Below are 40,766 nucleotides of genomic sequence, written 5' to 3'. Positions count from 1 at the left end.
GCCCGCTCGGCAGCCTCTACACAATATCTGTCGCGCTGAAGTACCTGTCTGTAATACGACCGCGCAAGTGAATAGGCTTCCGCCTCCCAGTGAATATCTGCAATCGACTTAAGCGCCAATAAGTTCCCCGGCTCGCATTTGAGCACGGAGTGAAATCCCATCAGCGCTTTCTCTATCTCTCCCCGGTCCTGATAGACCAGAGCCAGAACCATGTGGCCGGAGCCGTAATCCGGAAACCGTTTCAGCCCTTCCCGGCAGACTGTTTCGGCATCGTCAAATCGACCTTCAAGCCTATGAACGTCTGCGAGTTGGGCGAATGTATCCGGCAGCCCTTCGGTCAAAACCGTAGTAAGGTCTGTCTCGGCCGGTCTGGAAATCCTAATTCTGGGCATCCGTGCCTTCCACCTCAGCTTCACGATAACCCCACGCTATGCCCGTGTCAACAGTAAACTTCTTGGGGAAGAATTAGGGCGGAACATGTTCCACCGATTCGTACGGGCGGCCGACAATGGCTGATTGGCCCACCCTTTGCGTGGGTTTCTCAAAAGAGGACACATCCGAGGGACTTCGTCCTCAGAGGCGCGAATTCAATAACGGGGCAGGATTTGAACCTGCGACCTTCGGGTTATGAGCCTTATACTTTGTCCAATCAGTAGGAAACACCAGGCACTAACCTATAGTAATAGCAATTACTTATGGGGAACACAGTGTCAGGTGTTTTCCCTTATTTTCTGTTGTTTTTGCTCGTTTTGTTAGAAAGATGTTAGAAAGAGGCGTATGTCAACGTGGCTTAGTCAACTTACTGGTAGCGGTGGAATAGAGAGAACATGAATACCAAAAAAGCAATTGCCAGAGCAAGAACTGTTGCTTAACTCGCAGTTCACCATTTCCACTTTGTCTGAAGACGTACAGGACCCATCACACTTACGATGTCACACGTGATGTATTGCCGAGGGTACGTAATATCACATTCTAACGACGTACACTGCCGTAGCACACGTCACAGAGATGGAGGATTTCTCGATTGAGTGTCTTCAGTCTTGCCAGACAGCAATTCTGTTGCATGGTACGCCTCCGGCGCTGGTGAACCAGCCCCCTACTATGAGCCGCCCCTTGTACACTGTGAGGGCTGTAACGGAACCGGGCTGGACAAAATCAGGGTTACCACTATCCACGGTGAACATTGACGTGCAGTGCGATTTGTACTTTGCCCAGTATTTCCTTTCGTCAAGACCAGAATCCAATCGCGACCAGCGATTCCCGTCCCAGACAGAAATGTGGCACCCTATGTTTCCGTCGGTCGTGCAATACCCCCCCGCAAATAGGCGATCGTCGTGAACAGCCATGCAGTCCACCCTGCCTGAGAACTCAGAACCCAGCGACGACCACGTCTTCCCATCCCAAGCGGCGATGCCATTTGCAGCAACTCCTCCGGCTGTCGTGAAATAACCAGAAACTATAAGCTGATCATCAAAGACGACCATGCTTAAAACTCTACCATCCAGCTCCGAACCAATAGGTGAAAAATCCCTCCCGTCCCAAGCAGATAGATACGCCATATCCTTGTTCTGATGTTTGCTCAAGCCGCTCTCACGCGCAACAATCACCCGGTCTCCATAAACAGCGAGAGCATCAAAATCCCCGTCCACGCTAGAATAGCTCAGAGAATGTCCATCCCACATTACAAGCTTATCGCCCGAGACCCCCATGTTCTTGATCTCTGCGAACATGACTAGTCTATCCCCGCCTGCGGCAAGATAATTGACGTGGGCGAATTTCAGCCCCCGTGCACCAATGTCCATCGTGGTCCATTCATTCCCATCCCACGCTTGTAATTTGTAATGCGCTAGTTCACCCTCAGTATAGAAAACTCCAGGCACGATCAGCCGATCATCATACACAACCATGGCTGAAGGACGCGTAAACTCAGAACCCAGCGACGACCACGTCTTCCCATCCCACGCGGCAATACCATTTGCAGCAACTCCTCCGACAGTCTTGAAATTGCCACCTACTATAAGCTTATCTTTATAGACGGTCATTGCAAACACCTCACGATCCACTCCTGTGCCAAGAGGTGACCATGATCCACGCGCTGAGGATATTTGCCCCAACAGGCTTGAAGATGTCATCATCAGCCCAAGAACAACAATCAGAGAATATTTCTTCATCGCTTCATCCTGTAGATTAAAGGATCAGATTGATTTCTTCATCACCTCATTAGGTTCTTGAGAGATTTTGTTTGTTACAAATATGGCTGTTCTAGACTCTAGGCACAACATAAAAAGTTCTGTAGGTCAGGATCCCTGCGATCCTGACTATTCCCTTTGCGCGCCGTGGAAGTAGTCAGGATCGCTCCGTCACGCTCCGCGTGACTTCGGATCACTGACCTACGATTAAGAGTCAAAACCACAGGGGTTTTGACCTACCGGATCTACAGCAATTCGACGAGTTTGCTCGTCGAGCGGCCTGCCAGCAGACGCACTCGGACAACTTTGCCGCCTGCGTCGGTCACTTCTTTTGCGCCTACGATCTCTGATATCTTGTAATCAGCGCCTTTGACGAGGATGTCGGGAAGGAGTTTCTTGATTAGCTGAAGCGGTGTGTCCTGGCTGAATCCGACGACATAATCGACCGGGCGGATGCTCGCCAGCAGTCGTGCACGATCTTTGAATGGCACGAGCGGTCTCGAATTCCCCTTCAGGCGACGAGTCGATGCGTCAGAGTTCAGTCCAACGATTAGAATGTCGCCCAAATCTTTCGATTTTTCCAGCAGACTCAGGTGTCCGACATGCAGAATATCAAAAACACCATTCGTGAAGACGACTTTCTTGCCCTGTCTTCGCAGCTTTTTCCGGAGCGCGACCATCTCGGTCAGGCTGAGGACTCGCTTTGTCATTCCTGCCCCTCGATATGAGCCGCTATGGTCTCTTTGAGCTGTTCAGCCTCGACCTGCGCGGTGCCGATCTCGCCGACTACGATCCCCGCCGCCTGATTGGAGATATAGGCAGCTTCGAATGGCGTGGCGCCCCCGGATAACGCCGAGGAATATGTCGCTATGACCGTATCACCCGCGCCTGTAACATCGAATACCTTCTGCGCAACGGTCGGAAGGAGATATTTCGAACCATCGTTCAGGAACAGCGCCATGCCGTCAGCCCCCCGAGTAATCAGTATCGAATCCAATTCGAGCTGAATCAGGAGTCCCGCCCCCACTTCGTTAAGAGTAGCCTCATCGCGAATCTTCATGCCAAACGCGAATCCAGCCTCGTGATGGTTCGGAGTAATGACGGAGACTTTCCGGTATGACTTGAAATGAACATCTTTCGGGTCGACAGCTATGAAGACATCATTCTCGCGGCAGAGCGAAATCACCTGTTCGAGCAGCGCTTTCGTAATCATGCCTTTGCCATAGTCAGAGATTATCAGCCCCGATATCGAGGCAATCCGGTCTTTCAGCTTGCCGAGAAACCTCCGCTGGAGGTCATCATCGATTTCAGTCGCATCTTCCCGATCGGCACGTACAACCTGCTGATGGTTCGCGATTACACGTGTCTTTATCGTTGTGGGGCGATATTGATCGGTCTCGATACCGTTGCCATCGATCCCAGTTATGGATAGAATCTTCCTGAGTTCACTGCCGGCGGCATCGTCACCGATTACACCGATTACCAGCGGATTGCATCCGAGCTTCTTCAGATTGAGAGCGACATTGGCCGCCCCGCCGAGCAGATGCGATTCACGCTGAACGTTAACAACCGGCACCGGAGCTTCGGGAGAAATACGGTCGACCACGCCCCAAAGATAATGATCGAGCATAATGTCGCCCAACACGACAACTTGCTTCTCCTGCCAGCCGTCAATGATCTTTTCGATTCGCTCAAAGTTGGGCAGGTTGTGATTTCTCAAGGACTATCTCCCATTAAAAGCACCCATTGCGCCGCAATCGGCCTTTTCACTTGACATCGCGAGCCATTATATCCAAATTGGCCCGAAAGTACAAGGAGGAATTTTCGATGCAAAAGCAGCCGATGCAGAAAATACAGGTACAGCTTGGGGATTCTATCCCTGATGAAGTCTATTCAAATGTTCCGATCATAAACTTCACCCCGAATGAATTCATCATAGATTTCGCGCGATTCTCGCCCGGTATGACCAAGGCGAAGATTCATGCGCGAATTATAGTTAATCCGGCCACCGCTAAAGGATTACTCAAAACGCTCGAAATGGCAATGAAAGGCTTTGAGAGCAAGTTTGGGGCTGTCAGTATCAAGAGCCAAGATGATAAAGTGATCGGCTTCGGAGTCGGTCGCGAGGAAAACTCCGAGCAGGACTAAGTTTCACTCTAGATGATATTTCTTCTATAGAAAGGATTCGTGATGGCTGCTAAAGGAATTGGCGCATTCACATTCGTATTGCATTCGCATCTTCCCTACGTACTCTCTCACGGACGCTGGCCACACGGAACCGACTGGCTTGTGGAAGCTGCTTCGGAAACATATCTACCGATTCTGGATATGCTCAATGACCTGGTGAGTGAGGGCATCAGTCCGCACATAACCATCGGCATCTCCCCGGTACTCTGCGAGCAGCTCATGCATCAGGGATTCAAAGATGAGTTTGACGATTACCTCGAGACCAAGATTAAGGCAGCCGTTGTTGATAAAGAGACATTCTGGAAGCATGGCCGGAAGTCGATGGCGGAACTTGCGGAGCGCTGGCAGAAGTTTTTTACCGACACTAAGATACATTTCGAGGAGCGCTATAGTTTCGACATCATCAGCGAATTCAGACGTCTGCAGGATGCAGGGCATATCGAAATCATGACTTGTGCTGCGACGCATGGTTATTTACCGCTGCTCTCGCATGACACAACCGTTCAGGCACAGGTAAAGCAGGCTGTGCAATCATACAAGAATGCCTTTGGCCGACAGCCGCGCGGAATCTGGCTGCCGGAATGCGCCTACAGACCGCGCTACAAATGGTCGCCGCCAGTCGAATCTGATATCGGCCAAAAGGCATACGACAGAAAGGGCGTCGAGGAGTTCCTCTCCGAAAACGGAATTGACTACTTTATTATCGATAGTGCTCTCCTGAAGGGTGGCAAGGCGATCGGCGTCTACATAGACCGATTCGAAGCGCTCCAGAAATTGTGGGGGCAGTTCGAGAAATCGTATGAGCCACGTGGAGAAGTTACGAACCGCTATCCTCAGGAGTTGTATCTGGTATCTTCCGCTATCGAAAACAAGAAACCGGTGACAATCTTCACTCGCGACCCCGAAACGGGACTACAGGTGTGGTCGGGCGAACATGGCTATCCGGGAGACGGTAATTACTTAGACTTCCATAAGAAGCATTTTCCCGGTGGTCACAGATACTGGAAAGTGACCTCCCCGAAGAGTGATCTCGCCGATAAACTCGAATATGATTCTGATGCAGCCCTGGCAAGGATCCCCGAAAATGCAGCCCATTTCGCGGGCATGATCGGCGACGTACTGCGAGAGCATCACAAGAAGACCGGCAGCAGGGGTATTCTGTGTGCTCCTTTTGACGCAGAGCTGTTCGGTCACTGGTGGTCTGAAGGAGTAGTCTTCTTGAAAGAGGTAATGCGAAACATAACCAAGTCTGCGGATATTGAACTTACTACCTGCTCAGCCTATCTGGATCAGAATACACCGAAGGATGTTATCTCGATTCCTGAAGGTTCATGGGGTGAAGGTGGCTATCATTATATCTGGCTGAATGAATGGACCGCCTGGACGTGGAAGCATATTTATGAAGATGAAGCCAGGATGTCGGAGCTTGCCCGCATGTATGCTGACTCACCGGATGACAGGCTGCTGGACATCCTGAAGCAGACCGCGAGAGAACTCATGCTTGAAGCTGCTTCCGATTGGCAGTTTCTCATTTCGACATGGGCCGCACGCGACTACGCAGAGATGCGCCTCGCGGAACATCACGACGCTTTTGTGAAGCTGGCGGATATGGCTGACAGATATGGATCAGGCGAGGCACTTGACGAATCTGACTGGACATACCTTGGAGACATCAAGGAGCAAGACAGCCTCTTCCCCGATATACGCTTGGAATGGTTCGCCAGGGTGGAATATCCAGCCTGACCGATTCGGCTGTCACCGCAGGCTCGTTAGCCGCATTAAATCGACAACTAAGGAGTAGATTGTGAAAAGTCTGTATCTGATCATGCTATCTGCATTGGCAGCGTTGCTGATTGTCTCATGCAGCACATCTGACAATGACGACAAAATCACCGCAAGTCTGTTCGTGGAGAACAAGCTGATAGCAGAGTGCGACAGCGCAGTAAACGCATACATGGCCGAACATGGTGAGGATTACGACTTCGCGCAGGTTGCGGCTATAATAGATTCGTACGCAGCGAAAGACCCCAATTCAACAAGCCTGATGCGTTACATACAAGATAACTACTTCGGGTTCGACAAGTCTGACGAATTGACTAAATTATACAAGTCCAGATACGAGGCAGACTCGAATTCGGCTATGCTCTCGTACCTTTACGGGCGAATCATCTCTGGCAGAGAAGAGCAATTGAGACTTTTCCGCAGAGCCACCGATCTGGACTCAAACTACTACTGGGGTTGGTATGCTCTCGGTGTGACTGTCATAGACGAGCCTTTCAGCGATACCACCGAATCAATTGAATCGTTACGAAAAGCCATCGCAATCGACAACTCTCAGCCTGCACCATTCAGACAGATCGGGAGCATCGTCGAAGCGCGAGGGCAGTACGACAAGGCGCTGACGTTCTATAATCTGCTTACCCAGACAGAACCAGATAATATGCGATCCCTATCTCCCAAAATATCGCTTCTGAAGAAGATGGGCAGATTCGAGGATGCCGAGAGTTGCTTGATTGCGTTTGCCGAGAAATATCCGGACGATTACAGCCTCGAAAATGAGTACGCGGAACTTTATCTGGATCAGGACAGATTCCAGGATGCCATTCCACATCTGACACGGATGACTGACCTGGCCAGTAACCCCAACACTGCTTTCCATAAACTGATGGTCACTTTCTGCAAAATGAAGCAGCCCGATCTGGCTTACTCAGTTCTTCAGGAAGCCATGAGCAAGGGCTTCGACGATTACCGGCTCGTCCTTCATGATCCTCAACTTGATCAGCTGCGCGCGTTCGACGGTTTTGCCGAAATGAGAACTTCAATTGAGGCAACTCAGGACAGCATCAGAAACGCAACTGAAGCGGAGCGTAAGAAAGATCGTGAAGAGCGCCGGAAGACGCTGGCAGAAGAGATGATCAATCGACCGGCGCCCGATTTCACTCTTACAGACCTGCACGGAAACTCGGTGAATTTGTCAGAGCTCAGGGGAAATGTCGTAGTACTCGATTTCTGGGCGACCTGGTGTGGACCATGCAGACTGACGATGCCGCTGCTGCAAACTTTTCACGATGCTCGTCACAACGACATGAAATACTACGCGGTCAATGTATGGCAAGCAGATACTTCGCTGGTGCGACCATTTCTCTCAAAATACGGATACAGTTTCAATAATCTCTTCGGATCTGCGGAAACTGCATCCGATTTCGGCGTGAAGGGCATACCGACACTGTTCGCAGTCGGCAGGGATGGCAACATCAGATATGAGCACAGCGGATATCGTCCTGATATGGACGAGATATTATCGTGGCTACTGAATGATCTAACAAAGTAGCATCGATTCTGGCAGAATTTGCTATTTGTACAGAAAAATAAGAGGCGGACAGTTAACCTGTCCGCTTTAGGCGTTCAATTGACAAGCCCTCAGGGACATACTGCTCTCAGTCTAATTGACTATCGTAATCGTCACACCCCAGTGCGTTTGATCGTCAGGCTTTGACGAATTCCAGTCTCCAAATGCATGCGAATCATCGGTTATGTAATAGACCTCATAGGCACCCTTATCGAGTTCGATAACATCGTTGACCATGCGATTCTTGTTCGCACCGCCTGCGTGCTCCGTCCTGCGATAGGTCATCTCCCACACGATTCTTCCAGTCTCGGAGTCCTCTATCCAGGCGTAATCATACATTTCGTTCTTCACACCTTCGCCGATAGCGTAAATCCGGACTTTGGTCCTTCGATCAAGTGTGAATGACTGGCTCTCCTCCTCATCGCTGCCGACCGCAGTTATACTGGCCAGCGCGTTGCCATCCTTCGCTGGACGGTCGGTGACTTCAACTATCGACTTATCAAAGCCAGAGCCTACGCCATATATCGTGATGCCGTAGTTACGCTGATCTGCCGGAGGCGATGAGTTCCAGTCTCTGTAAGCGTGGGAGTCATCAGTGACATAATAGACTACATAGTCTCCTGGAGCGAATTTCACATTCCCGACAAATTTCCGGTTCTTGGATGCTCCTCCGGCGTGCTCGGTGTTGCGGTCACCCATCTCCCAGACTCTTTCGAAACTCTTGCGGTTCTCGATCCACGCATAATCCGCAAAATCATCACCGTAGTTGTCATATTCACCTATTGCGTAGATATGCAGTTCGGCAGGCTTCTTGAGTGTGAAGTACCGAGCTTCATATTCGCTGTTGCCCACGCGCGTGATTGAGAGGATCTCCCTTGATGACTGCTCGTCAGAGTATGGTTTCACCGAGCTGGCGTCATTGGGATCTTCTACAAAAATAGTGACCCCCCAGCCATACGGATCATACGGAGGCGCCATATTCCATTCAGCCGGAGAGTGAGAATCGTCAGTCGAGCAATAGACGATATAATCGCCTGCGGGCAAAGTTACGACTTCGTCAGACATTCTGTTCTTTCTGGCACCACCTGCGAGCTCTGTATTCCACCGCTCCATCATCCACACTTTCTCTCGACTGTCAGCATCCACTATCCAGGCATAGTCGACCATGGTCTTATCACCCCGCGAGTACTCCCCAACGGCATAGATCCTGAGAGGAACTTGCTTCGTAAGGGTCATGCCTTCGCTCTCGTAGTAATCATCATCAGTGGCCAGCAACTGGAGCACCATCCTGTCGTCGGACGGCGACGGCCTTCCGATTACCGAGAATGCTTGACTATCAGTCGTGATCTCGATCTTGAATTCGTCAGTGACTTCATCATGATCTGACAAAGCGTCGCCAATTATCGTGAAGACGTCACCAAAGTCTTCGAGGCTGATGTTCACCCCGGCACTGAAGGGGTTTCCGGGATAGAAGAAAGCGGTGAAGGAGCCACGATCCAGTCGGACGTCTCCGTCAAACTCTCTGATGTTGCTCTTCCTCTGAACACCGGTCGTATTGTCGTAATCCATAATCCATTCCGGCTCGCGAGTGTTGTTATTCAGAATCCACCCGTAAGCGTACAGATCATCAGATTCTCGCCGTCCTGCCCCGATAGCGTTGATGTGAATTGTGATTGGTTCAGAGGTTTCGAAAGACTTCTGCTCCAACTCCCCTATCGTCATGCGATCAAATAGGACAGCCGTATATTCCTCTGCCCGTAATTGGGAGGCCAAGATAAGAAGTGTAAACCCGATGACGAAGAGCGCTAGAGCCGCTACTATCAAACTCTTGAGACTACTCATATTCCATCCCTCCCACAAAGCTGCGGAGTGTCGTCGATCCATCACTACGGTTTACATTACGAAATCAGCCGATGGAAGTTTCATCGATTGAGTCGCTTAGATACGATGCAGAAGTTATGGACACACCTCAAAAATCGGTTTTCCCTGTGAACTTGAATTTCCCTATCCTCATGGTTGGCATATACATAGACGCTACCGACCCCCACCATGAACCCACAGCTTTTCGCTCCGAACTTGCGCCTAATACATTGGAAAAAACATCCATCATGCTGTCTGTGAATCGCAGGTTCTTCACACCGCCGCGAAGTTTGCCTTTCTTGATCCGGAATAGGCCATCCCGCGTCATTCCGGTCATCAGCGCAACGCGTGGATCGAGAAAGCCGTTTATGTAGTGAAATCTCGTCACAAGAAGGCCATCTTCCACCTGGCTGATCATTTCGTCAAGCGTTGAATCTCCCGCAGATAGACGAATATTCGATGGCATAGAACCTTCGGAAGCATACTCCGCAGGCAGCCCATGACCGGTGGATTGTATGCCCGCGCGGCTTGCAGAAATCAGATTGTACACGACTCCCTTGGCTACGCCTTTCAGAACTAAGTCTACCTTCTTTTTCGGCACACCCTCAAAATCGAAGGCGATTCCCGGATTTCCCGGATCGAATGCGTCATCCGTGATCGAGACATTCTCTCCCATCACTTTTTCGCCGATGCGGCCAGCAAGGAACGAAGTATTCTCCTCGAAAGCCTTAGACCCAAATGCGACAAAGTTGAGCCACTCAAACAGCTCACCGAGCGCTGCCGGCTCGAGGATTACCTCATACTCGCCCGGCTTGATGTCCTTCGGGTGCTTTGACTTCCGACACTTAGTCACGGCCGTTGTTGCCAACGCTGGAATATCAAGGTCCTCGATTTTCGACGATAGCCCCGACGCATATCCGGATGAATCCTCACCGGTAGCTATGATATTGATCGAGGCAGTCGTGTGCGGCTGGTAACAACGAACGCCATGTGAATTCAGAACTGCGATCTCGCCATCCTCGGTCGACAGCGCACCCGCCATGTCATAATTGTACCTGGCGCCCTTCGCAAAAACTCTCTTCAGCTTGGTTGCACGCTGCTTCGGAGTGAACTTAGAGGTCTTTTGATCGAATGTCTCAAGTTCGGCATAACTCGCCGGCCTGGCGAAGCCCTTGAAATCGTTGTTAGGCTTCTGCTGCTTGGCGATCTCATAGGCAGAGCGAAGCGCCTTCTTTAAATCGGTCAGCACGAATGAATTGCATGCTGCCGTACCGATCTTGTTGCCAATCGCGACCCTGAATGTCACTTTGGTATTTTCCACTGCGACGTTCTGATGGATGAATGAATTTGCGTATCGCGTTAAACCCGATGTACCACCGACGAAGACAGCCTCAGTCTCGTCGGCCTTAGTAGAAACCATCACCTTCTCTAACGTCGTGAATATCTTGTCCTGTCCTATCATTTGCTCACCCCCACTTCAATATTTCTGAATCTTGCAGGTGAAGCACCGTGCGCTACATGAGCTGTCTGCATCGGCTCACCTTTTCCGCAATTCGGGATACCCCAGACGTGCCAATGATCCCTGTTGCAAATAGCATCGCATGAATTCCAGAATTTCGGAGTCATGCCGGTATAGAGCGGGTTCTTGTACAACTGCCCCTTCTTGCCGTTCTCGATTTTCCAGGCAGCTTCAAGCCCGAATTGGAAATTGAGACGTTTGTCATCAATGGACCAGCTCTTATTCGTCTCGAGCATGTATCCCCCCTCGGTGTCCGCAATCAGATCATCGAGATCCACTTTCCCGGGATCGAGGTTGATATTGGTCATCCGGATCAATGGAATCGCGCTCCAACCATCTGCTCTCATAGTACCGTTAGAGCGCTGATTAACGACCGGAGCGGTCTCGCGAGAAGTAAGGTAGCCGACGAAAAGGCCATCTTTCACGATCGGAGCATGTTGAGCCTTCACGCCTTCATCATCATAGCCAAACGTCCCGAGTGCTCCCGAGATGGTGGCATCGGCGTTGATGTTCACGATATCCGAACCATATTTCAGCTTGTTAAGCTGATCGATGGTCATGAACGACCCACCGGCAAGGGATATCTCCGTACCGAGCACTCTGTCAAGTTCGGTCGGATGACCGCAGGACTCGTGAATCTGTAGCGCCATCTGGGAACTTCCGATGATGATGTCCGCCTCACCTTTCGGCATCGGAGGCGCGGTCAGTAATGCGATAGCCTCTTCGCGGACTCTCTCTGCGTTTTCGACGAGTTGCATATTCTCGACGAGTTCGTATCCTGCCGTTCCGAAATCCCCGCCAAATGAAGTGGGAAAGGATCGCTTTTGAGTCTCGCTCCCCTCGACAGCCATCGCGACATATCCAGCACCGGTCTCAAGGAGATCCTGCTCGATATACGATCCCTCGGTCGATGCGAAAATCTTGTTCGTCTTATAGAAAGCCATCGAACTCTCGGCAGTGTGAATCTTGGCGTCCTTCTTCAGGATTTCGTTGATCGCCAGCAATAGCTTCAGCTTCTTGTCAAGTTTAACCTTGAATGGATCGATCTCAAATGGCGTCTCGAAGTGATCGGTGTAGATTTCTCCACCAGCCAACCTGACATCCAGCTTTTTGGTCATGGCAGAGGCCTTGGCAACCTGCAACGCACGGTTAGCGACTTTGCGAAAATTCGCGGCTTTGAGAGTCGAACTCGCTGCGAATCCCCAGGCACCATCGGCAATCACCCGGATTCCAAAACCCTGATTGATATTGCGCGTGATTGAGTCTACGGTGAAATTCTTAACCTGGATATTCTCGGTTTCGACTCTGACAAATCGAATATCGGCATAGTCCGCACCCATCGACTTGAGATATTCAATCGTTTCGAGAAGTCTATCTTTCAAACTGAACCTCCCTCCGTGGAAAGACTGTGATGATCGCCCAATCTAAGTTCTCCCAGCCGACAAGTCAACAGAAACGTAGCCTTCATGTAGCCTTCATGTGGCCTTCATGAGACAATGACATCGCGAAGGGACCCATCAGCTATTCTCGAGAGATTCAAGAAATCGCCGTTCGAGCAGATCGCTGCGGCGGACTATGCGTTTCATCCAGCGGTACTTCAAGTCCAGGATTTCGCCCTCAGACAAATGCCAATCTATCTCAGAATCGTGTAGTCTCGGTACTATGCTGTGCAGCGTCAACGCCGCGCTCACGGATAGATTGAAACTCTGCGTGAATCCGAACATTGGGATGATCATGCGCATATCCGCTTGCTTCATGGCATAGTCGGTCAGTCCATTCTCCTCGTTGCCAAACATAATCGCAAGCGGTCTGTCGATGGGCAGATCATCGAGAACGCAGTCATGTTCATCGAGAGTAGTCGCCACCAGCCTGTAGCCGGAAGTTTTCAATCTCTTTAAACAAGTTTCGCTGTTGATTGCGCCCGGCTTGTGATAGCGGATGATATCGATCCACTCCGCCGATCCCTGGGTGACACACGGATTGACAGAATACTCGTTCTCATTATCAATTATATGAACATCCTGTGCTCCGAAACACTCACAACTGCGAATCACGGCGCTCGCATTGTGAGCATTGCAGATATCTTCGAGCACAACCGTTACATATCGAGTGCGGTCCGCGAGCACAGAGTCTATTCGAGCCATCCGACTCTCTGTTACAAACTCGGTTAGGTGCTCTATAATCGTTTTCTTCATCTCTTCATTCATAGACATATAAGATACGCTGTAATCGACCGGAAATCAATCGCTTGCTTAGCGTGGAGTCTTAATAGCATCACTGAAACAAACGTAGATATGATGGTGTACAACCATCAAGAATCGAGTAACTTTAGTAACAAACTTACGTAGTTGCTTACGTAAGTTGTTGTGGACTTCAAATGCAGGAGCCAGTCAATGGATGTTCTTGGGCAACTCGGACCACTCGGCTTCGCCAGCCGCCTGCGGCGACTCGGAGAGCGGCTTCAGAGAGATGCCTCGCTCATTTATAAGGCGCAATCGATTGACTTTGAGGGCAGGTGGTTCCCCGTGCTATATGTCCTGAAAGACAGATCATATTTATCAGTGACAGCTATCGCGGCGGCAATCGGCCTCACCCATCCGGCAGTGAATCAGATCGCAGAGAAAATGGCATCACACGGCCTGATATCATCGTTAAAGGACTCCGATGACGAGCGGCGACGACTGATTGTACTCACGGATAAAGGGGTTGCGCTGGCGGGCACTCTGCAGCCAATCTGGCGTGATATAGAGGAGGCTACCCGGGAAGTTGTCAGCATCAGAAGCGGTGATGCTATCGAGGCGTTGAACAAGATTGAACGCTCGCTCGACGAGAAAAGCATGTTGGATCGCGTGATGAGCAGAACCAGAAAACGGCAGTTCGATTCGGTTACTATTGTGGATTATAGACCGAATTACAAGCGGTATTTCAAGTCGCTGAACTATGAGTGGTTGAAAGAGCATTTCGAAATCGAACAGCAGGATGAGAAGATTCTCTCTGATCCCAATGGAGAGATCATCAAGAATGGCGGGGCAGTGATTTTTGCTCTTCTCGACGGCGAGGTTGTCGGTACTGCTGCTCTGATAAAACGCAGCAAAACGATTTTTGAGCTGTCGAAAATGGCAGTCGTCGAAGTGGCTCGCCGAAAGCAGGTGGGCAGGAAGTTGGTTCTCGATATCATCTCACGAGCGAAGAATGCAGGCGCAAAGTCGCTGATACTCTTCACAAGTCCGAAGCTGCTGGCTGCGATTGCACTGTATAGATCAGTCGGATTCGGGCTGACAGAGGATCCAGGTGTGCCGCTGCCAAAATACAAACGCAAGACTATTGCTATGCGACTCACAATCACGAAGAAGACGTAGCAGAAGAACACCTGAGTCATTTCGCAACTATCGAGTGGAATGTTGGAATCGATCCGAGTGAGTCGCACTGTAACCTTTTTATGCACGTTTCCAGAGAAAATCCGGAGGGTGGCGGTTATTCATCTGGCATGTGCGCGAATCTCGGCTTCACTATGGCAGTGATGTCCAACTATGACATGGCAGCCGAGACGATTTCGCACAAAGTCAGGGAGCTTGTGCTCCGATAGCCATCCCACGAACCCATGAGAGTAGCAACGGCCGGATTCCCTGAATCCGGCTGCCACATTCGTGATACAGGACAAAAGCCGCACTGCTTTGCACCAAGATCGCCCCATATCAAGACTTACCCTATCTGATTTGTGAACATTTTCTCAAGATATCTGTTGACAGATCAAGCTCTCCATGCTAGATTCCGATAAAAGTCATAAAAGTCATAAAACGCAGAGTTCGAATGGCAGAAGACTATTATACAACGACCGAAGCATCGAAACTCCTCTCGGTTTCTCCCGACACCGTATTGAAATGGGTACGTGCCGGCAAAATCGATTCCTATCGAACTCCCGGGGGACATGCGCGAATTCCAAAAGCTGCGGTGGTATCGCTCCTTCCGGAACGAGTTCCCGCTGAGCACGCAGTTGTCGTCCCGGATGCAGATGCAGCATTCAAGTACTGCTGGGATTTTTATGCCTGCGATGGTGAGATCGAAGATCAGTGTCACAAATGTGTCGCCTACCGTAGCCGTGCGCGCCGCTGCTACGAGATGAGGGATATTCCTGAACAGTTTGGTCACCTCAAGCTGCACTGCGAGACGGACTGCAAGGAGTGCGAGTATTACAGGACAATGGCGCACCACGGCACAAGCGCGATGATCGTGAGCCGCAACAAGAATCTGGCGAGACTATTGTCAGGAGCCAGTGATGAAGAGCTGACGATCAAGTTCGCATCCAGTGAGTACGAATGCGCGGCGCTGATCGAACAATTCAGACCTGACTATGCTATAATAGACTGCTCATTTGGTGCGGCCCGCACAAGAGACATCTGTCATCATCTGACCGATGATGAGCGAATCCCGTTGATGCGAATTATCCTAACCTCCAGGAACGCAAAGATGAAAGACTATTGTGACAGTGAAGTATTTGGATGGATAATCAAGCCTTTCACGCTCAGACAATTGAAGGACTTGATAGAAGGACCAGCTAAACTACCGAACGGAGACGCCTGATGACGAATCGAACAAGCGTTGATCAGCGGACAGACTTGAGAGGAGATTCAGATATGTCGGACACGCTTCAAGTGAAGAACAGCACCTTGCGTCTGATGAAGGCCGATATAACCGACATCGAGATTGAGTCATTTGTGTACTACGCCCAGCATGATTTGGCTCTCGGATCGGGTTTCGGCACTGCAATAAGCATGAGAGGCGGACCGACAGTCCAGCAGGAGCTGAAAGCACTTGGTACGCTAGAAACCACTGAGGCTGTCGTTACTGCCGCAGGTGATATGAAAGCCACGTACATCATTCACGCGGTCGGTCCGAGATTCCAGGAAGAGGATCTGGAGGAGAAACTCAGGAAGACAATAAAAAACGCACTCCAGAAGGCAGAGGATAGGAAAATCAAGGCTATCGCATTCCCTGCTATGGGTGCAGGCTTCTACGGAGTTCCGCTTGATGTCAGCGCCAGAATCACTATCAAGACAATCGCATCCTATCTGAATGGCGAGACAGGAATTCGTGACGTTGTGATATGCCTTAATGATATGAGGGAGTACAGACCATTTCAGTCAGAACTCGCATCGTCAGGCAACGCATAAAGGAGAAACAATGGTTGAGACCTTACATTTCGCAGAACATACGCTGCAGGAAGTCGCGCTTGTCATCATGGCGCTGGTTTATACGGCTCGCCTCACATGGCTGCTGCGGTTCAAAGCCGGAAAGGAGCGTCAGGCTCCGACCGGTCGAGGCGACACGAATTCGCGGAAGGGGTTCATTTACTCATGGGCGAACGTCGCAATGCCCTGGGCAATGGAAAGCACTCGCACGAAGTCCTTTCTATACATCCAGTTCGTGATTTTTCATCTGGGAGTCACGGCTGCAATTGGACTTTCGTTTGTAATTCCCTATGCGCCCAGACTTTTGGAATCGTCCGGCCTGGTCATGATTCTTCAGGTTGTGATAGGAGCAGCCTGTCTGGTCGGCGTACTTCGCATCTATAGAAGAATATCTGACAAGTACATGCGGGCAATCAGTTCACCTGACGATTACTTTTCGCTTCTGCTGCTGACTGGATGGTTCGCGTTTGCTTTCCTGTCCGTTCCTAACAAAACAGGCGGTGGTGAAGGAATTCTGCTGACATATTTCGTTCTGACTGCGTTTTTCCTGATTTACGTGCCGTTCAGCAAGATCTCGCACTATCTGTACTATCCGTTCACTCGGTATTATTTCGGCAAGACAATGGGACGACGGGGTGTGTACCCGATCGAGAGGATCAGTCAATAGAACGGACTTGATGACAGCGACCTCAGACTCTGAATGGAGATAGATATGGCAAATACAACAAGATCACATAAAGCTCAGATGGTGATTGACAGGTTAGGCAAAAAACTGAATCGTCAGATAGTCGGGTCACTTGTCGCGTGCGTTCATTGCGGCATGTGCACCGATGCATGCCACTACGTGCTTGCAAATCCGGGGGATCCGACTTATGCTCCAGCATACAAGGCCGACCAGATAAGGAAGTTTTTCAAGAGGCACTACGACTGGACCGGACGGGTGCTGCCCTGGTGGGTGAAAGCCAAGAGCCTCTACACTGACGAGCAACTTGAGGAACTCAAGGACACTGTCTTCGGCAAGTGCACGAACTGCAGACGTTGCTCGATCAATTGCCCGATGGGAGTCGACTACGCTACTTTCAACCGCATGGCGCGTGGCTTGCTGGTCTCTGTCGGTGTGATGCCGGAGGGCGTAGCAGTTGTCAGCAAAGACCAATGGGAGATCGGCAATCAGATGGGTGTTCTCAAGGAAGACTACCTCGACACACTCGAATGGCTCTCAGATGAGATGAAAGAAGAGTACGGCGATCCGAACGCGATCATCCCTATCGACAGAGAAGACGTGGATGTTGTCTACTCAATCAACCCGCGTGAAGCAAAATACGATCCGCGCACGATCTCCGATGCCGCTCTGATTTTCTATCAGGCTGGCGAGAACTGGACAATGCCCAGCGAAGGCTGGGACATGACTAACTTCGGCCTGTTTTCGGGAGATGATGACCTCGGTGGCGCTGTTGCACGACGGCTTTATGAGAAGGTCGAGGAGCTTCGAGGCAAGAAGCTCGTAATTTCAGAATGCGGTCATGGTTACAGATCAACTCGCTGCGAGGGGCAGAACTGGGGCGGTGTCGACATCAACTTTGAAATGGAGAGTTCAGTCATCACAATGCTCCGCTATATCAGAGACGGCAGGATCAAAGTAGATAAAAGCAAGAACAAGACACCGGTGACCTTCCACGACTCCTGCAACAATGCGCGAAGCTGCGGCCTGTATGAGGAACCCAGAGAACTTCTTCAGCTCGTCTGCGAAGACTTCAGGGAGATGTACCCCAACCGTTCGGAAAACTACTGCTGTACGGGCGGCGGTGGTGCAATGTCGATGTCGGAATATACTCCGCGCAGGTTGAAGTCCGCGAAGATTAAGGCTGATCAGCTCACGGCAACTGGAGCCGAGATCGTTGTCACATCGTGTCACAATTGCGTCGACGGCCTGAACGACCTGATCAAGCACTACAAGCTTGGGATGCCGGTCACACAGCTCGTCAATCTGGTAGCCAATGCACTCGTGATCGAGAAGAAGGTCGTGGAAGTTGTGCCGGAGATTCCCGAAGTTGCCGAGGTTGGTGACCTCGCCGGATACAAGATTCTCGTCACCGACGATGAGCCCGATTTTGTCATTTTCGCATCAGCAATATTAGAAGATAATGGCGCCACGGTGCTGCAGGCTCACAGCGGAGATGAAGCAGTCGAGATCGCTCGTAGAGAAATGCCGGACCTAATGACGCTCGACCTCTCGATGCCGGGCATGTCGGGGTCGGATGTATTTGAGGTAATGCGCAATGACCCAGAGCTGAAATCGATACCTGTCTGCATAATCACCGGACAGCCGGAACTCCGTAAGCTTATCTATGACCGCCATGTTCAGCCACCGGATGGTTATGTAGATAAGCCGATAAATGAAGAACATCTGCTTTTGAGCGTGAGGAGAATACTGGAGCTTGCTCACGAGAAGAAGGTCTCCGGCAAGAAGAAGTGAAACCACAGGGATATTCCGATGGAGAACGACTACAGAAGCTACTTCGATTCAATGCCGTGCTATCTCACGGTCCAGAACCGGGAACTTAACATCATCGATGCAAATGAACGGTTCGTGACTGATTTTGGAGCATTCGAAGGGCGGTTCTGCTATCAAATCTACAAGCAGCGTCCGGAGAAGTGTGAAATCTGCCCGGTGGAGCGGACTTTCCACGACGGTCAGCGGCATCGAAGCGAGGAACGCGTCTACACACTTGACGGCAGAGAAGTCTGGGTTGTAGTCTACACCACTCCGATTCGAAATGAGGCTGGAGAAATCACAGCAGTCATGGAAATGTCAACGGATGTCACAGAGATCAAGCTTCTGCAGAAACAACACAAAGAGAGTCAGGAGAAATACCGACTGCTATTCGAGGAAGTCCCCTGTTTCATATCCATGCAGGATCGTGACCTTCGCATCGTGGAGGCTAATCGATTCCATAGAGAAGCCTTCGGCACTTCTTACGGCGGGAAGTGCTATGAGGTGTACAAGAGGCGCGCGACAGAATGTCAGCCCTGCATTGTAAGACACACATTCGAAGATGGACAGACTCGCACCCACGAGGAAGTTGTGACATCTCGCGACGGCGAGCGCATGAATGTGATTGTAACGACGGCGCCTGTGCACAATGCTGACGGAGACATCGAGACCGTAATCGAAATGAGCACAGATATAACGGCGATCCGACAGCTCCAATCGAAACTCTCGGATGTCGGAATGATAATCAGTACAATCTCGCATGATCTCAAGGGGCTTCTCAACGGCATGGACGGCGGCATCTACCTGGTAGATACCGGCCTCAAGAAAGAAGACCAGAAGCGGGTTTCGACCGGCTGGGAAATGGTGCTTCGCAACGTCGATAGGATTCGGAGCACAGTGCTCGATATTCTGTACTATGCCAAGGACAGGGAGCCGATCTTAGAAGAAATCGTTGCTGAATCTGTCGTTCAGGAAGTCTTCAATGTAATGAAAGCGAAGGCCAAAGATCACAACATCAGTTTCGATACGCAGGTTGATCCATCGGCAGCTGTATTTCAAGCGGACGCCAAGGCTCTTCGATCTATGCTGGTTAATCTGATCGATAATTCCATCGATGCATGCAGGGTCGACAAGAAGAAGGACACACACACAATCACATTTAAAGCGAGTGGACTTGATGACGAAGTTGTGTTCGAAGTAACAGACAATGGCATCGGCATGGACGAAGAGACCAGACAGAAGGCGTTCACATTGTTCTTTTCATCAAAAGGATCCGGAGGGACAGGACTCGGGCTATTCATTGCGAACAAGATTGTCCAATCACACTCCGGCAAAATAAGGCTGGAATCTGAACCTGACCAAGGGACTCGCTTTGTTGTGACTCTTCCACGCGAACAACCCAAAACTCCAGTCACGCCGGAAAAGTAGTTGCATTGATATGAATTGTAGCATTACCTTGACGAAGTAAGGCAGCATGAGGAAAATGTGCGCGAAAGGATATGATCGATGGCAAAGAAAATTCTGATAGTCGAAGATGAACAAGACCAGCGCACCTGGCTGGAGACCTTCTTTGCAGATAATGACTATGAGACGATTTCTGCAGAGGATGGACAAATCGGATTCGAAAAAGCCAAATCCGAAAAACCGGATCTCATCACGCTCGATATCAGCATGGACAATGAATCCGGCATCAAGATGTTTCGAAATGTCCAGGATACACCGGAAACCAGTGCAATTCCAGTCATCATGATCACCGGTGTGTCGCCCGAGTTCAAGAAATTTATCGAGAAGAGAAAGCAGGTTCATCCACCGGCCGGTTATTTTGAGAAACCAGTCGATCGTGATGCTCTTCTCAAGAAGGTCAAAGAACTGATTGGGTGATCCTGTCGTGAGACGACCGCAAATCAGACCGGGAGCCAATCAACTGGCTCCCGGTTCTATTGATATCATGATATTCCGCAGAATCTAACAGTCTGGATCGCCATTCCCATCAGTGTCGCAGGGCGCAGAACCGCCGGAGAATATGTATCCTATGATATATACCGCATCATCGATATCGACACCGCCGCTGCAATCGGCGTCAGCCGATTCGAGAGGATCAGGCGCCGGCCCTGATGCGAATATATATGCTATCAGATAGACAACGTCATCGATGTCGACAATACCACTGGCATCGGCGTCACCGCAGACAAACTCACAGGCATCGCCGATATCATCACCGTCCGTATCAGTCTGGTCAGGATTTGCGACATAAATGCAGTTGTCGCAGCTATCGCCAACGGTGTCGCTGTCAGAATCCTCCTGATCGGGGTTCGCTGCGCTCATACAGTTATCGCAGGCATCACCAATTGTATCTGAATCGTTGTCTTCTTGAGTCGGATTGGAGACTGTAACGCAATTGTCGCAAACATCGCCTATTGCATCACCGTCAGCATCCTCCTGCCCGGGATTGTACGCCGAAGGACAATTGTCCAGATCGCAAGTGTTTGCTGGATATCCGGGGTCGCCGTAACCATCGCCGTCCGTGTCGGTGCAATCGTCGCAAACATCCCCGCTACCATCTTCGTCGGCGTCATTCTGATCAGGATTGTACGTCGTCGGACAGTTATCAACCAAATCTGCTATGCCATCGCCATCCGCATCCGGCTGATCATCGCAGACAAAAGCAGAGACCTCAAGATCATCGATATTCCATCCGCAGTATTGCCAGGAGCCGTCTGTTGTGCCCATTGTGAATCTGATGTAAACAGTAGCCTGGCCGTCGGCGATGCTCGCTATGTCAAATGACATCTCAGTCCAGTTGGCATCTGTGACTTCTTCTGTATTCTGCCAGAGAGTAGTCCATGTCGTGCCGTTGGTGCTGATGCGCACATACGCGTGGTCATACGAGGGCTGCTCGACACCAAGCCATCGCCAAAAACTGAGGCTCACCCCTCCCATCCCGCTGCAGTCGATCGCAGGACTAGTGAGGTGCCTTTCAGGCAGGTCGTTTTCGTAATCACCGCTAAGATTGTAACCGAAAACATTGAATGAATTATGTCCGCCGGATGGATCAGGATTGCCGTACTGCCCTCCTCCTCCTGTCGGTGTGCCACGAGACCACAGCCCACCAGAGACAGTCCAGCCTCTATTCAGCTCGAAGTCATCCCAGAATGCCACTTGAACATCTGTGGCTACTACAGCCATGTTTGGATTCGATGGCGAAGGATCATAGATCCGCCCGGTTGTCTGCTCTTGAGCGCTGACATAGAATTCGATCTTGTTATCAACGCACTGAAGCGGCGGAAGCGTAGCCTCATAACTGCCGCCGCCGAGATCGGTCATGGGCGTGGTCATAAGCAGCCCGCCATTTATCTTGTAATGCAACTCACCGCTCCCCGGAACCGGCACTCCGCCCGAAGAGCCTGTAACTACGACGTCGAATGCAGTGCTCGCACCCGGAGGTACTGTCTCCGGGATTCCACCCGGATATGTGAAGCTCAGGCCCGGCACGGGTATATATGAGCCATCAACCTGATATGCTGTGGCCAGGCAGCCCTTCACTATTCGAGCCATATACGTGTAATCCAGGTAGCTCGAGTTGTCATTGGGAGTGTGATATACAGGCGAAAAATTGTACTCGATGGTGAACACCACATCATAGCCATTCTGCTGGAATGGATAATGATCCGAGTACGCTGAAGTGCCGCTAAGATGTCCGATCAGACTCACGCCTGACAGTGAATCGGCGAGGTCCTTGTACAACTGAGCATAGGTAGCATCCGAGCTGTGGTATAGAGTCACATCGTTGGTATTGCCCTCGTATCCGATCATATCCATATTCACCATCAGGACAATACTGTCGCCATTAGCCGCAGCCTCGTTCGCATAATGCCACGATCCATGCAGCCCCTGTTCTTCTCCAGTGAAGAGTATGAATACGAATGACATTTCGGTCTCGATATCCTTGAGGACGCGGGCGATTTCGAGAACACCTGCGGTACCGGAGCCGTTGTCATCAGCTCCGGGAGAGCCTGAGACGGCATCTCGATGTGCACCCACTACTATTTGATGTTCGAGAAGGCCCGTTCCGTACTTGTAGGCCACCACGTTCTGCACGGCGTTGGAGCTATACGTGAAGCTGTCCAACTCTACATTCGTGTACCCGAATTCCTGCAATTTGCCGACACACCAGTCTCGTGCCGCATAGTCCGATGCGCTCCCCGTCACTCGCGGAGGAAACGACTCGAGGACTTCGACATATGACTGAAGTGAATCCTGGCTGATTAGACTAATCAGAGAATCGAGATCCGGCCTGGCGAGAGTTCGCTGCAGACTGAGCTTAACCGGTTCATCGTAGGTAATCCTGAGGTTTTCTGTCAGTATTGGAGCAAGCCCCATAGCTTCAGTCGCTTCCGCCTGCAAATCTGCGGGGTCCACTCTCAAAAGACGAACTCCGCCTTCTTCATAGAGGACCGGGAACTTCCCGATGTTTGATCCATCAAGTCTAATGTCAAGTGCGATGCGGTTGCGCGTGATGCCCTCAGCAACGCGCTCATAATCGAGCCCTGAACTTGATATGATAGCTTCAGAACCGGATTTTATGAGGACCAAAAACCCGCCGTCAACTCTTAACAGAGGATCGACGCCAGCAGCTTCCAATCTCAAAGCATCTGCATGGCTGTTAACGGCGACTTTATAGAGATCATCTGCGGATGCCGTCGCAGATGTCAAGACGAGAAGTAATGCGATTAACAATGTTTTTCTTGTCACAGTGCTTTCCTCCGTTCGACCATTTCATGGAATTTGCGCCCCGGCATATCCGACTCCTGCTGAGGTTGTGCGATTGGAGTTGCCTTCACACGAGACACCGGCAGTAGTGTCGACACGACTCTGAAAGTTCCAATTCTCACGGCAGGAAACGGCTCTGTCAGGCACATTATCTTCCCAAATACCTAACAGAGGTAATATACTCTTTTATTTCAATCCGTCAACAATCGAAAGCCATGCAATCTCATCTGGGTCGTCTGCTGTTTGGGTGCGGTTCTTGGAGAAGAAAGACTGGATGCAGAAGAGAGAACTAATGAAGCTATGTTATTGATGCATGCTGAAACGAGCCTCGGTGCGGCGCTTGAAGGCAGAGATGTGCGAATTCTGCTAATCATTTCACTATGGGTATTTTGGTAGCTCCAACTTCCTCCCTGATAGCGAGCCCCAGGGTTTGGCGATTGTAGGGCTTCCTGATATACTGGCCTGCACCGAGTGCCTGCATCCGGCTGACGCGCTCAGTTGCAGAAAAGCCGCTGACAATAATAGCTTTTTGCTCGGGGTGTAGTTTCAGAATTTCGACATAAGTATCCAGCCCATCGAATCCGTCCTCCATGATCATATCAAGCACTACAATGTCTACAGTATGCTTAGTTAGATACTTCACAGCCTCATGCCCGTTTCTGGCCGTTGCAACTCTATAACCAAGGCTAAGCAAGAGATCTGAAGCGACCTCTCTCTGTCCCTCATCATCATCTACGATCAGCACCGATTCTTTCCCGGTCAGGATGACACTTGCGCTATCTTCTTGCTTGACTTCCTCCGTTGAGACCGGGAAGTTCAAAATGAACTCCGTGCCTTCACCGACTGTAGATTCTATATTGTACCACCCTTGATGGTCTTTCACGATTCCATAGACAACGGCTAAGCCCAGTCCGCTGCCGCTGCTCCCCATTTTCTTTTTTGAATAATAGGGTTCGAAAATCTTATCAAGATCCTTCTCATCAATTCCCATCCCAGTGTCTCTAACGCGCAAGAGAACGTAGTCACCCGGTACGACATCAACGTGCCTGGCGTCGAATTCTTTGATGCACATCTGATGCGTCTTGACCGTCAGTTCACCACCTCCAGGCATAGCGTCGAAGGCGTTAGTAATTAAGTTCATCACTACTTTTGACAAATGAGGTCCGGAACCATACAGATTGGCAATCGTCTTGTCCAGCTCCAGTGTGACTAAGATTTCCGGGTGCTCTCTTGTGAGCCTCAAGAAGCTCGGAGATTCAAGATACTCGTCGACCACTTCATTGAGATTCGTAGGGCACATCTCGTACCTTCCGCGACGCGCAAGAGTCAGAAGATCCTGGATTACACTGGCTGCAGCCCTCGCAGCTGTGCCGATTGTCCTGACATGTTTTCGAAGCCCGCTCTGCTCCTCGAGCTGCTCGAGTATCAGATCGGGATAAGCGACCATAGGGCCGAGCATGTTGTTAAGATCGTGAGCCACCCCGCCTGCCAGCAGCCCCAAAGATTCCATTTTCTCAGCTTTGTTGAGATGTTCTTGCAGTTCTTTCTGCCTCTCGTCCGACCGTTTCCGTTCAGTAATATCCCTGAGACACCATATACGACCCCATGCCCTGCCACCATGGATCAACGGGCTTGTGTACAGTTCGAAAGCTCTTCCATCCTTGAATTCGATAGTGTCGAAACTGTTCTCGGATGTATTGGGTAGCTCCTCGATCCTTCTCATGAAACCCTCAGAATCTGAGAGCAGGCCCAGCATCGACTGACATAACTTCAAGCAATCGTAGTTCTCAAACTCATCTGAAACAAAACCCCACATTTGGGCAAAACGAGTGTTTGTCAGAGTGATCGTTCTGCCTTCCCCTTCCACGAGGATGCCATCTGCTGTAGATTCGATAGTCTCTCTCAGCAGAGCCTGATTCTCGACCAGTGCCTTCTCGGCTCTTCTTCGCTCGGCAAGCTGGTCCCGCAACTCGCCGGTTCGCTCCTGCACCTCTTCCTCAAGGTGCTCCCTGGAAGCATTCAGATCTTCGAACGCAGAGGCGAGTGCAGCCCGCATCTCGTTGAAGGATTGCCCGAGGCTTACAAAGTCCCTATTCACTGTGCTGATATCGATGGCAGAGGCAGTATCACCGTCTCTAATACGAGTTGCTGCGCTTTCGAATAATCTGATAGGCTGGACTATCTTCCTGGATATGAGAACTCCGAGAGTGAGAACCAGTGCCAGAAGCAGACCGGAGAAGTACAATATGCTGGTCACAATGGCACTGATCCGCTCTGTCATCGAAGCTTCGGTGACAACCAGCCAGATGTTGCCGACCCTCCTGCCCATCGACAGGACAGGCATTGATGCAATGCAGTGTTCATCTTCGTGATAGACAGCCAATGTGTCGGACTCAAAATTGCTATTCAGGACGGACCACGGGAGATTCAAATTGGTATAGCGATAGACATTTGCCTCATTCTCGTCACAGATGCAGATCCCTACAATCTCATCATCAACCAAGACGCCAGCCACATAGTCGCTGATGTAACTACTGTCCTGAAACTCCAGACCCGGACCTATAGTACTTGCCACCATCTCACACATGCCAACAGCCTTCCGCTCGATGTCACGATACATCGCGTTTCTGATATGGCTGACGGTGTGCAGAAGCAGCGGCACAAGGGTGCATAGTACGAGCAATACAGTCAAAATCAGAATCTGGGTCCTGAATGACAATGATCTCAAAATCACATTCAATTCTTAATCACCTCGCACATCTTCAGAAGATGAGCGCTGAAATTACTTCCCTCACGTCGAGAAGACTCCAGATTCACGATTATTGAATTGCGCTTCTTACCGACTCTGACACCGACTGCCAATCCCAGATTCACGTATTCCGGCAAGATAGAGAATGATCGCATTCCGGCTGCCTGCGCTTCGAGTGCGAGCGATTCAATTTCTCGTCGATCGACAGCAGTTACCAGAAGAATATTATACTCCCTACTCGACATCCTTGACACAGCAAAATTGAACTGTTTAATCGGCAATGACTCATGCTTGACTGCAACTCCGCTTACAGACATTCCAGGACTCTCCCGCAGGAAATTGTCAACTCTCAATAACTGCTCATAAGATTCCGGAACACTTCTATCATAGACTATATACAGACGGACTGCGCCGAGGCTCTCCGGCAGAAAATTCTGATCATAGGTGATGACTTTTAAGAACAGTTGAATTTCAAGTCCGGGATCAACTGTCCCGTTGTCACCGAAAGCGGGAGCCGCCCCTGTTATCAATAGAATCCCAAGAAAACACGCAATCTTTGTCTGCATCTCGTCCCACGTTGTTTAACTCGTTTTAGGGCCTGTTACGCCAGGCTTGCCTATCAATTGAAATTGGACTTCAGGTTGACATACAGTGATCTTCGCGGACGCTGAATGCTCGTTGATGGCGCATAATCGAAATTGAGAGGAACTCGATAATCGCTGTCGAAAACGTTCATGATTCCGACAGTTACGTCGACCACGCTGAGAACCCTCCTGAAATTGGCGATCACATCCATAGTCATCTGTCCGTCCACAAAGCTGTGATCCCAAAGTCGTCGAGATGATATGTAGTTTGCTTTGGTCGACAATGACATGCGGTTCCGGCTAATCTGATATGTTAGTCCGATGTTACCAAGCCATCGCGGGGAGTTGAACGGCTGGTCGGTTTGAGCATCACCAGAAATTTCCAGTTTCTGGTACGTCACATTGGCAAATCCGCTGAGACTATAGATGGGATTCCGCTGAAGTGACAACTCAAGGCTGGAGGATTGTATTTCTCCGGTATTTCTGAATTGTGATACCTCCTCCACGTAATCACCGCCTGGGTGAGCTGGATCGGATTCATCGATAACGGTTTGAACGATCAGATCACTCGCACGGCTGAGATTTCCGGCCACTTCGACAACGAATCCGTATGGGAATTCGTGTGTCGATATGGCCTCATAGCTGGTGATCAATTCGGACGTCAATTCCGGATTTCCTATGAAGTAGGTCGCGTCGTCAAATGAGACCTCATAGAATGTCGGCGAACGAAAACCCTGGCTTGCAATGAGTTTGTACGTGCCATGGCGGTACGGACTCAGAATGAGCGCACCTTTGGGCGTGACCCTGCCTGTAGTGTATGTGAAGTGATTGAAGTGAAGCCCGCCCACAAACTTGATCTTCTCGGAAAACCGATGCTCGTCCTGTACGTAGACATTGTATATCTGACCCGAATAATTCACAGAGCCGGGAGGAATGACGTTTTCCTGTATTTCTTCTCCAGCCTGATCGGTTTCGCCTGACTCGTGCATGATTTCATGTAATTGGACTTCTACTCCAAACACTGCCCTGTTTCTGTCGCCGAAATCGACTTGGAGTCTGGCTTCGGACGAGTACCATTGGTCGTATTCAGCATCAATCCATGTCGGCCCCGGGAGGTACAGTGGCTCGTCCTCATCAGAGTAATAATTGTATAGGATGTGATCGCTCCAGAAAAAGTGATCGTACGACAGTCGCAGTGAAAGCTCCGAATTTTCGCTCAGTGAGTTCTGATATCCCAGATCCACAAAATACCGGCGTTCGTTGTATTCATTCTCCGATCTGTTGAACAATGCTCCATAGAATCCGTGGGATATGCCGGAACGCTGTTGCCCGAAATGTGCTGTCAGATAGAAATGTCCTAAGCCAAGGCGACTGCGAAATGCATAGTTTTCGCCACTGTTCTTGTTGTGAGAATAACCTCCCGTGAAATCAGCTGAATCGAGATAAAACTGATTATAGCCGTCCTCGTCGAGCCTCAGGATCGCTCCATCGCCCAAATCGCTGAACTCTTTGAAGAAAAGATCACTTCCATTTCTGTCCAGATAGCTCCCCGTAATGAGCGCAGTCAATCCATTGTCAAACTTCTGATATAGACGGATGCTGCTGCCTTTTTGGTCTGTGTTCCGGAAGTACTTGCTGCTCACGAACAGCTCATTCTCGGTGGGCTGCTCCGTAATCAAATTCACAATACCGAAGAATGCATTGCTTCCGTATAATGAGGAAGCGGGTCCCTTGATGACCTCGATCCGATCGATATTGTCCAGATCCAGCCCAACGACATCGATGCTGTTCGATCCACCATACTGCTCCGTAATCGACCGACCGTCAACGAGTACCATCATGCGACTGTTCCAGTCACCAAAATTGGCAATGCCTCTTACGCCGATTTGCGACAGAGAATAATCGTCGGTGATGTAGATACCGGGAACTAACGATAACGCATCGCCAATTGTTCTGCACCCATAGCTCTCAATCATCGCCCGTGAAACGATGAAGACATTCGCGGGTGATTCCTCCAGAGTTTCCTCATATTTGGAGGCGGAAGACACAACATCATCCAGCAGACTCTGAAGGTCAAGATCTGCGATGTCCTGAGTTGTTTCGGCGCACGCCATCATCGGAGCCATCACCAGTGACAGCAGCAGCGCCACAGTCATTGGAGCCCAATTCAGGACAGACGCACTGAGATGTGATTTCATAACTACCTCACAGCATTGGATTGAATTCTAAGTTACTGCTACATCGTTACTCTTTTGAGAGTAATCGGCAATCTCTGCGTGTTCCTTTACGGGGGGTGAGTTTCCGAATGGAACGAAGATGTCCGCTTTATCAATCCAGTAAGACTTGACTCTCCTGGTGCCGTCAGACTTCAGTGAGCACCAGGATAGAAAAGAAGAAAGAATACTCGCGTTCTTTGGCGGAAGATCGTATCATTTCTGAGAGTTCCGGAAAACGACATACATTATCGACTAGCATGCCGTGCTGTTGGGGCCAACAGCAGGACGAGACGGTCTTGTGTTTTACGCGGTAGCCGACCTCGCCTCTCTGATGAATCTCTCCTTGAAGGAATCATTGCAGTAGAGATGTTGCGGGAGGAATTTGAGTGCGACTTTCCGGCCCAATTTGGTGTCCTCGGCAAGGAATACCTCACCCATTCCACCTGCGCCGATCGGCTTCTGAATCCGGTAGTGGTTTACAAGCAAGCCACCACCGAGCGCAGAGAATGACTGAGTATTGTCGTTATCAGGCTGATGATCTGCCATTTGGTCCATCCCACACACAGCTGCGGTTCTCATCCGGTTACATAGTCATAACCTGCAACTCACAAAGTCCACTTTAGGCTGACAGAAACAGTCAGCCAAACGGAGCAAGGGCTTGCTGAGATCGACGAAAAGTTAAAAGGGCTCGAATCTGAGACTGTCGATAGAGAGCACTTACTCGAAGCTCTGAAGCGATTTGGTTCGCTATGGGAGGTGCTGGCGTAGCGCGAGAGAGTCAGGCTCATGCGCCAGATTGTTGAGTCGGTCGTGTACGACCAGGCAACCGGGAATGTGTCGCTCGCGTGCAAGCCACAGCTATAATTAGGTCGGGGGACAGGGATTCGATTGGCCACGTTCTTGCAACACATTGTGGCCTATTGCATTAACACGTACGCCTCTGCGGCACCGCGGCTGACGTTGTCCATTTGTTTCGATCTGTTTTGACGAAGTTTGATTTGTTTTGGTGAGGAGTTGGCACATACATGCCACACGAAATCCCATCATCTTGAGCGCTTTCGCTCGGGGGCATCAGCCAGGACAGCCATTAGCACCGTTGTGCTTTGACATCTTGAGCGGTTTATTTTGAAACTGATGAGGCAATCCTGTGACCTTCGATGCCAAAAATTCATAGTTCCAAACCGTTCCGAGTGGCTGACTTCTTAGAGATGCTCAGAACGGATTTGTAGAACACGCCCATAAGCGCCATGTTCCATGACGAATGAGACAGTTTGTCGTGTCCTTACTTTCAACATACAATGTCCAATATGTCTGAAGTTGTACGCTTAATTGGGGAAGGCAACTGCAATATAGTAGCAACTCGTGCGATCCTTCTTGTGACGCTCTCCATTATCGTACCTATTGGTAAAGCCATTTGGTCTCTTACGTCGCGAAGCCCATCCACGCTTTTCCGTACTGAATGTGAAGGACCCTTTTCCGAAATCACGACATTGCTGATTTCGTTTGCGACCGAGATGATTCTTAGCATAGCTCTGACTCTCGTTCCTTCAAAAGCCTCCTCTTGATTATGATGCAGACAGGCTTTCTGAACTGCCTCTGGCAACCGCCATGTTTTGAGGATAAGATTGCCTACTTCGCGGTGGTCAATGCCAAAGACATCTCTCTCTCGCTCAGTGATATCCATATGCTGTGGAGATTCAGTGTTGGCCACGTGAACATATATCTCGGGATAATATGTAGCGAAGAACAGCTTTCCAACATCATGAAAGAGCCCTGCGGTGAACAATTCCTCAGAGTTGCTGTAATTCGTGTAACGGCCAAGAGTTTCAGCAATGCAGGCAGTGCTAAGTGAATGTCCCCAGAAGTAATTGAGGATATACCCCTGTGTAATCTCTCTCACCTTTAACTGCTGCCCCGCAAGACGGGATATTTTCTCTCCAACGCTGTCTGTCCCCAACCTGTTTATGGCTTCCGAGAATCCAGAGACCTCCGAGCGAGCGCCGATAAAAGCCGAATTGGCCAGCATGAAAAGCTCAGCTGCTGTCATGATGTCGCAAGCCAGGAGATCAATGTCCAGCGGCTGGTCTGCGCCGACGTTCACCACCTCGCCGAGACGTCTCGTGATAAGCTCCGCCCTGCCAAGAAAAAGCCGCCGGGTCAACCTCTCGCGTATTTTCGCACGACTATTGTTTCCCAGCCTGGGTAAATTCATTTCGCTACCAGCTCTCGGAGGCAGCAAGTCAGCATCGGAAGACCCCATAGCCTTTCTTCTCGCGCTGTACCCGGACCACTTTCTTGCCTTGTCAACAAGCACATTCAAAAGGAATGGCTTTCGCAGATAATCTGACGCTCCGACCTTTATAGCCTCGGTCACTGTCTCTTCGTCGCAGGCAGCACTCATGATGACTATCGGAACGGCAGCCGTATGAGGATGACTCTTCAGCTTCCTGCACACTTCAAGTCCGTTGAAGCCGGGCATCATTATGTCGATGAACAGACAGTCATAGTCATCCTCCATAGTCATAAACGCAGCATCATAACCATCGGTCGCGCGGCCTACTATGAACTCGTTTGTTGCCTCAAGACGACAGGCGATTGCTTTCAAGATATCAGGCTCATCGTCAATCACGAGTATTTTGCGCTTGTTCATGCTCAATCCCCCATTTACAGAAGTTCGGAGCCGTCTGAGCGGGGATAGAAATGCGAGTTGTGTCTGATGCTCGTTTCACAATTCTCACTCAGTTGATTTGCATGCTCGCATACCATGACCGGATCTTGATCTGTTTCGCTTGAAACCGAGCGCATCCAGGACAGCCTCGGCGTCGGAAAGGTCTCCGACCACGCGTCGCTCTGGCGGTGGCAGATACCTGATCAGAGTCGGCGTCGCCACTACCTTCTCAGTCTCAGCCAATAGGGGCTGTTCATGTGCATCTATAACAGCCATTTCATATCTCCCACCGAGGTGATTCTCGCACAAGTTTCGAATACTCTTAATCGCCTCCAGCGACCCCGGCGTTCTCCCCGTGACATAGAGCCTGAGCAAATACTTGTTCATGTTTTCTCCTAATTCGAATTCGGAGCGACAAATGCCAGCCCCGTTGCCCGGTCACGCCGGATTCACAGTCTGTCTGTGCAGGCTGGCAGGCATTTCGATCTTGTCAACAGCATTTGGGTGACCGATCGGCACCGTGACGCCGATTCCATCCTGGAGGTCCCTCCGCTCGACATAGTTCCTCAGCAGTGTGCGCATGGAGGAATTCACGTGCTGGCCTTTTGCTGCGACCAAGAGTCCGTTTCGTGCGCGGATGTTTTCAGCAAGGATCATTGTGTCATTCAGATCCCTAACGCTGACAGTCCTTGTGGCAATCTCCACGTCCACCACTCTTATGTGCATGAGAGTATTAAGGATGAAAGGGTGGTGTGGCTTTGCAGCGCTCTTCAATCGTCCCATAGCTTGCGAGACTGTGTTTCCGCGAGACATTTGAGTGTCGAACTCTATCGCAGTCCTCAGAATTTGTCCTCCCAAGGTTCCCGGATCTGTCGGCAGACAATCTTCGGCCAGTCCCAATTCCTGGAGCCCCATTTGTTGGTCAGCAATCATCTCCGCCACAACTCGTAAGCGTGGTATTCGTCCGAGCAATCGTGCAGCAACATGTGGGTGAGCGGCGAACATCTCACGCTCTTCAGCGGTTGCATTCGCGCCGGTATAGAACTTGGCAAGAGTATCCGGCGGAATGGTCACACAACCTATCTGAGATAGCAGCGCTGCAAGCTCGTATTGCCAGAGCTGTTTTACTTCAAGGCGCTCGGCAATCTCAGACACATAGCTCTGAAGCCGAGATATGCGGCTAAATGCGACCGGATTAACAAGTGCCAGTATGTCAGTCAAGACCTGGACGCTTCCCTTCAAAGTCTTCTCCACCAGTTCTCGTTCAGCAAAAAGAAGCCGATGCTGTTCCACCGCAGCCTCGAGTGCCCATTCAAGAGTGCTCTTGTGACATGGCTTCAGAAGAAATCGGAAGATATTCCCTTCGTTTACCGCATGCATGGCAGTTTCGAGATCGGCATTGCCTGTAAGCATGATCCGTACTGTATTGGGATACATGCCCTGCGCCTGGGCAAGAAACTGTATGCCGTTCATATCCGGCATCCTCATATCTGAGATAACGACTGCAAACGGACCTTCTTCCTTGAGCTTTCGAATACCTTCCTTACCTCCCTCTGCTATCACCATCGTGTATTTCCGACGGAATTGACGCTCCACAGCAGATAGCAAATTGGAATCATCGTCGACCACTAGTATCTTTTCTGCAATTTGATCGCTCATATCCTGCTCCTTTTCAGCTAGTCGCCGTTCCAACGGCGTCGCAAAGTTCCGGCAACTCTTTGGTCAATCCGAGCCTGTCGAGATACACAGTATCCAGCTTTGACAGAGAGTGCCCGAAGTCATCGAAATGACTCTCATACTCCAGTCCATTGGCTATGTGAACCACCGTCAGTAGGTTTCGATTCAAACCGATGACTTCGGATGGTCTGTGATGATGCGCGACAGCTTCCAGGATTGAATCCGGTAATCCCCAGAGCGACAGAAGGTGCGCCCCGATCTCAGCATGACTCACACCCAGCACCTCTGCTTCTGCAAGATGCTGAGACATGCCCCGCTCCCTGGTTATCTTGATAGCCTCACTCATCTCATCACGAAAATGCGCAAGCAGGACGAGCTTTCCGATGTCGTGAAGCATACCGGCCACCATGGCATCATCGCTGATAGGCTTTGGAAGCGTCAGTTCCCTGGCGAGTTTCTTGGCTGCCATCCCAACTGCGAGGCTATGAGCATAGATCGATTCAACGGATATGCCGGAGAGACTCGCGCTTGTCAGCTTACTGAAAGCTCCAGTTATCATCGCAAGATCCCGCACTGTGTCCAATCCCAGCAGGTTGACGGCCTGCAGGGGACTCTCGATACGAGTAGGCAGGCCGAAGAAAGCCGAATTTATCAATTGGAGCATTTTCGCTGTAAGGCTTACGTCCTTGCTGATTATTTCAGCGATGTGCTTGACTGATGATTTGTCCGACTGCAATTCCCTAACCAACTGAAAGTAGATATTGGGGGGACTGGGCAAAGATCTGATTGTGGCTATTCTGCTGTGAAGAGTCTCACTTGCAAGCAATTCCCGCAAGCCGAGAGAGCTGGCCAGCATGGCTTTGAGATCCTCAGGGTCACATGGCTTGGCTATGTATCTGTGCGCAACTCCTACCGATTGCATCACCAGTTCTCGATCCGAACAGCCTGAGAGGATATATCTCACTGTTCCCGGACAGAGTTCTCTCGCCTTTTCGAGAAGTTCCGCACCATTCATGCCCGGCATCATCATGTCGGTTACAATGACATCGAAGTGCTTCTCCCCAAGAGCGGTGAGTGCTTCGGCCGCGCTCTCGACAAATTCCATCTCCCATTCGGTTCGGAGTCCGTGGAGCATTCGCCTGAGACCGTCAAGAACATCCTTCTGATCATCAACAAACAGTATGCGTATCTTTGCCTGCATAATCGTCCCCTCTTTCCAACTCTCAATCACTCTGATCGCCGCGCTGGTCACACGGGAAATAGGCTGTGAAAACAGATCCCTCTCCCAGAGCGCTTCGCACACGCACACAGCCGCCAATACTGTTCAGCACCTGGCGTACAACAAGCAATCCCAAACCGCTCCCTTTCCCTTCCGCGCTGGTTGTGAGCAATGGATCGAATATCGTCTCCAATAGTGACGGATCAATACCTACACCGGTATCCGACACCTCCAGAACCACATAATCACCGCAATGCAAATCGCCGCCTCGATCAGCTTCCTCTTCCGTTATCTTTTGCTGCGTCAGCCTGATCGTAAGCTCACCGGAGCCGTTCATGGCCTTTACCGCATTACTACACAGATTCACCAACACCTGGAATACCTGAGTGCGATCCATACGAACAGTCGCACTGATCGAAGGCTTGCTCCATTTGATTCTTATTCCAGGAGGAATGCTCATTGCCGAAAGGCGTAGGCTATCATCTACGATAAGAGCAAGATCCTCGCTGTCAGCCTCAGATCTCCGTATTCCGCCCAGGTGAAGTATTTGCTGAACCAGTCTGGAAGCCTTTTCCGCAGATTGCAGCGCCATGTTCAGGTTCTCTTCCATCTCAGAATCGCCCATTGCGCGGTAGGAAGCGAGCTCGGTGTGGCCGACTATGCTCATCAGCATGTTATTCAAATCGTGAAACATACCCCCTGCAAGGAGACCGACTATCTCCATTCTCAATTGTCGCTTCAGAATCTCATTTTGCTGACGTAGCTTATCCTCGCTTATTTTCAAGCGAAGAGCGCTCCGCACACGCGCGACCAACTCGACCGGATCCGTAGGTTTATTCACAAAGTCATAAGCTCCAAGCTGTAACGCGGTCCGCTTCTCCATGGGCTCCACGTGACTCGTTAGCATGATGACTGGTACGTCACTCGTCGCCGGGTTATTCTTCAGACGTTCGAGCAGATCGACTCCCGTCATGTTCGGCATCAGTACATCCGAGACGACAACATCAATATCTCCGGCAGCAACACGCTCCAGGGCAGCTTCTGCAGAAGTCACTGCTTCGTGCTCGCAATCCAAATTCTGAGAGCACACAAATCGTTGCAGACCCTGAAGCACATGCGGCTCGTCATCAACGAATAATATCTTCATCATTCGCCCCCCATCAGTCCCAGTGCACTGGCCGGAAGCCTTATGCAAAAAGTGGTACCTGCACCTACTTCAGTCTCAAACGTCAGTTGCCCCTTGTGCTTGCCGACAACGACAGAGTGCGCCATCGACAACCCCTGGCCTGTGCCCTTGCCAACATCTTTCGTGGTAAAAAACGGATCGAAGATATGATCGCGGATCGATTCTTCGATTCCAGTACCCGTATCCGTAATAGAGATTACAACGTCTTCCCCCTCGTGCCTGGTTCTGATCGTGATAGTTCCTCTACCTTGAGAGCCATCACCAACAACGTCTTCTATGGCATGCGCCGCATTTATCAGCAAGTTCAGGAACACCTGATTCAAACTGTCTCGATAGCACTCTATCGGTGGCAGGTCTTCCTCCAAATTCGTGACAACATCCGACACGTACTTCAACTCATTCTGAGCTACAATCAGAGTGCTGCTGAGCATCTCATTGACGTCAGCCATCGCCATCTCGCCCGAATCCTTATGAGCGAAGCTTTTCATTGCTCTTACGATTTTGGCAACTCGACTGACACCATCCATCGTCTGCTCTATGGCTTTGGGCACTTCCTCCCTCAGGTAGTCGATATCTGCCTCCTGTTCGGCAGTCTTTTTCTGCGAAATCAGATCTGTGATAGCTGCGCGTGTTTCAGCTGCCTCAAATATCAGGCTGTAGCTGTCCACAAGTGCAATTAGCGATTTGAATGAATCCGACAGAAATAGAGTATTGTCTCCGACAAATTGAATTGGAGTGTTAATCTCGTGCGCTATTCCCGCAGCCAGCGACCCCACCGCCGTGAGTTTGCCAGCCTGCTGAATCTGTCTTTCGAGGGTGATTCTCTGCTCTTCAGAATGCCTCCACTCGGTGATATCAATCAGGGCCACGATAGAACCCGTGCGAACTGCATTTCCATCCAATTGGGGAGATGATGAGACGACAATCGACTTATGATTGTTCCTGGCCGTTGTAATTTGTAGCTCATATCGTGATCGCTCAAGATTGTTCCTGCGTTCGTGTTCCGAGTTCACAATCACTCTCTGATCAGGCGTTAGATAGTCCAGAATATTCTTTCCGATCATGTCTGATGCGGAACTCTCTTCAAATATCTCCGCCAGGGCAGGATTACAGAAGATTATGTTATCCTCTACATCTACGATCCCAATTCCTTCCACTACTGACGAGAACAACTGCTGCAGACGACGCTCCGATTCGACTAACGCCTCATGAACCTGCTTGCGTTCAGTTATGTCATCGAGCATTTCGATTGCGGCCACGACGTTCCCTGCATCATCAGTAATCGGCGTAGCCAATACCCTGAATGTCCTGATTTCAGCGCCAATCTTAGCCGTTATGTCCGCTTCGTGAATCAATCCGTCTTTCAATGTCTTCAATGGGGGACAGTTATCGCATGGTCGCATGTCGCCGGACAGATTGAGGGCAAGGCAGCACATCGGGTTATTTGATATGTCCAGATCCGGAAACCAGGATCGCATCCGTTTATTGATCGAGATGATCTCCGTCTGTTGGTTCAGCACTTTAATGCCGATGCCGACATTGTTGACCACACTTCTGTACTTCTGCTCCGATGAGCGCAGTTGTTCGGCAGAACGCTCCGCCTCCTTCTTCTCCCAATCATCTTGAACTCTTACATGAATAGCTGGTGCGATTGACGCGGCGATAGATTCAGCCAGAGTGACATCATTCTTTTGGAAATCCTCTTGGCGATTGCCAAGCAGGAATACACCGACAGGCGATCCCTGGAACATTAGCGGGACAGCAATTGCCTTTCCGGAGCACTCTATACCATCGGGCATTACGCATTGACTATTCGAATAGAAAGTTTTCTTCTCAGCCAGCGCTCGTCCCAGGATGCTTGCACTAAGCGACTCGGGCGAACACCTCGCATAACTGCCCTCTGAATCATCTACCGAGGAACTCGATTGCACTGACGTCGGACACACCAGTGTGCCGTCTCGTTCGAGATACCCGAGGATGCCATCGTTACAGCTAAACTCAGCGCGAATGATCTTGAGCACTTCCTGCAAAGCGCCCTGGAAGGATGACATCAGAAACGCCTCAGCCACCTTGTTCTTTGTAGCCTTTTCGCGCTCTGATGCCCTTAATTCCTCCTCGCGCCTCTTGCGGTCAGTTATGTCATCAACCACACAAATAATCCCGGAATCCTCTACCGTCTCGCCATCCAGCACTGAGGCGTTGATCGAAACATCAGCAACTCTGCCATCTTTCCGTAACATTGTGAACTCAACATTGTAGAAACGCTCTTTATTGAGAAGCGATTGGAAGGCCGCCTCCGCCTTGTCAAGTGATGTGGGGCAGAAGAGATTCGACATGTGCTTACCGAGCAGTTCGTGAACATCGTATCCAAGAACTGTTTTTGCATGCCTATTGCAGTCGACAATTCTGCCCTGAAGGTCAAATGTTGCAATGAGGTGGGCAGCTGTTTCAAAGATCGAGCGGTAGCTGTTCTCCTGGACCTTCAATGCTTGTTCAGCATGCTTGCGCTCTGTGATGTCTTCGAATATCGCCGCGAAGAAGCCTTTTCGAGGACAGTACATTGACACGGAGAGCCACTTATTCAGAGGGGTGAAGAAGAGATCGTACTTGACATCAGTACCTTCCAGGGCGCATCGCCCTCCGACCTCAATCGGAAGAGGATCGAACTGGCCATCGCGCTCGAATATCTCAGTGTACTTCTTTCCAATGATTTGCTCACGAGACACGCCATGCAACCTTGCGAAGGCATCGTTTACATCTACGTGAACAAAGTCAACAGGCGTTCCGCTGTCGTCGAGAATAACATCGCAGTAGATGGCCCCATCCGTCATGTGACTGAACAACGCATGGTAAAGTGCACTGTCATCCACCAGTCCAGATTTAGCCGTTGCAACAATGGGCTGGGTGTCTTCTGTTGCTGACACTGTATCTTCCATCATGAATGCCGCACCTTAATACAACTTCATGGAAAGGCACAAGCTGCCTTGCCTTGCGCCTTTCCAGAAGATTCCCTTCTCACAGTATGACTGCGAAGACTTCATGACTCTGTGAGCATCACTGCTCGCGCGGCCGCAATCTTCTCAGCTTGGACGCTCGAACTGGAAAGGGCTTGAGATCTGTATAGAAGCCCAAAGCTAACTTTGCTTGAGCCGAAAACTGTCTGATTGTCTGTCGTAACTGCAGCAAAACTGCCCGATCGGACCGCCCGAATGGCGGTCCGGATCGGACGGCCTGCCTGACTCAAGGAGAAGCACGCAGCATCTTCATCACTTATGGGGCAGGAAGAATTTGAGGAAGACAAAACATCCGAGCCTGACGCAGTCAGATTCCAGAAGGCTCTGGTCTCCGCGTCAACACCGACAGTCAAGATATGTGAAGATGCGCTACTATCGACCACCGTTGCACCGGTCGTTGAGAACGATACGGCAATGGCCAATGTTACTGCAATTCCTTGAGCAATATGGGAAGCGATTTTATTCATCCGAAAGTTCCATCATGTCGTTCTTTCGTTATCTGCCTATCGGTGACAGTTCCAAGTTGTAACCTCTTATCTTTTTCGGATTGAATGCGATATGGAGGAGGAGGTAAGAAGGGTCAGTCATTGGTGAGCACTGCTCACCCCTACATTCACGATAGCATTTGATAGCACTGAATGAGAAACGGCGGTTATTCAACTAAAGACGGATTGTTCAGCGGCCAATGCCCTCTAAATCGTCTGCAGGAATGTTATGAGGTTCACGCTTTCGTTCTGAATCCCGAGTTTCTTGCGAATGTTCTTCCTGTGGCTGCGGATGGTCTCCGCTGAAGTATCAAACGTCTCGGCGATTTCACCGGTAGTCTTTCCCGCCCTGATCAGGTTGACTATTTCCAACTCGCGCGGGGTGAGACTCTTGAATCTTGCCTCAACCTTGTTGATGAAGGGCGCCGCTATCTCCTGAAGGCTTGATCGAAGTAGCAACACATATTCTTTCTCGTTCTTTCCGATCTTCTTCTCAAGCTTATCGAGCAGAGGCATCAAGACCCGATCGACGTTGGACTGCACTCGTTCCCCTGTCTCGGCTTTCTCCTGCTGTATATGATCAAGAACACCGCTTAGCACAATGTGCTTCTTCTCAAGTGCTTTGTTCTTGAGCTTCAGCGTTCGATGAGCCTCCTTCAGTTCGTCGACCGCCCGTTTTCGATCAGTAATGTCGCGCCCTACTGCCTGAGCTCCGGTAACCCTGCCGAACTTATATACAGGACTCGCATTCAACTCCACAATCGACAAAGCGCCACTGCTTCCAATAAGCTTGAGTTCAAGCCCCTCAACACACTTTTCATGTGCGATGTCGTTTAATGCCTCGATAACTGTCTGGACGTCCGACTCCCTCGTGATCTCTGTCAGATTGGCTCCCACGAGCTCATCGGGCTTGTAGCCGAGGTCTCTCTCGATCGATGGAGATACGTAAGTGAGCTTCCCGCTAAGATCCGAGATCAGGATGATGTCGAAGCATCGCTCAGCGATCATTCTGAATTTGTCTTCACTCTCGCGCAGTGCGTCTTCAGCCCTCATCTTTTCCTCTCTCATGTGCTTGCGTTCAAGAGCGCTTTTCACAGCCGGCGCCATTCTGATAAGATGAGCCTTGATGACATAATCAACTGCTCCCGCTTTCATGCACTCGACTGCCGTCTCTTCATTGATCGAACCGGTCACGATTATCAGCGGTGTCAGAGGGTATCGCTTCTTGACTACGGCCAGTGCCTCCATCCCATCGAACTGAGGCATCTTGTAGTCAGACAAAACCAAATCGGGCGAGAAATTCTCAAGTTCTTTGAGAAAGGTCGGCTTGTCGTGCGCGAATCGCGCAGTGAACTTCAATCCTGACGCCCGCAGCTCACGTTCGATCAACTCGGCGTCAGTCGGGACATCT

The 40,766-nt window shown here is 50.4% G+C and carries 32 protein-coding genes and 1 tRNA gene; 12 read left to right on the top strand and 21 right to left on the bottom strand.

The annotated features are described in order from the left end of the window. The 5 genes from KKH67_01605 to rfaE1 form a co-directional block, all read right to left on the bottom strand. A partial coding sequence (locus tag KKH67_01605; protein ID MBU1317868.1) for a tetratricopeptide repeat protein occupies nt 1-392 on the bottom strand: 392 nt, incomplete at its 3' end. A gap of 205 nt (nt 393-597) precedes the next feature. Then, nucleotides 598-655, bottom strand: a tRNA-Met gene (locus KKH67_01600). A gap of 379 nt (nt 656-1,034) precedes the next feature. Further along, complete coding sequence (locus KKH67_01595; protein ID MBU1317867.1) at nt 1,035-2,171, bottom strand: hypothetical protein; 1,137 nt, start codon at nt 2,169-2,171, stop codon at nt 1,035-1,037. 263 nt (nt 2,172-2,434) lie between these two features. Next, nucleotides 2,435-2,899 (bottom strand): D-glycero-beta-D-manno-heptose 1-phosphate adenylyltransferase, encoded by a 465-nt coding sequence (gene rfaE2 / locus KKH67_01590; protein ID MBU1317866.1) that lies wholly within the window; start codon nt 2,897-2,899, stop codon nt 2,435-2,437. Further along, nucleotides 2,896-3,909: a D-glycero-beta-D-manno-heptose-7-phosphate kinase gene (gene rfaE1, locus KKH67_01585; protein ID MBU1317865.1), complete on the bottom strand. Its 1,014-nt coding sequence runs from the start codon at nt 3,907-3,909 to the stop codon at nt 2,896-2,898. The genes rfaE2 and rfaE1 overlap by 4 nt, the downstream gene beginning before the upstream one ends. 107 nt (nt 3,910-4,016) lie before the next feature. Between rfaE1 and KKH67_01580 the strand changes: the two genes are divergently transcribed. The 3 genes from KKH67_01580 (at nt 4,017) to KKH67_01570 (ending at nt 7,707) form a co-directional block, all read left to right on the top strand. Next, a complete protein-coding gene (locus KKH67_01580) occupies nt 4,017-4,337 on the top strand; it encodes a DUF3467 domain-containing protein (GenBank protein ID MBU1317864.1) in 321 nt (106 codons plus the stop codon). 42 nt (nt 4,338-4,379) lie between these two features. Then, nucleotides 4,380-6,119, top strand: coding sequence for a DUF1957 domain-containing protein (locus tag KKH67_01575; protein ID MBU1317863.1), 1,740 nt, complete (start codon nt 4,380-4,382; stop codon nt 6,117-6,119). Between the two features lie 61 nt (nt 6,120-6,180). After that, nucleotides 6,181-7,707 (top strand): redoxin family protein, encoded by a 1,527-nt coding sequence (locus KKH67_01570; GenBank protein MBU1317862.1) that lies wholly within the window; start codon nt 6,181-6,183, stop codon nt 7,705-7,707. 111 nt (nt 7,708-7,818) lie between these two features. On the opposite strand, the gene KKH67_01565 is transcribed toward KKH67_01570, so the two are convergent. The 4 genes from KKH67_01565 to KKH67_01550 form a co-directional block, all read right to left on the bottom strand. After that, nucleotides 7,819-9,567, bottom strand: a complete 1,749-nt coding sequence (locus KKH67_01565; GenBank protein MBU1317861.1) for a hypothetical protein — start codon at nt 9,565-9,567, stop codon at nt 7,819-7,821. 127 nt (nt 9,568-9,694) lie between these two features. Beyond that, nucleotides 9,695-11,047, bottom strand: a complete 1,353-nt coding sequence (locus KKH67_01560; GenBank protein ID MBU1317860.1) for a TldD/PmbA family protein — start codon at nt 11,045-11,047, stop codon at nt 9,695-9,697. Continuing rightward, on the bottom strand, nt 11,044-12,444 hold the full coding sequence (locus KKH67_01555) for a TldD/PmbA family protein (protein MBU1317859.1): 1,401 nt from the start codon (nt 12,442-12,444) through the stop codon (nt 11,044-11,046). Before KKH67_01555 ends, KKH67_01560 begins: the two co-directional genes overlap by 4 nt. Before the next feature lie 177 nt (nt 12,445-12,621). Then, nucleotides 12,622-13,299: an RNA methyltransferase gene (locus KKH67_01550; protein ID MBU1317858.1), complete on the bottom strand. Its 678-nt coding sequence runs from the start codon at nt 13,297-13,299 to the stop codon at nt 12,622-12,624. 198 nt (nt 13,300-13,497) lie between these two features. Here KKH67_01550 and KKH67_01545 point away from each other — a divergent pair, with 198 nt between their 5' ends. From KKH67_01545 to KKH67_01510, 8 genes are all read left to right on the top strand, one after another. After that, nucleotides 13,498-14,463, top strand: coding sequence for a helix-turn-helix domain-containing GNAT family N-acetyltransferase (locus KKH67_01545; protein ID MBU1317857.1), 966 nt, complete (start codon nt 13,498-13,500; stop codon nt 14,461-14,463). Between the two features lie 80 nt (nt 14,464-14,543). Beyond that, nucleotides 14,544-14,690, top strand: a complete 147-nt coding sequence (locus KKH67_01540) for a hypothetical protein (GenBank protein MBU1317856.1) — start codon at nt 14,544-14,546, stop codon at nt 14,688-14,690. Nucleotides 14,691-14,914: 224 nt separating this feature from the next. Continuing rightward, on the top strand, nt 14,915-15,685 hold the full coding sequence (locus KKH67_01535; protein ID MBU1317855.1) for a helix-turn-helix domain-containing protein: 771 nt from the start codon (nt 14,915-14,917) through the stop codon (nt 15,683-15,685). After that, complete coding sequence (locus tag KKH67_01530) at nt 15,685-16,275, top strand: macro domain-containing protein (protein MBU1317854.1); 591 nt, start codon at nt 15,685-15,687, stop codon at nt 16,273-16,275. The genes KKH67_01535 and KKH67_01530 overlap by 1 nt, the downstream gene beginning before the upstream one ends. 10 nt (nt 16,276-16,285) lie before the next feature. Beyond that, nucleotides 16,286-16,960, top strand: coding sequence for a hypothetical protein (locus KKH67_01525; protein ID MBU1317853.1), 675 nt, complete (start codon nt 16,286-16,288; stop codon nt 16,958-16,960). A 45-nt stretch (nt 16,961-17,005) separates the two neighbouring features. Beyond that, nucleotides 17,006-18,769: a response regulator gene (locus tag KKH67_01520; GenBank protein MBU1317852.1), complete on the top strand. Its 1,764-nt coding sequence runs from the start codon at nt 17,006-17,008 to the stop codon at nt 18,767-18,769. An 18-nt stretch (nt 18,770-18,787) separates the two neighbouring features. Continuing rightward, a complete protein-coding gene (locus KKH67_01515) occupies nt 18,788-20,215 on the top strand; it encodes a PAS domain-containing sensor histidine kinase (protein MBU1317851.1) in 1,428 nt (475 codons plus the stop codon). Between the two features lie 78 nt (nt 20,216-20,293). Continuing rightward, entirely contained in the window at nt 20,294-20,668 is a 375-nt protein-coding gene (locus tag KKH67_01510) for a response regulator (protein ID MBU1317850.1), read from the top strand. Between the two features lie 84 nt (nt 20,669-20,752). Here the strand turns inward: KKH67_01510 and KKH67_01505 are convergent, their stop codons facing one another. From KKH67_01505 to KKH67_01455, 11 genes are all read right to left on the bottom strand, one after another. After that, nucleotides 20,753-23,539: a M28 family peptidase gene (locus KKH67_01505; protein ID MBU1317849.1), complete on the bottom strand. Its 2,787-nt coding sequence runs from the start codon at nt 23,537-23,539 to the stop codon at nt 20,753-20,755. Between the two features lie 388 nt (nt 23,540-23,927). Beyond that, the gene (locus tag KKH67_01500) at nt 23,928-26,297 is read right to left on the bottom strand and encodes a response regulator (GenBank protein MBU1317848.1); all 2,370 of its coding nucleotides are present in this window, start codon (nt 26,295-26,297) and stop codon (nt 23,928-23,930) included. Beyond that, nucleotides 26,294-26,872: a hypothetical protein gene (locus KKH67_01495; protein ID MBU1317847.1), complete on the bottom strand. Its 579-nt coding sequence runs from the start codon at nt 26,870-26,872 to the stop codon at nt 26,294-26,296. The genes KKH67_01500 and KKH67_01495 overlap by 4 nt, the downstream gene beginning before the upstream one ends. 53 nt (nt 26,873-26,925) lie before the next feature. Then, on the bottom strand, nt 26,926-29,088 hold the full coding sequence (locus tag KKH67_01490; GenBank protein MBU1317846.1) for a TonB-dependent receptor: 2,163 nt from the start codon (nt 29,086-29,088) through the stop codon (nt 26,926-26,928). A 321-nt stretch (nt 29,089-29,409) separates the two neighbouring features. Continuing rightward, complete coding sequence (locus KKH67_01485) at nt 29,410-29,652, bottom strand: hypothetical protein (protein MBU1317845.1); 243 nt, start codon at nt 29,650-29,652, stop codon at nt 29,410-29,412. A 742-nt stretch (nt 29,653-30,394) separates the two neighbouring features. Continuing rightward, a complete protein-coding gene (locus KKH67_01480; GenBank protein MBU1317844.1) occupies nt 30,395-31,756 on the bottom strand; it encodes an HDOD domain-containing protein in 1,362 nt (453 codons plus the stop codon). A gap of 84 nt (nt 31,757-31,840) precedes the next feature. After that, nucleotides 31,841-32,161 carry a circadian clock KaiB family protein gene (locus tag KKH67_01475; GenBank protein MBU1317843.1) on the bottom strand — a complete coding sequence of 107 codons (321 nt, stop codon included), beginning with the start codon at nt 32,159-32,161 and terminating at the stop codon, nt 31,841-31,843. Nucleotides 32,162-32,212: 51 nt separating this feature from the next. Further along, nucleotides 32,213-33,433, bottom strand: coding sequence for a response regulator (locus tag KKH67_01470; protein MBU1317842.1), 1,221 nt, complete (start codon nt 33,431-33,433; stop codon nt 32,213-32,215). A 13-nt stretch (nt 33,434-33,446) separates the two neighbouring features. After that, entirely contained in the window at nt 33,447-34,652 is a 1,206-nt protein-coding gene (locus tag KKH67_01465) for an HDOD domain-containing protein (protein ID MBU1317841.1), read from the bottom strand. A 22-nt stretch (nt 34,653-34,674) separates the two neighbouring features. Then, on the bottom strand, nt 34,675-35,820 hold the full coding sequence (locus KKH67_01460; protein ID MBU1317840.1) for a response regulator: 1,146 nt from the start codon (nt 35,818-35,820) through the stop codon (nt 34,675-34,677). Beyond that, nucleotides 35,817-38,795, bottom strand: a complete 2,979-nt coding sequence (locus KKH67_01455; protein MBU1317839.1) for a PAS domain S-box protein — start codon at nt 38,793-38,795, stop codon at nt 35,817-35,819. Before KKH67_01455 ends, KKH67_01460 begins: the two co-directional genes overlap by 4 nt. Nucleotides 38,796-39,128: 333 nt before the next feature. Here KKH67_01455 and KKH67_01450 point away from each other — a divergent pair, with 333 nt between their 5' ends. Beyond that, nucleotides 39,129-39,311, top strand: a complete 183-nt coding sequence (locus KKH67_01450) for a hypothetical protein (protein ID MBU1317838.1) — start codon at nt 39,129-39,131, stop codon at nt 39,309-39,311. A gap of 251 nt (nt 39,312-39,562) precedes the next feature. Here the strand turns inward: KKH67_01450 and KKH67_01445 are convergent. Beyond that, nucleotides 39,563-40,766: PAS domain S-box protein (locus KKH67_01445; GenBank protein MBU1317837.1), on the bottom strand; the 1,204-nt coding region annotated here is incomplete at its 5' end.

The organism is Candidatus Zixiibacteriota bacterium (genome assembly GCA_018820315.1).
In the GTDB taxonomy this organism is placed as follows: Bacteria; Zixibacteria; MSB-5A5; order JAABVY01; family JAHJOQ01; genus JAHJOQ01.
This window is presented reverse-complemented; position numbering and strand designations above follow the sequence as displayed.

Excerpts from the sequence above, each read along its gene's own strand:
- KKH67_01515 (MBU1317851.1), top strand. The coding sequence starts at position 18,788 with ATGGAGAACGACTACAGAAGCTACTTCGATTCAATGCCGTGCTATCTC.
- KKH67_01455 (MBU1317839.1), bottom strand. The coding sequence starts at position 38,795 with ATGATGGAAGATACAGTGTCAGCAACAGAAGACACCCAGCCCATTGTT.
- KKH67_01460 (MBU1317840.1), bottom strand. The coding sequence starts at position 35,820 with ATGATGAAGATATTATTCGTTGATGACGAGCCGCATGTGCTTCAGGGT.
- KKH67_01490 (MBU1317846.1), bottom strand. The coding sequence starts at position 29,088 with ATGAAATCACATCTCAGTGCGTCTGTCCTGAATTGGGCTCCAATGACT.
- KKH67_01565 (MBU1317861.1), bottom strand. The coding sequence starts at position 9,567 with ATGAGTAGTCTCAAGAGTTTGATAGTAGCGGCTCTAGCGCTCTTCGTC.
- KKH67_01475 (MBU1317843.1), bottom strand. The coding sequence starts at position 32,161 with ATGAACAAGTATTTGCTCAGGCTCTATGTCACGGGGAGAACGCCGGGG.
- KKH67_01450 (MBU1317838.1), top strand. The coding sequence starts at position 39,129 with ATGGGGCAGGAAGAATTTGAGGAAGACAAAACATCCGAGCCTGACGCA.
- KKH67_01595 (MBU1317867.1), bottom strand. The coding sequence starts at position 2,171 with ATGAAGAAATATTCTCTGATTGTTGTTCTTGGGCTGATGATGACATCT.
- KKH67_01485 (MBU1317845.1), bottom strand. The coding sequence starts at position 29,652 with ATGGCAGATCATCAGCCTGATAACGACAATACTCAGTCATTCTCTGCG.
- KKH67_01540 (MBU1317856.1), top strand. The coding sequence starts at position 14,544 with ATGCACGTTTCCAGAGAAAATCCGGAGGGTGGCGGTTATTCATCTGGC.
- KKH67_01525 (MBU1317853.1), top strand. The coding sequence starts at position 16,286 with ATGGTTGAGACCTTACATTTCGCAGAACATACGCTGCAGGAAGTCGCG.
- KKH67_01470 (MBU1317842.1), bottom strand. The coding sequence starts at position 33,433 with ATGAGCGATCAAATTGCAGAAAAGATACTAGTGGTCGACGATGATTCC.
- KKH67_01465 (MBU1317841.1), bottom strand. The coding sequence starts at position 34,652 with ATGCAGGCAAAGATACGCATACTGTTTGTTGATGATCAGAAGGATGTT.
- KKH67_01520 (MBU1317852.1), top strand. The coding sequence starts at position 17,006 with ATGGCAAATACAACAAGATCACATAAAGCTCAGATGGTGATTGACAGG.
- KKH67_01545 (MBU1317857.1), top strand. The coding sequence starts at position 13,498 with ATGGATGTTCTTGGGCAACTCGGACCACTCGGCTTCGCCAGCCGCCTG.
- KKH67_01575 (MBU1317863.1), top strand. The coding sequence starts at position 4,380 with ATGGCTGCTAAAGGAATTGGCGCATTCACATTCGTATTGCATTCGCAT.
- KKH67_01510 (MBU1317850.1), top strand. The coding sequence starts at position 20,294 with ATGGCAAAGAAAATTCTGATAGTCGAAGATGAACAAGACCAGCGCACC.
- KKH67_01550 (MBU1317858.1), bottom strand. The coding sequence starts at position 13,299 with ATGAAGAAAACGATTATAGAGCACCTAACCGAGTTTGTAACAGAGAGT.
- rfaE2 (MBU1317866.1), bottom strand. The coding sequence starts at position 2,899 with ATGACAAAGCGAGTCCTCAGCCTGACCGAGATGGTCGCGCTCCGGAAA.
- KKH67_01560 (MBU1317860.1), bottom strand. The coding sequence starts at position 11,047 with ATGATAGGACAGGACAAGATATTCACGACGTTAGAGAAGGTGATGGTT.
- KKH67_01580 (MBU1317864.1), top strand. The coding sequence starts at position 4,017 with ATGCAAAAGCAGCCGATGCAGAAAATACAGGTACAGCTTGGGGATTCT.
- KKH67_01480 (MBU1317844.1), bottom strand. The coding sequence starts at position 31,756 with ATGAACAAGCGCAAAATACTCGTGATTGACGATGAGCCTGATATCTTG.
- KKH67_01535 (MBU1317855.1), top strand. The coding sequence starts at position 14,915 with ATGGCAGAAGACTATTATACAACGACCGAAGCATCGAAACTCCTCTCG.
- KKH67_01495 (MBU1317847.1), bottom strand. The coding sequence starts at position 26,872 with ATGCAGACAAAGATTGCGTGTTTTCTTGGGATTCTATTGATAACAGGG.
- KKH67_01530 (MBU1317854.1), top strand. The coding sequence starts at position 15,685 with ATGACGAATCGAACAAGCGTTGATCAGCGGACAGACTTGAGAGGAGAT.
- KKH67_01555 (MBU1317859.1), bottom strand. The coding sequence starts at position 12,444 with ATGGGTGCGGACTATGCCGATATTCGATTTGTCAGAGTCGAAACCGAG.